This window comes from Actinomycetota bacterium, assembly GCA_041658565.1.
Lineage (GTDB): Bacteria > Actinomycetota > AC-67 > AC-67 > AC-67 > JBAZZY01.
Genome location: JBAZZY010000005.1, coordinates 55,328 through 112,998, shown reverse-complemented (window position 1 = coordinate 112,998; position 57,671 = coordinate 55,328). Strand labels below are relative to the sequence as shown.

Here is a 57,671-nt window from a genome sequence, read left to right as displayed (position 1 = left end):
ACTCGCATGCTTGCCGTACTGCCGCCCAGTCTCGGCGGTACGCGCAACGTGCGATGTGTCCGGCGGCCACGGCGAAGCGGCCCAATTCGTCCGGGTTGGTGAGCACTTCGGGGCGCTGCATCGCGGCGGCGAAGACATCTCCGACCTCGGTCGCGGCGGCGTGCCACGAAGCGGGCCAGGGCGGCCGTCGATCCTGGATCGACGGCAACGGCGGCAGAGGCTCTCGGCGGCCGGTCTGGTACCAGTAGGCGACGGAGGAGTAGTCGTCGGTGCGGTCGTTGGCGTGGCCTTGTTCGAGCGACACGCGAATGGACTGCTCGAACATCACCGGGTCGGCCGCATGGAATCGATACACCGACGAGAACCCCGCCCAGTCGTCGCGGTCGGCGAGCGGCTGCCCGTACTGCGGGTGGTGAAACGGCGTCGAGGGTCCCCACGCCGTTCCGAAGTAGTCCTCGGTTCCCGTCCCGTGTATCGCCGGCGGCCACTCCTGCGAGTCGACGAAGATCATCTCGTCGCCTTCGCCGTACCACCCGCCTTCGGGGGAGTGGATCGCAAGCGACGTTCCTACGTAGTGCCCAGGGCCGCGCGCGGCGAGTACCGGGTAGTTGTCGTGATCAGTGAGGTTGATGCCCGGTGCGTATGTTCCCGGACCTTGTGGACGAATCCCCGGTCCGCGGCGCCGGTTCCACCACGCGTGGAAGCGTCCGAGTGTCGGATCCGCGGCCGGCCACGACTCATAGTCGATGTACGCATACAGCCCGAGCACGGGCAATGCGGACTCATTCGTGACGGAAATGCGGAAGCCTTCGGCGAACGGCATCGGGAACCACGAGTGCAGCGACGCGCCGTCGCGAGGCGCGACCTCGAGCAGCGCCGACGTATACGGCGCCGCCAGGCAGTTGCCTGCACCGAAGAAGTCGCCGAGCGGCGCCTCGACCGACGGCGTTGACTCGCCGTCCCACCACGCGCGCAGCACCAGATCGCGACCCCAGTACAGGTTCGGTGTAAGCAGCGTGAACCACAGATGCGTGACGGATCCCGGTCCTTCGTCCCGGGCCACTACGACCTCGGCGCCCGGGGCAACGAAGACGGAGTCCTGATTGCCGCCGGTGCGGTCCCAAGTCGAAGCGCGCCGCCGCCGGATCCCCGGCCGCAGCCGAGCGAGCGAACTAAGGTCGAATCCGGAACCTTCGGTCATGGTGTTCTCCTGCCGGGAAATGAAACGCAACAATCTTACGAACCGAAACCCCTATCGCCGAACCGGGGTCTGCGCGTACGGTGGAGGGTAATGAGTCAGTTCAAAGCGATCATGTGGTTCGTCGGGCGATCGACCAAGCGCGTCGTCGTGACGATCGTCGGCGCCGTGCTCCTCGTCGCCGGGCTGGTCATGATCGTGACGCCGGGGCCGGGAATGCTGCTCGTCGTCGCCGGTCTTGCGGTGTTGGGAACCGAGTACTTGTGGGCACGACGCTTCCTGGCGCGCGCCAAGCAGCAAACCGCGAAGATCGTTCGGCGCGCGCGCAGCGCGCGCAGCGTCGGCTGATTCCTCAGTCCGAAGTACGCAGACGGATGACGGCCTCGATTCCTCCCCCAGGGGCAGCGCGCAGTTCGGCTTCGCCGCCGCTTGCGTTCGCAAGGCGCTGCACGATCGCCAGTCCGAGACCGGACCCGCTTCCGCGCTCGGCTCCCGGCGCGCGCCAGAAGCGGTCGAAGGCTCTTGCTCGGTTCTGATCGCTCATCCCGGGACCTTCGTCGCGGACACCGATTTCAATCCAGTCACCGGCTCGGCGGGTCGTGATCGCCACAGAGGAGTTCTGCGGTGCAGCATCGAGTGCGTTGGACAGATAGTTGTCCAGTATCTGTTCGAGGTGTCCGGGGGCGACGAGCGCCGTCGGTACATCGGCGTATTCGGCGCGCAGAGTGACGCCGCGTTCTTCGGCGAGCGCGCTCCACGCGTCGTGCCGGTCCCGCACGATGGCGCCGACGTCGGCCGGCATTCGCTCGGGATTCGCACTCTCGGCACTGGCGAGCGCGAGCAGTTCGTCCACGATTTGCGACAGGCGCCAAGATTCCCGCACCGCGGCGTCCAGATCTTCGCTCTCGCCGGCCGCGCCGTCGACCGGCTCCAGGCTCTCCAGTCGCAGGCGCAAGGCGGTGAGGGGTGTGCGCAACTGGTGGGACGCATCGGCGATGAACGCTCGCTGGGAGTCCATGAGAACCTGCAGCCGTGCCGCGGTCTCGTTGAACGTGCGCGCCAGCGCGCGCAATTCCGGTGGGCCGGAGTCCTCGGGCGCGCGCGTGCCGAGGTCGCCGCGCGCGAGCGTCGCGGCTGCGTCTTCCAGGTCGCGTACCGGGGACGTGACTGATCGCGCGAGGAGCCAGCCGATCAGTGAGGCGGCTGCCAGCACGATGAGTGCGATCATCCCGAGTGCGATCCAGTTGCGGTTGATGCGTTCCGACAGGGCGGTCGCGGGATAAGTGATGCGGACGGCTCCGAGCACTCGGCCGCCTGAGGCGACGGGCACCGCGGAGTAGACCAGGTCTGTCGCGAGCGTGTCGGAGTGGCGGATTCCAGAGGTGAGCTCGCCGGTGAGTGCCGCGGCGATCTCCGGCCGACTGGAGAAGTCGGCCGGTTTTGCCGCGCGGGGAGCGGAGTCCGCAATCGCGAGTCCCGTCGCGTCCACGACGACGACGCGACCGCTCGTTTGCAGTTGGTAGTCGGCGGCGATTCGCGCGAGATCGAGCTTTATCCCCCCCTCCAGCACTTCTTCCGCGTATGTCGCCAGCACGAGCGCGTCGCGCTGGACGTCGGCAATGATCTGGCGGCGCTCCTGCCGGGCGAAGCTCGCTCCGAGCGGAACCTCCAAGATCAGCAACACGAACGCCGCGAGCGACAGGTACGTGAGCATCAGGCGTCGGGTCATCTCGGTTCCTCTAACCGGAATCCGATCCCGCGCACGGTTTCGATCCATCGCGCGTCGCCCAGCTTCTTTCGAATGGATGCGACGTGAACGTCGATGGTCTTGGGCGTCCCGTACCAGTGTGTGTCCCAAACTTGTTCGAGGATCCGCCGTCGGCTGAGGGCGGCTCCGGCGTCCTCCATGAGCAGCGCCAACAGGTCGAACTCCTTCGGCGTCAGCGCAATCTCGTTTCCTCCGAGCGCCGCGCGGCGCGCGCGCCGGTCCAGCTCGAGTGCACCCACACGCAGCGTCACCGCGGGCTCGGCCCCGCCGGCCGCGGCGCGGCGGGTGACGGCCCGAATGCGTGCGACGAGTTCACGAAAGCCGAACGGCTTGACGACGTAGTCGTCGGCGCCGAGTTCAAGTCCGACGACGCGATCAACTTCTTCCGAGCGTGATGTGACGACGATGATCGGAACGGACGAACGCGCGCGAATCCGGCGGCAAACCTCGTACCCGTCCATGTCCGGCAGCCCGAGGTCCAACAAGACGATGTCGGGCGTCGCGGCGGCCACCGCCTCGGCGCCCGTGCGCGCCTGGGTAACCTCGAATCCCTCTCGTTCGAGGCCGCGTCGCAGGGGCTCGGCGATGGACGCATCGTCTTCGACCAGCAACACCCGCATGACCGCATCGTCGCATGTCGTATGGATGCTTGCCGAGTCTTTGCCAAATCTTTGACATCGCCTGGCGAGGAGTTGGCGATGCTGGCGTTAGCGTCGTGGGTGTTCGTGACGATGGAGAAACGGGAGGTTGTGATGAAGAGAAAGACGGCAGTTGCGGCAGGAACCGCGGTGTCGCTGACGGTGATCGCCGGCGCGCTTGCGATCGGGGCGAATCTCGGGCTCCTCGGGTTTGGGCGGGAACCCGTCGGGCAGTTGAATCCAGCCGACGCGACGCCCTCGCCGAAAGTCGTGACGGTGTTTGTCGATGAGACTCCGGCACCCGTCCCGGTCGCGGAGACAGCCGAGGCGGGGAGCGTCGAACCGACCCCGGTCGAGACTGTGTTTGTGGACGAGACGAGCACGGCGAGTCCGCGCACGGTCGATGATGATGACGATGAGCCCGACGACGAGCGCGAGCATGAGAGCCCGGACGAGCACGAAGATGAGCCGGACGACGATGACTAACCATCACCCGGCCGCCGCCGGACGGATCCTGGCGTTGGGGTTGAGCCTGTCGGCAGGGCTTGCGATGATCGCCGGAATGACGATGACGGTTCCTGCTCCGGCGGCGCCGACCGCCGCTGCGCTTGCCCCACCTGCGCAACAGGTTGTGGTGGTCGTTGTGCGCCGGCGCGCGCCTGCGAGTCCTCCGGCTTTGCGCCGCGCGCCGGCGACGCGTCGGGTCGCGCGCCGGGCTTCACGCCCGGCGCCGAGGCGGGTAGTCGTGCGGCGCGTTCACACGGTGAGCCGTGGCAGTTGAGGTTCGCGTCCGGGCAATGGGCACCCTGGCGCACATAGTGGTCGTCGGTGCAGGGCAGGATGCGCTTGCGCGCGCGCGCCGCCGCTTGGTCGACCTGGAGCACTTGTGGAGCCGCTTCAGTCCGTCGAGTGAGATCACCCGTCTGAACGAGTCGGCCGGGCGCGCCGTGACGGTGTCGGCACCGACGCGCGCGCTGGTGCGTTTGGGCGTTGCCGGATGGCGATCGACCGGCGGGAGGTTCGACCCGACGGTGCTGCATGCTCTGGAGTTGGTTGGATACGACAGGGACTTCGACGAGATCTCGGCCGAGGGAGCGCCGTTTGTTGCTTCCCCGGCACCCGGGTGCGCCGGAATAGAGATTGACGAAGGAGCCGGTACCGTCCACCTGCCTGCCGGCGTCGAGTTCGATCCCGGTGGGATCGCCAAGGGGTACGCCGCGGACCTGATCGCGGGAGAACTGATCGAAGTAGGCGCGCGCGGCGCGTGCGTGAACGTCGGCGGCGACTTGCGGGTGTTCGGCGAGGCGCCGGACGACGATGGATGGATCGTCGGTGTCGAGCACCCGTTCGAGGGCGAGGCGCAGCGCCTGCGAATCACCGAGGGTGCCGTCGCAACGTCGACGCGGGTGCGTCGCTCGTGGGTGCGGGGCGGAATTCGTCGCCATCATTTGATAGATCCCACGGCGGGTGAACCTTCGACATCGGGGCTCGCGTCCGCCACGGTGGTGACGACGCTCGGGTGGCGCGCGGAAGTTCTGGCCAAGGCCGCGTTCTTGTCCGGCGTGCAAAGCGCGCCGAAAGTGTTGACCGATGCCGGTGCCACCGGATTCGTCGTCGACGACGCGGGGGTCGTGCATCACGCGCCGGGGATCGAGGCGGTGCTCGTATGAACTCCCACCTGTGGTGGTACGTGGCGCGTTCGGCGGGGCTCGTTTCCTGGGCGCTGTTGTCGGCCGCGACTGTGTGGGGGCTGGTTCTGTCTACGCGGCTGTTCGCCCGTCGTCCCGCGCCGTCGTGGCTGGCGGATCTGCATCGCTTTCTCGGCGGATTGTCGGTGGTCTTCGTCGGCGTGCATTTGCTCGCTTTGGTCGCCGACACCTACGCGCATTTCGGTCCCGCGGAACTGTTCGTTCCCTTCGCGTCCGGCTGGCGACCGGGGCCGGTCGCGTGGGGGATCGTCGCGCTGTATTTTCTTGTGGTGATCGAGGTCACCTCGCTGGTGATGAGCCGCATGTCCAAGCGATGGTGGCGTCGTGTGCATGCGATGACCGCCGTGTTGTTCGTCGTGTCCAGCGTCCACTTCGTTACGGCGGGATCAGACGCGCGCAACCTTGCCGTTCAGTGGGGCGGCATTACGACTTCTGTGACGATTCTGTTCCTGCTTGTGGTGCGGCTTCTGTCGCCGCGTGCCGCTGTGATGGCGGAACGTCGCGAGGCGCGCGCGGCAGAGCGTGCCGGGTCAGATCTTCCACAGGCGCGCCGAGAGCGCGCGCGTGCCGGGCACCTTGACGAGGGCGCGGTAGGTCCACGCCTTGCAGAGAGCCACAGCTCCTCCGGCTAAGGCGAGCGCCGCTCCCGGCGCCGTCAGAGCGTCAAAGCGTCCGGTCGCGCCGAGTACGAGAAGAAGCAGACCGCCGTTGATCGCGACGAGTTGCAGGCGCGCGCCGTGCTCGACGCCGGCGAGCAGGATCCGCCGGTCTTCGGGCCCTCCGGGGATTCCGGTGGGGAGGATGTAGAGCCACGCTCCGAGCAGCGTCTGCAGTAGCCATCCGCCGACGAATACGACGAGGTATACGGGGCCAAAACTGTGGAATGCAGCCAGTGCCGGGGGAAGGATGTCGAATTCCGTGGACGGTGTGCGCAGCATCGCAACGCCCAGCGCAACCGTTCCGGCGACGAACCACGTCATCGCGCACATCAGGTGCTTGGCCGACACGGCTACGAAGTAGCGCCGGGGGATGCGTGCGGTCTTCACCGCCATAAACGCAACTCCCAGCGCGCCGCTCGCCAACAAGACCGCGCCACCGGCCGCGATGGGGGCGAACTGCAGAGCAAGGCCAAGTGCGAGCAAGCCCACACCCGAGGTCAGCAGGGTCGCCATCTGACCCGCGCGCGCGGCCGGCATGCGAACGCGCAGCACCGTCGGCAACAATGTGATGAGCGTTCCGGCAATAGTGAGCGACGCGAAGCCCAGGACGTTCAGGACCATGTGAGTCTCGCGCAGTGCGAGCCGGGTCACTCCATCGGTCACGATCCCGCCGCCGATCAGAGCGCCCAGAGTTGCGCCCGCAAGGATGGACGCGACTGCGGCCGAATACATCATTACCGGCACCGGATGTCTGCGATTGAGGCCGATTCGCCAAGCGCGCGCCAGGGTGACGGCCAGCAGCACCATTGCCGCGACGAACAACGATCCTCCGGCGATTACCAATCCCGGGTGGTGCGTCGGGTAGCCGACGACGACGAGCGCCGTGCCGGTGTTGACCAGTGTGAACTGCGTGACCGAAAGCGCGCGTGGAGGAGAAGGTGCCGCCGTCAGCGCGGCGGCGAACGTCTGCATCGCGCCGCTGATCGTGACCGCGACGGCTCCCGCGACGGCAAGGTGAATCGGAAGCCACGTTCCCAGGCGCGCGCCGGCGGGCAAAAGGAACGACGCAAGCGCCGCCGTCATCCAGATCCGGCCGGCGAGGTGGTAGTGCCGAGTGAAGCTGCGGGCGCGCATCTCTTTAGTGCGTCCCGCGTATGCGGTCGAACGGCGTGGCCGGGAAATCACGCATCAGGGTTCCTCTTGGCGGAGGTAGAACGCACCGCCGTCGCGGTGTTTGCAAGGAACAAAAGGATAGCCACGACTCCGAGAAGTGCGCCCCACCGCCGCACTTCGCCGCTGGGAAGCAGGTCTCCGGCTACGCGCGCCGCGAGCGATGCGTGCAGCAGCCCGAGGTGCGCATAGAAGCGAGTGCGATACGGAAGCGCGATGCGCAAGACGGCAGGCAAGATGATCGGCGCGTGACCGAACACCATCGAGATGATGAAGCCGAGGAAGATCGCGTGCAGCGACGCGTCGTACAACCGCGCCGTCTTCGTGCCGCCGGCAATCCACAGCGCGCCGGCGAAGCCCAGCCACGCGTAGCCGGCAAGTAGTGCTGCGGCGACATATCTCGTCAGACCCGGCATGCGCACGGTGCGGCGCGCGACGTCGTAGCGAACCATCCAGAGGGCGAGACCGAGCAGGCCGGCGCCGGCGATGCGCGCGCCCGGCCCCGGGGCCGGACCCGTCACTGCGACTCCGGTGAATGTGACCGCGACGGCGGCGAGAAATAGCGTCCGCCCCACCGAGGTTAGACGCACGACGCGCGCCAACTCGACGCGCTCGGCGGCAACGGTGAGCACCAGGAAACCGGTGAGCCACGGAACCATGCGCGAGATGGGCCATCCCCGCATCCACAACAGCGTGGATACCGGCCACGCTGTTGCCGCAAGCGTCATGACCGCGGTGTGCATCGAGGGTTGGATGCGCATGATCTGAGCGAAGATCGCAACCAGCGCGAGGCCCGCGACGGTGAGCAGCGATGCCGCAAGGCGCGCCGGCGCTCCGGCAACCAGGCAGAGGGCTCCGGCGGCAGCCGCGGCCGGAGCGACGTATCCCCACGCCCGGCCGAGGGCAACCGCGCGCTCCAGCGCGATCAGTGTCCCGAGACCGCCGAGCGCCATGAGGAGCCCGTGGACTCCGGGCAGCCACGATCCGGGAGTGAGGGGAACCCATCCGAGGCGCGCGAGTCCAGCCCACATGCCGGCAAGAATCGCGATCGCTGCCAGCGCGACGGCCGGTAGGCGCGCGCGCCGGAGGTCAGCCGTTCCAGCCAAGTTGCGCGCGCGCGGCATCCGACATCATCGATGGGGTCCAAGGCGGGTCCCAGACCACACGGACCTCGGCGGACTCGATTCCGGGCTGGCGAAGCAGCACGCCCTCGACTGTGTCCAACAGGTACGGGCCCATCGGACACGCGGCCGTGGTCAATGTCATGGTGACCACGGCGTGTCCTTTGTCCGCTTCGCATTCGTACACGAGTCCGAGATCCACGATGTTGACGCCGATCTCGGGGTCGATCACCTCGCGGAGTTTGTCAAGCACCGGGCTTCCTCTCGCGTTCGCCGAGATGAACCAGGCATAGCGACGGCTTCACAAACGGTTGCACGTCGGTTACCCAGATCGGTGCGCCGACTTGCTCGAGCAGTCCGCGGAGCAGCCCGAGGTGGATCGAGCAAACGACTTCGGGGTTGCTGTGAGCGACATCGCGGAACGGACAGCGGTGCAGCAGGATCGTCTTGTGGTCGCCGCTTTCCCGGATCTCCGGCTCGAATCCGAGATCGATGAACATCTTTGCGACGCGACCGATCGCCTCGGGCGCGGTCACTTGCTGGAAGGGGGCGGGACGCTCCGTCAGGTAGCCGCCCCACGCGCGTCCGGCTTCCTCGGCTGCGGCTGCGGGGTTGGTCACGATTGAGCGCAGATAGCTTGCGAGGATCTCTGCGAGCAGCCGGTATTCACCGCGGCTGCCAATCGGGATCTCCTCAGGCACCGCCTGGTACACCATGCGCGGCCGCCCGGGAACGTCGCGTTCTTCGGGAGTCTTCTCGACCAGTTCGACGTCGACGAGCACGTCGAGGTGAGCACGCACGGTGTTGTGGTGCAGCCCCACTTCTTCGGCGACTTCTCGCGCATCCATAGGGTGGTCGGCCGTTCGCAGGGCGCGAAGGATTCGCACTCGACTGGCGTGCGCGAGCGCGCGGTGTGCGGCGGTCGTGGGTTCTAGGTACTGCTTCTTCGAGGCCATGGCTTGATTTTACACCCCACAAAGTATAAATACCACATGAGTCGGAAATACGGAGGTACGAGATGTCGGAAGGAATCGTAGGCAGGGGAGCGGACTTGGCGGAGTACCGCTCCGAGGGATTCACGCCGAAGCTGCTGTATGCGACCGAGCACTTCAAGGTCGTGCTCGCGGCGTTCGAACCGGGGCAACAGATCCCGCTGCACGAACCCCGGGTGGACCTTGCGCTGACGGTGCTGGAGGGGACCGGCGACGTGCTTGTCGGAGACAAGATCCACCACGTTCGCGCCGGCGACGTTGTGGTTGCGCCGGCCGGCGTTAAGCGCGGCGTGCGCGCGCGGGAAGGGCGCTTGGTGGTCCTGCACGTCGTATCGCCGCCGCCGACCGAGGCCGACCACGCGCGAGTCGTCGGGGGAGAGCCCTGGCCGTATGTCGCCGAACACAGCGCGGGGCACCGTCTGGGCGAGGCGGTACACGCCGAGCACGAGCACCTCCATGGTGAGATCGAAGCCCTCGGTGCGCTCTCCCGCGACATTCCTTCGCTTGATGACCGCGAACTGGGCGCGCGCCTGAACGCAGCCGTGTCGTTTCTGCGCGGGGGCCTGTTGCCGCACGCTCGCGCGGAAGAGGAACTGCTTTACCCGGCAGTCGAGAAGGTCCTGCGGGCGGTCGGAGGCGCGACACGCACGATGCAGATCGACCATCGCGCGATCACCGAGCGAATCGACCGTCTCGCAGCGCTCGCGGCGGAGGCGCCGTCCCCTGCAGTTCGCGAGGAAGCCGCGCGCGCGCTCATCGGCTTGGAAGCCCTGTTGGGTGTGCATTTCGTCAAGGAGGAAGAGGTCTACGTCCCGCTGCTCGACCGGCTTGGAGACGAGGAAGCCGCGGCGCTCGCGGAGGCGTTGTTGGGTCCCGACGGGAGCGGACATCACGCTCACTGATGTCCGAGTCGCATTGAGGACATAGGGGCATCCGGCCCGCTTCGCGGGGGCCGGTGCCCCCTTGCGCAACTGTGTGCCGTCCCGCATCGTTTGAACACTAGGGCGGGCGTGAACTCCTGAAACACGCCGGTCCGATCGCTTATGGGTAGTGCAACGGTTCTCGTCGTAGATGACGAGCGCAAGATCCGCGACATCGTCCGCTCGTATCTCGAACGAGAGGGTTACGCAGTGCTGCTCGCCGAAACCGGCGCGCGCGCGCTTGAAACGGCGATGCGCTCGATGCCGGATCTCGTCATCCTCGACCTGATGCTGCCGGATCTCTCCGGCGAGGAAATCGCGCGGTCGCTGCGGCAGATGTCGGCGGTGCCCATCATCATGCTGACCGCCAAGGCCGGGGAGGACGACCGAGTCGCGGGGTTGCGGCTCGGCGCCGACGACTACCTGACGAAACCGTTCAGCCCACGAGAGCTTGTGGCCCGCGTCGAGGCGGTGCTCCGCCGCGCAAGCGTGGCCCGTCCTGCCGAGCGTTTGCGATTCGATGAGGGCAAGCTTTCGATCGACTGCGACACGCGCGAGGTGGAAGTGGGCGGCGAGTTGGTGCAGTTGACTCGCAGTGAGTTCGACTTGTTGCTTGCGCTGGCTTCGCGCCCGGGCAGGGTGTTCTCGCGCCATGAGTTGATCGCTCGCGTTCAGGGATACGACCACGACGGCTACGAGCGAACGATCGACGTGCACGTGGGGAACCTGCGCAAGAAGCTGGGGGACAATCCGCGCAGTCCGCGGTACATCGTCACGCTCACCGGGGTCGGCTACAAACTCGGCGTCAAGGCCGATGCGTAACTCCTTCGCGATTCGTTTCGCGGCAACGCTCGCCGGAGTCGGGATCGCGGCCGCTGCGCTGACGGCGTTGCTCGTCAACGTCGCCTTCGGCAAGCGGTTTGATGGATACATCGATGCGCAGCGTCAGTTGCGCCAGGACCAACTCGTCATCGGGCTGGCCGACTCGTTTCGCCGCTACGGGGGCTGGAACCTGGAGGATCTCGAACGCGTGTCACCGGTTCTGTTGGCCGACGGCGGGACGCTTCGTCTGGAGGCTTCGGACGGTACGGTCATCTGGCAGGCGGAAGACAGTCCGCTTGGTGAGAGCATGACCCGAGTGCATCGCGAGATGATGGGTACCGGGCCGCTGGGTATTGAGAAGGAGTTGTTGATCGTCGGACCCGACGGCGCGGTCGTCGGGCGTGCGATCACGCGTCTGCCGGAGGCCGGACTGCTTCCGCAGGACGTTGCTTTTCGCTCGGCGGTTAACCGGCTGCTGTTCGCGGGCGGGGTGGCCGCCGCGCTCGCCGCGCTGGCGCTAGGGGCGTTTTTGTCGTCCCGCGCCACGGCGCCCGCGCGCGCTCTGACGCGCGCCGCGCGTGCGCTTGCGGCCGGCGACCGTTCGGTTCGCATCGGGTTGGAGTCCCGCGATGAGTTCGGCCAGATGGCGCGCGCGTTCGACATGATGGCCGACACCATCGAAGAGGAAGATCAGCTGCGCCGCGGGTTCGCGGCCGACATCGCGCACGAGGTGCGGACGCCGATTGCGATTCTGCGCTCGCAAGTCGAGGCTCTGCAGGACGGCGTCTTGGAAAGCACACCGGAAGCACTCGAGTCGCTTCACGAGGAGATCCTGCGGCTGTCGCGTCTGATCGCTGATCTCGAGACGGTTGCCTCCGCTCGCGGCGCGTGGTTCTCGCTGGAGCGGACGGACCTGGAACTACGTTCGGCGCTGGAAGAGGCGGTGCGCGAGTTCGCCGGTCCGTACGATGCGGCCGGCGTTGTCCTTACAGCCGACCTCGAAGACGTAGAGGTCTGGGCCGATCCGACGCGGCTACATCAGATCGCGGCCAACCTGCTGTCGAACGCGCTGAAGTTCACTCCCGCCGACGGAATGGTCCGCCTGACCTGCGGTGCGGAGGGGCCGTGGGCCGTCATTCGCGTGAGCGACACGGGTCAGGGGATTCCGGCGGATGAGCTTCCGAGGATTTTCGACAGGTTCTTCAGGGGTCGGGACGTTCGGGCCGGGGGATCCGGCATCGGATTGAGCGTCGTGGGAGACCTCGTGCGCGCGCACGGTGGGCATATCCGAGCATCGAGCGAACCGGCGTGCGGGACTTTGTTCAGTGTGTACCTTCCGCGAACTTCATCCGGCGCTGGGGAGTTCTTCACAGAATCCTTACACGCGGGCTCTATGCTTCCGAGCGTAGAAGTACCCCCTGAAACACCCGCCGGTAGCCCACAACCGGCATAGGCCTCCGCAACAAGGCGCCCGGACAGCATCGGCCGAACGGCCGGAACCGTCCGGGCGCCGCCGCATTCAAAGCCGGTGTCGGCGGGTTTCACGCAACATCGTTTCCCAGCGGATTCTTCACTCGTTTCTCACATGCCGGGCGTACCGTGCATCTACCGTCGCACGCAGCGGTGTCCGGCAGAAGGGGATCGTCGTGAAGCAGATCGACAACGCAGAACGCACTTCGGTCGTGCTCCCGTTGCTGGGCCCGCTGCGCGCGTCGGATCGCCGTAGGAAACGCGCACGGTCTGTCCGCTCATGCGCCGACGGGCGCTGCGAGACCTGCGCGTGCACAGGGTGTCAGAACCGACGGCTCTCTGCTGTGGAGCCTCGAGACACCGGGCGGGGTGCGTCCCACCCGCATCCCGCATAGTTTCGGACGGTGCGAGTCCCGACCGCGGGACTCGCACCGTACCCCCCTTTCTTCCTGCCGAATCAGGTAGCGGCGCGCGCCGGGCTATCCTGCGTGCAATGCGCGCGGGGGAGGGCCCGGATGGAGCAGCAGATTGTCTTTGGAGATCGGTTCGTCACTGCGACGCTTCCCGATCACACAACCGTTGTCTCGTCGGGGATCGCGCTTCCCATTGAGCCGGTCGCCGATCTCGGGGCGGAGATTCGCTCGGCACTGGAGTCGCCGCTCGACACGCGTCCGCTACGCGAGATCGCGCGCGGCAAGCGACGAGTGACGATCGCCTTCGACGACCCCACGGTGCCGTGCTACGTGCCGATGTGGGAGCCGGCGCTTACGGCGATCCTGGGCGAGTTGGAGGCCGGAGGCGTGCGCCGGGACGACGTGACGCTCGTGTGTGCAAACGCATTGCACCGCCAGTTCACTCACGATGAGTTGGCGAAGTTGATCGGCGCGGACTTGGTGCGCGAGTTCGCACCGCGGCTGGTGTGTCACGATGCCGAGGACCGCGACGGGATCGAGCGACTCGGCGTAACTCCGAGCGGCTACGACGTGGAGATCTCACGTCGGTTCACGGATGCGGATCTCTCCGTCTATCTGAACTGCTCGACGACGCGCGGGTTCTCGGGTGGGTGGAAGTCGATCTGCGTCGGTCTGTCGACGTTCCGCTCGATCCGCCATCACCACAATCCCGACGACATGTCGATGTCGTTCGACCGTAACCGGATGCACGCGATGCTCGACGAGATGGGCGTCCTGGTCACGGAGCGTTTGGGCGCCGACCGGATCTTCAAGGTCGAAACCGTGCTTGCGAACCCACTGCAGGTCGCGCGGATCTTCGGAGGCAGCGTCGGCGCCGCGCGCGCCGCAGTCCTCGAACTCAATCGCGCGCACCAACCCGCGCGCCGTGACCTGATCGAACGCAAGGCCGACATCGTGATTTACGGAATCCCAGACTGGAGCCCGTATGCCGCGTACTCGGTGATGAACCCGTTGCTGACGCTGGTTTCCACAGGCCTTGGTTACCTGGGAGGCATGATCGAAGCACTCGGCGCACCGGGTTGCACGACGATTCTCGCGACGCCGTGTCCGGATCGTTGGGACGATCGCGCGCACGGGCCTCATCACGAAGTCTGGGACCGAGTGCTGCCCCAGACGCGCGACCCGTACGCGGCGCGCGAGGCCTACGAGGCCGAGTACGCCTCGCACGCGGGGTTCATTCACCGGTATCGCCGGGAGTTCAGCTTCCATCCGGTGCACGCGATCATGGCCTTGTTCCCTCTGAAGCGACTGCGGCACACCTCACGCGTGATTGTGGCCGGCGCCGAGAAGCCCGAACTCGTGCATCGCGTGGGTTTCGAGTCGGCGGCGACCGTCGAGGAGGCCGTGGCGCGCGCGCTCGAGATCCACGGCTCCGACGCCGAGATCGCGTTCGTGCCCTACCCGCCGGCCTTCAGCCGGTTCTAAGAGTTACGACGGTTCGAGTTGCAGCGTTCGTGCCGAGAACGTCGAGGCCGTCACGGTAACCTTGACCGGCCCGGTTGCTGCGAACTCCAGGGTGACGGTTCCCGACGACGGGGCGTAGTTGGGATTGCGCACTGTCGGCAGGTCCCCGATCGGCCGCCCGTCGGTCGCCAGATCTTGCGCGTCGTTTCCGGCGTCCGAAACTCGACGCGGCATCGAAACCGTCTGGTGGCGTTCGCCGTCGGCGGGCGGGGTGGTTTCGCTCGCGAGCAAGTCGCCCGTCTGGTTGCGAACCTCGACCGTTGCGCCGCCGACCGGAAGCCCGGTGTCGTTGTCGGTGACCGTGAAGGTGACCTCGTTCTGCCCTTCGACAAGTTCGGTTGAGGTAACGTCCATTGTGCGCAGGTACAGGAAGTTGTCCGCGGCGACGTATCCGACGCGCAGCGCCGGGTCGGAAAGGATCGCGTCGAAGGCCTTGCCGAAGCCCCCCCCGCCGACCATCTGGCGCTGGTTCTCTTGGCTGTGGTCCCCGGCAATGATGATCAACGTTTCGCCGAGCACACCTGCGTCCGCCATGGCGGCCAGGACGCGCGCCAGACGCGCGTCTGAGTCGTGGTAGGAGGCAAGGGCGCAGGGGGTGTGCGGGCCAAACGTGTGTGCCCCTTCGTCCACGAGGGAGAAGTTCAGGTATGTGAGCGTCGGCAGTGGGTGCGAGGGATCCTCGAAGAGCATGCGTGCCTGGCTTTGTCCGAGGTGGTCGATCGCGCTGCCCTGTCCGTACTGCTCGGGCGCTGCTTGTAGACACTCCTGGTTGGTGTCGGCAAGCAACTCGTCCGGCCGTCCGACGTGGCCGGCGAACAATGGTTCGCCGTTGAGCTTGCGGTCGGGTTCGAGGGACGCGAAGTCGGCGCCGCGTACCGTGGGCTCGTCAACGGCTGCGGTGTAGGCACCCCAAGCGTTCAGGGGATCGATGTTGTCCGGCCCCATCCAGTCTCCGCGCGAACGGTGCGTTGCCTCGTGCAGCGTTTCGACTTTCGTGGAGGTTAGCCGCTCAGTCCAGAAGTAGACGGGGTTTCGCGGATCGGCCGGGTCGATAGGGCTTTCGATTCGTTCGTTGGCCCGGTCGTAGAAGCGGTTGCCGACGAGGTCGTGGTGTCCGGGGTGAACCCCGGTGCCGAGCACCAGGTGGTTCGGGAACGTCACCGTCGGGAAGGAAACGATGCTGCCGTAGCGCGCGAGCGTGCCGCGGTCACGGAGCCACCGAAGCGTGGGAACCGGCGTGCGCGAGGGCGAGAAGAGCGCACTGGTGGCGCCACAGAAGTTGTCCATTGCCTCTTGGCCGTCGTACTGCGACAACAAGCAGTGCACGTCGGTGCTGTTGTTCGCATCGAACGTCACCAACAGCGCGCGCTTCGCCAGTGGTTCGGCGATGTCACCGTCGGTTTGCGCTTGGAACGGGTTCTTGAAGAACGCCTTCTCGTCGAGTGAACGGCTCCACGAACTGCCGGGGAAGGGGGTCGTTCCATCGGTGCCGGTGATGCCGTAGATCCACGCGACGGTAGGCGCGATGCTTCCTGTCGTAACGGTGTCGGTGACGATCCTGTTACGCACGTAGGATCCGCCCGACGCCACGATCAGCGGAACCGGCGCCGCTGCGATCCCTCCGTGTTGTCCGGTCAATGCTGCGGCCGAGTCGGTGCGTGAGGCCAGGAAGACGTGCTGGTCGTCGGCGGTCAGCAGCACTTCCCCGATCCGAGGCGTGTTCAGCTCCCAGTTCGCAGGGATCGGGTCGCATCCGCCCGACGGTTTGCGGCAGTACGCAGCTTCGACGGACCGACCTCCGGTACTGTCGAGAAGCGCGAGTGCGCGCGCGGCGAATGCGGCGGCGGCCGCAACGTCGTTCGGGTCCTTCAAGTACACCGACGCGCTGCCTGAGTGGCTGACTATTGCTTCGACGCTCGCGTCCGACAGTTGATCGAGCGGGACTCGGTGGCCGGTGACCTGGCCGCCGACCGGATTCGAAACGCGCACCGAGCCCGACTTGCTTTCGACTGCGCTGCCGGTGGCGTCGAGGCTGAGGAAAGAGTGGTCGGCCGTCGCAATCAGAATCGAGTGCTCCCACTTGCCGGCCGCGCGAAGCGACTCGACCAGCAGGCCGATCTGAAGATCCGCGTTGCGCACGGCTGCGAGTCCTTGCGCGCTGTGCGAGCCGAACAGGTGCTGGAACGCATCCACCTGACCAAGATTGACGAAAGTGAAGTCGGGGTCTTCCTTCTGCTGCAGTTGGATAACTTGCTTCATCACGAACTGATCGAGCGTGACGCCTGAGCCGCTCGCGGGCTCACCCGGAGCGTGGGAGTCGGGGTCGGCGATTACCTGATCGGGATGCGTTGAAGAGCCGAGCAGGTAGTCGGGTTGCACGTGTGAGACCGACTGTCCTTCGGGGTTGTCGGTGTTGGTTCCGCAAGCCCCCGACGAATTGCGCGTGCAGTCGAACAGCAGGCGCAGCTTCTCTTTTCCGAGCACCGCCGCGGTGCGCAGGTAGGGCTTCTGCGTTTCGATGGCGTCGAAGAGCGTCTTGGTCTGAATGAATCCGGGACGCTCCATCGCTTCCTTTTGCTTCGAGATGCGGTTGTAGAAGTTGTTGGCGACGAGCCCGTCTTCTTCCGGCGAACGTCCGGTCAGCATGGCCGTGTGGTTCGCGTTCGTCTCGGTGATCATGCGGGCCTTTGCGCCCGCGAAGGTCGTCGCCCGCGCGCCACCGTGAGACAGATTCCAGAGGTTCGGTGTGAGGTCGGGTGTCACCAGCTCGGGTTCGAGGCCGTCGATGACGACGACAAATGTGTTGAACGTCGGCGCGAGCAACTCATCGAGCGAGCGCCCGTCTTGGCGACGCAGCAACGCCGATGGGTCGTCCAGGCCGTTGAGTCCGGTTGCTCCGGCGCCGTACGGCGCGAGGCCGAGCGCGCGCGAAATGGTCGGCGCGATGTCGGTGTTTTGGATTCGCAAGTTGAGTTCATCGGTCTCGCCGAGTGGCGCGCGGCGCGCGCCACGTCCGGCGGTGAGCAACGTTGCTCGCGACTGCAGTAGCGACAGGTGCCCGTGGCCGCCCTTGGATCCGTCGGGTCCGCCGGGTGGCTGGAGCACGACCAGATCCGGCGCCTTCGGTGAGTCAAACAGCGCGGAGAGCCGTTCGTACGCCTCGGGGTATGTGACCCCGTCCACGTCGAGCGGCCTGCAGTTCTCGTCGGTCGTCGGAGTGCAACCCGGCGGGTCTGTGGCGCGCGCCTTGAGGAACTCCTCAGGAATCGTCGACAGCGCTGCGCGCGCTTGAGGGGACTGGTCTCCGAGCGGGTTCTCTCCCACGCTGAAGCCGACATCGTAGATGTACCCGGTTCCTTCTTCACTGCGCGTGAACCGGACGGCGTCGCAGCCGCCGAAGGTTGACTCATCGAACAGCGTGGGCGCGCACACCGTCGCGGGGTCCAAGTCGGCGATCACCCAGTAGTCGTCCCCGTGGACCGTCGCAACCATCTGTACATCGCGCAGTCCGTCGTGGTCGGGGTCGGGGTTCGCGAAAAGTCCGTTGACCGCGCGCGTGGCGGCCTCGAGTTCTCCGGCTCCCTGCAAGCCCTGGTCGGCCGGGCGCTCGGGTCCCCGCACGGTCGAACCCAGGCTCGGGCTCATCATCGCGATTACGGTGATGAAAACTGCCGCCGCCGTCGTGCGGCGAACACGGGTGCGACGCATCCGAGCGCTCCTCTCCCTTGTGGCTCCCTGCGCGCGAGTGCGGTGCCTACGTACGCGCGACCAAGGGCCACACTTCGACACCCGGTGGCCGGTTCCTGCCTCGATCGCGGCGCGGCGGCCCTATTGTCACGCCGGCTTCACCGTCAACCCCGCTCCGCCGGTTACCGTCAGCTCGGCCGTTGTCGGGTTCCAGGCCCAAGATCCGCCGTCGATGTCGACTTGCGGCCCATCCGGGTACCACATGTGCGGGACTGCGAACACCGCATCGCCGGACCCGGTCCACGTCGCTTCGAAGACAGCCGTCGCTGCATCGAAATGGAACTCGGTGAGTTCGGGAACCGCGACAGGATACGGGCGCGCGATCTCGATGAGCGTCGCACGAGGATCGCGGTCTCGGTCGATCGGCGAGTAGCTGTTGCCGGGGGAGTACTCCCAGTACGCCGTGCCGGCCCAGGCTTCGTCGGCGAGATCGTAGACGGTGCGCAGGAACCCGGCCGCGCCCGGCGCGTCATGCACGATCCCGAACTCGCCGAGCCACATCGGCAGTCCCATCACGTGCGCCTCGACGACTGAGTATCGGAAGTTGGCCGACGCAAGATCTCCGCGCGCCTGCTCGCCTTGGCCGGGGATCTCGTCCCAGAAACCGTACAGGTGCGGCGCGTACACGGCGTTCGGCGGAGTATCGATTGCCGGAACGGTCGGCATGTGGACGTTCTTGTAGTTCGGCGCTTCGAGGAAGCCGATGGCCTTGGGGTCCAGCTCTCTTGCCGATTTCAGCCAGCGGGATTGCGATGGGTACAGGAACTGCGTCTCGAATACACCCGGCGGGATGAAGCCTTGGTACGGCTCGTTCATCAAGTCGTAGCCGATCACCATGGGGTTGTCGGCCATGCGCGATGCGACCTCGCGCCAAACTTTGGTGTAGTGATCCTGCAATTCCGCGGACGTCCAGAAGTTGGTGAAGGCGCACATCACCGCGGGGGACAAGTAGTTGGTGGCCCAGGCGCCGGTGTAGGACGCGGAATCCACGTGCGGACACGTTTCGTCGGTTGCCCAATCCGGGGCTCCGTTGCCCCACGGGCCCCCCCAAAGGTCTTGGTGCATGTCTACGATCACGTAGAGGCCGGCATCGGTCGCGGCGCGCGCGAAGCCTGCGAGCCGGTCCAAGTATCCGGTGTCGTACTCGCCCTTGGTCGGCTCGATGGCTCGCCAGGAAGTTCCCAACCGAATCGAGTTCATGCCCCACGACCGCACGAGCGCGAAGTCCTGCGCGCCGAAGTTCGGCAGGTAGGGAGATGCCTTGTTGATCATGGCGATGCCGCGCAAGATCACGTCCCTGTCTTCGGCGTCGAGCAGCTTGCCTTTCTGGACACGCAGGGTGGTGGTCGTGGCCGGCGCGGAAACCGGAGCCACCCAGAGCGCCAGCAGACAAACCAGAAGAGCCATGGATCCAACACGGCGGTACGTCATCGCAGTTCTCCTTCCGTCGTGCCGATAGGAGTTCTCACGCCGGCGGCGAATACCTCCCGCCGAGCCTGATTCGGATTTGGGGGAGCCACGGGAGAGCGCGAGGGCGACCGCGTCGTCTTTACTCTTCCAACCGGCGCGCGCACCGTCGCCGACTGGGCCGTTGTGTGGGAATAGTCTGCGCTTTGCCCGATAATGCCGCGGGGGTGCTGCGGATGCCACACCGAGAACTCATGATCATCGACGCGCGCGACGATGTCGCCGTCGCGTTGTGCGACATTTCGGCGGGAGTTGTTGCCGCGGTTGCGGGAGGCGGGTCCTTGACGGCCGTGACCGATGTCGCGGCCGGGCACAAGATCGCGCTCCGCGCGCTGCGCGCGGGAGACCCGGTGGTGAAGTACGGAGAGGTGATCGGGCGCGCGACCGCCGACATCGCGGCCGGCGAGTGGGTACACACACACAACATGGGACCGGACGAGTCGTGAGGTCTTTCTTCGGCTACGAGCGATCCGACGGGCGCGCGGGAGTGCGCAATCACGTCGTGGTGCTGCCGTCGGTGTCGTGCGCCAACGGCGTTGTCTCGGCCATCGCTCGCGCAGTCCCGGGTGTGGTCCCGCTCCTGCACGGTCACGGGTGCGGACGGGGAGGTCGCGATCTGGAGTTGCACGCGCGCACATTGATAGGTATTGCTCGTCACCCCAACGTGGCAGCAGTGCTCGTTATCGGACTCGGGTGCGAGGTGATCAAGGCGGAGTTTCTGGCGCCCGCGATTGCAGAGGGCGGCGCACCCGTCGAGTGCTTGTCGATCCAGGCTGAGGGGGGATCGGTGAGCGCGGCTCGCAAGGGCGCCGCCGTTGCCGAAGCCCTTCTGGCGCGCGCGCGCGCCGACGTCCGAACCGAAATCGACATCAACCGGTTGGTGCTCGGACTGGAGTGCGGAGGTTCCGATGCGTTCTCAGGCGTCACGGCCAACCCTGCGGTCGGTCTCGTCGCGGACAGAGTGGTCGAGAGCGGCGGGACGGTCCTGCTCACAGAGAACACCGAGATGATCGGGACTTCGCACATCCTCGCGCGCCGCGCGGCGTCGCCCGAGGTCGCGGAGAAGGTCGTCGCAATGGTGGACGCCGCCGAGCGGCGCACTCACGAGATCCTCGGCCCGCTCGCGTCGATGGTGATCGCGCCGGGAAACATGGACGGCGGGATGAGTTCGATCCGGGAGAAGGCGCTCGGCTCGGTCGCCAAGGGCGGCGCCTCACCGGTCTCTGCCGTCATCGATTACGCCGAAGCGCCCGGGTGCCGCGGACTCATCCTGATGGATGCGCCCGGTTACGACACCGAGTCGATGACGGGGCTTGTGGCCGCCGGCGCGCAGGCGATCTTGTTTACGACCGGCCGCGGCAACCCCATCGGCTTCCCGACTGTGCCGGTAATCAAGATCGCCACAACGACACGGCTCTACGAGTCGATGCGCGACGACATGGACGTGAACGCGGGCGTCGTGCTTGAGGGTGCAACGCTGGAGGATGTGCGCGACGACATCCTCGGGGTACTCGCGCGCGCCCTTGGAGGCGAGCAAACGAAGGCAGAGCGCAATGCTCAAGACGGTATCGTCTGTATGTTTACGACCGGTCCGTCGTTCTGACCGGCAGCCGTCGGCGCTCGAGTAGGCTTGCCCCGGTATCTGCCGGGTGGGCTGGAGGAGGCAGATCGTGATGATTCGCAAGCTGCTTGCAGGAACCGACGGATCGGACTCGGCTGAGTTGGCTTTGAGGCGGGCGCTGTCGGTCGCGCAGAGCCTCAAGGCAGAACTTCATGTGGCGACCGTGTGCTCGCCCGACCTCGCGCAGGAGAGCCTGCCGCCCGGCGGCGAGACTCCGATGATGATCGCCGAACAGATCGCCTCAGGAGTGCTGCGCCGGCATGCAGGCTCGGGGGTTACGCTCGAAGCGTCGTCGGAGGTTGGGGATCCCGCCGACAAGCTGTGTCAGATCGCCGAGGACCAAGACGTCGACCTGATCGTGGTCGGCAATCAAGGCATGGGTGGAAGTCTGCGATTCCGTTTGGGCAGCGTGCCGAACAAGGTGTCGCACCGCGCTCCTTGCAGCGTCCTGGTCGTCGAGACGACTGCGGGAATTGAGCCAACGCCGTATGCCACGATCGTGGCGGGTACCGACGGGTCGGCGCGCGCCGGGCGCGCGCTGGCGACCGCGGCCGAGATCGCACAAGCGGCGGGCGCTCGGTTGATCCTGGTCTATGCCGGGAAAGCCGAGCGTGGGCGGGAGGTTCTGGCCGAGGCCGAGCGCGCATTCGGTGCGGTGGCGACGATGTCACGCATCGTCGATGCCGAACCGGCCGCGGCACTGATCGACACGGCCGAGGCCGAGGATGCCGGCCTCATCGTCGTGGGCAACAAGGGGATGACGGGCGCCGCGCGCTTCTTCCTCGGCAGCGTTCCCGACAAGATCACGCACCACGCAATGTGCGACGTGCTCGTCGTGGACACTGCGTAGGCAGCCGCCCGGCTCAGTTCACCGCAATCGCAGCCCCGTTGATTTCGCCGTAGGCGTCTATGACCCCGCCGCGCGCAATCGCCGCTGTGTCGCCGGTTTGTAGGTTGGTCTGAGCGATCCACCGGCCGCCCGATAGCGTCGCGGCGACGACGTCGGTACCGCCGCCACCGGCGCGCGCCACCGTGATCTCCGCGCGCGCGACCGCCGCGGTGGATGCCCAGGGCCGGAACGAGCACGTGTAGCAGATCTTGGTTCGACCGTCGTCATGCACGAACCGGAATGGACTCGCGTAGGTCCGCGGGTAAGCCACCGCTACTGCGAACGAGACGGATCCGTCGTCCTCGACGCGCACGTCCTGAACGCTGATGCCTTCCCACGGACCGATGTGGAACGCATTGGACTCGAAGTGATACGGCGTGTTGACTCCCGCAAGACGGATCGCGCCGTCGACGACGAACCGGTAGGTGCCGTTCGGCGTCTGGCCGTCGGGATGCACGGTGCGCGGGAATGCGTCGAAGGCCTCGAAGTTGGCCGTCCAACGCCACTGCTGGTTCCCCGCGTACGTGTCGGCAACCCCGGCTGCGCCCTTGGGGAACTCGACCATCGTCTGCACTTCACCGCTTTGGTCTGCGTAGGGTTTCCAAACGCTGCCGCTGAGTCGCTCGACGCGCGCGCGCGGGTTATCCACCGCGTTGGAGCCGCCTCTCCAAGTGAACGTCGCTGCGGAGAATCGCGCGACGTCGGTCGGCTGCACCAGCGGTTCGGCGGGACCCAGATCGTTGGGCAGCGCTGCGAGCCACGCATCGTAGGCGGCGCTCGAGGCGACTCCGAGTGCCGTCGAAAGCGCTACCTGTCGTGCTTCGTCGGCCTGCGCCATCGCGTCGTGCGGTTCCGGTGCGAGGGCAGGGCCACCCTTGAGCGCGGCGGCCATGCGCACCAGCCGTGTCGCCATGTAGTCGGCGGTGTGCGGACCGTAGGCGGTAAGCGCCTTTCTGTAATGGTCGCGGCTCATGTATTCGCGGTAGCTCACCGTGTAACCGTTGTAGTCGCCTCCGTGCCCGACGCCGACCGGCAACGCGTACCCGAGGTTCGGTGACAACTCCTCCTTGGTGAAGTTGCCCCAGATCTTGGCGGGGTCGTCGGGCTCGGCGTTGGCCGCTACAGCGTTCTCGGGTTTGTCCCACCCCGCTGCGTTGTTGTGGACCTGCGCCTGCATGCGCCGGTAGCGCGCGTCGCTCACCGTCGTCGTCCCGATCTGCGGGTGCGAGCAAGTCCAGGTGGTGTCTTCGTTTTGCTCGCAGGATGAACCCCAGTCGTAGCCGTCGAAGATGTTGCCGACGACGTTGTCCGCGCGGCTCTCGAAGTTCAGGATCAGGTCGACCTGCGCTTCGCAGGCGCAGGAGCCGAGCAGTACCTCACCGATGCGTACGGCTTGCAGCCGCAGGCGCATGTTCTCCTCGACGCCGGTGAAGCCGGGCGCGTCGTAGTGGTCGGGGACGGGCAGACCGTGCGCGCGCAAGTTCTCCCACACCATGCTGTTCGGGTCGGCGTTTTGCGCGCGCTCGCAGTCGGGCAGGCCGACGACCGGCGCCCCGGGATTCCCCTCAACGGTCGTCTCGGTGCGGCAGTTCGAAACGCTTGGATACGGGTGCGACAGCGGTCCGGGAACCCACCCGTCGATGTAGTCCACAGGGAAATCACTTGAGAACGGAACGGTCGCGTTCCCGTCCCCGATGTCTCGCCATGCCTTCACGATCGAGTCGGCGAGATAGCGCGCGCCGCGCTCGGTCTGGGCGTGTCCGACGTGCGCCCATGCCCGGATGACTCCGTCGGGAAGGACGTCGTTGTTCGAGCGGTCGTAAGGGCCCTCCGCGCTGCCGACGTCGCCCTGGCTGAAGATCAGCGGTGCGCCGAGGTCGCGCTCGACGAATCGCTCCAGAGGGCCGAGGAAGTCGGCGCTGATCAGCGCGTAGCTGTCGTTGGACTCGGGGTGTTGCCCGTGGTTGACCCACGCAGCGAGGGGGGTAGGGACCTGTGGGTTGCTGACGTCATCGAAGCGCAGAACGGTAACGTTGAAGTCGCCGTGGGAGTCGGGGTAGCCGCCCGGTGTCCCGTCGTCGGTGATGGTCGCCCCTGCGATGTTGCCCTTGTAGATCGTGTGGCGGATGGTTGTTGCGCCCATTCGCGCCGGCCGCAAGTTCGCGACGGCCTGCTCGATCGACGAGGCCATTGCGCGCGCGTGATATTCGAACGCGCGGATGTCGAACATGTCTTGGAAGAGCCAGACCCCCCACGAAGGGCTGGTGTAGTAAGGGGAGGAGTGGTTGTGGGAGGCGTGCAACAGGATCTGGTCGTAGCTGATCCCTGAGGATCCCTTGGCCAGGATCTGTGCCGCGCGCCTCACGAGGTGGTCCTGCGCCAGGTAGCTGTCGCTCTTGACCAAAGCCACGCGCTTGCCGTTCGAGCCTTCGACGACGAGTGCTCGGTAGGTCAGGCGGGATTGCACTCCGTAGGAGTGCTCCTGGCTCATGCCGTGGTTGTGCGGATCGACCTCATCTCCGGTAACCACGCCGAAGGCGTTGGGGCTCTTGTCCGCGTACTGGCCGCTTCCGGTGCCGACGTGCCAAGTGGCGTCGGCGCTGCCGACTCCCGCTTTGAGCACGGTGTCCGCCGAAGCGAACCGGACTCCCGGGGTAAGCATCAGAAACAACGTCAGCGTACCGGCAACGGCGCGAAGGCTTCGCACGGGGCTCCCTCCCAATGATTACAGACTCTCCCGGGAAGGAATTCGTCTGAGTCAGCGTTGTTCCTGCTCAAGCGCCCCACAGGAATGGGCCGCAGGCTCGGTGGATTTCACAACGAAGTCACGTCCGGGACACCTGGACGTAATACGTAGACGTTACGGTCGTGAACAACGGAGGTGATGGACATGGTTGCACTGTTCGAGATCGCAGAAGAGATGGTCGAGTTCCCGACGGAAGAGTCCGTCGAGGTGAGCTGCGCAGAGCTCGACGAGGCCCTTGAGGCCCGTTGTACTTGCTGGTAGCACTCGACGACCGCAGGAAGGGGGAGACAAGATTGACCGTTGAGGAACTCGCCAAACACGCCACCGAACTCGCCTCCCAGCGCGCCTTCCTCTACGACGACCCCGCCTCGTTCCGCGGCGGAATGGTCGAGACCCTGCGCGCCATCCTCCGCCTTGCGGCCGAGCCGGCCGAGCCTGCCACCGAACGCGCCGGTTAGCGCGGGAACTCCCCCGCTCGCCACCCCGTTCGTGGGAGGAGTTGACGCTTGTCTCGACGAACCTCTCCCCATTGCTGGAGTGAATCGGGTGAGGTGGTTATGCCGAGGCGGAGAGCTTCGAGAACTGGGTTTGCAGTCTTCTTGGCTGCGGCAGCGCTTGTTGCACCGCGCGGGGCACCGACGGCGTCGCCGTCCGAACTCGTTGCTCCACCCCTGCGCCCGGAGGGGCGCTGGCTGGTGGATGCGACCGGGCGGGTCGTCCTCATGCACGGGCTGCAGATTGCTCGAAAGACTGCCCCGTACTTTCCGCCTGTTGCCGATTTCGACGAGCGTGACGCTGATCTGATCAAGTCCTTGGGAATCAATGCCGTTCGTCTGGCGTGGTTCTGGAAGGGCCTAGAACCTAACCGCGGCGAGTTCGACGACTCGTACCTAGAGCATGTGACTCGAGTGGGTGACCTGCTCGCTTCCCGCGGAATCTTCCTGCTGGTGGAATCCCACCAAGACCTGTTCGGTGAACAGGTGCGAGGATCGGGCTTCCCGGACTGGGCAACCCGCACCGATGGTGTCCCTGCGGGCCCCGATGCCGGCTTTCCCTTCAGCTACGTGACATCTCCCGCTCTCAACCGGGCATTCGACAACCTGTATGCAGACACTGATGGGATTGCGGGTGCCTACGCGAAGGCGTGGCAGCACGTCGCTGCGGCCTTTGCGTCCCAGCCCATGGTCTTGGGTTATGACCTGTTCAACGAACCATGGCCGGGAAGCAGCTACCCGACGTGTGCCAACTTTGCAGGATGTCCGGTCTTCGACAGTAATCTGCTCCAGCCGCTGCAAGATCGCCTTGCGTTCGGGGTGAGAGATGCCGATCCGCGCGCAATCGTGTTCTATGAGCCGCATCCGTTTTTCAACTACGGGGCTCGGTCTCATCTGGCTCCGCCGCCCCAAGCTTCCGGCCCGTCGGGCTTGTCCTTCCACGCATACTGTTTGGCGGCTGGGGCGCATTACCGCCCCGACGACGAGTCTGGGTCGGTCGGGTACCCGACGTGTCCCGTCGCCGACGACCTCGTATTCCAGAACGCGCTCGAAACCGGTGAGCAGATGGGCGTCCCACCGCTCTTTTCCGAATTCGGGGATACGCAGGACCTGGCGTTGATCGAGCGATACATCCAACTTGCGGACAAGTACATGACGGGATGGATGTTCTGGGGCTACAAGGACTGGGTGGACGTGCCGGGTGGCGCAGGAGACGGTGCCCTCTTCGACGACAGCTCGGACTTTGGAAGTCTTCGGCAGGAGAAGGCGGACGTCGTTTCGCGGACACATCCGATGGCAGTTGCCGGCATTCCGATCGGCTATCGCTTTGACCCGACGACCGCAGAGTTCTCGATGGAATACCAGCCCCGACCGACGCTCGACGATGCTTCGACCGTGATCTTCGTACCGGTCGATCGTCACTACCCGCAGGGATACCAAGTGAGCGTTGAAGGTGCGCAAGTGACCTCGTCCCCCTGCTCTACGTATCTGACGTTGAAGAACAATCCTGGGGTCGACGCCGTCAGCGTCGCGGTGCGGCCGGGCGGGGAGTGCGAGTGAGGCGCAGGATCCCGTGGATCGTCGGATGTGCGTTGCTGGCGCTTGCGGCTCCACTGGCGGCTGTGCCCGGGCATCACCCGGATCCGCACGCCCTGCCGGTGCCGTTCGACGGTGAGCCCTGGTACATCGAATACGCACGCGGACCGGATGGCGTTCCGAACGGGACTGTAGGTACTCAAGTTTCTGACTTCGGGAGTCATTCGGGGATCAAGGCGACCCTGCTGGATGATCGTCCGCTGCTCGCCGCCAACTACACCGATGGCACGGGGTTCGGAGAGAAGATCGACCGCACATACTTCAATCTAGAGAGTCCGAACGGTGAATCATTTGAGCCGGCGGATCGAAGGGTTAGGTTCTCTCGTTCTTCGTGGGACGAGACCGGGACACTTGCGTCGCCGGCGGGAGAAAGGCTGGATGTCCAGGGCTTTGCCACCGGCATTGCGACAGACGTCTTTCTCATGGATCTGCGAATCCGGAACGCGGGGCCGACCGGCGTCGAGTTCGTTCCCTCCTTCGCGGTTGAGAGCACCGCGAATTCCCGGGAGTTCACGGAGTCGTCCCATCCGTTTCCAAGCGAGGGGACCTCGACCGTGGTTCCCGGATTCGAGGGAGTTCCCAGAGTGGCGATCGCCAAGACGCTTGGAGAGACGACGATCTCGGGAGCGAGAGCTGCGGCTACCGCCTTCCGAGTGATTGCTCCCTCGTTCGGCATTGAAGCAGTAGACGAGGTTCACCGGCTGGACGACTACTCGATCACAATCCGCGGAGAGAACTCGGTGATCGCCCCGGATGCCGAAGTAGATGTGTTTGCGGTGGTTTCCTTCGCGGAGTCGGCGGCCACCGCCGACGACCTTGCCTCTGCGGGTTTCGATTTGGTCGGCGGGCAACCGGCAGTGGCGCGCGCGCGCGTCCTTGCCGACTGGGAGCGCTTCGAGGCTTCGCTTCCAGTGCCCAACGTCACCGGTGACCGCGCGCGCGCCCTCTTCCTGGCATCCCACGCCGGCTTACGGATGAACTTGTACGCCCCCCGTGCCTCAATGCCGTACTGGGGATCGCTCCCGGGGAAGGCCCATTTCAACTTCTTCTGGGCGTGGGACACCGGGATACATGCGCTTGGGCAGACCGCGTGGTCCACGTGGAATCCGTCTTGGCGCGGATTCGATCCAAACTCGGGCACGATGGCAGAACAGCAACTTTCAACGCTCTTCCGGGCGCAACTCGCGGACGGCGCGGTCCCGATGATCGCGGATGAAAACGAGGTCCCGGCGCTACCGGTGTATTCGCAACCTCCGGTGCAGGGCTGGGCCATTCGTGAGGCGTATGAGTCGGATCCGGATCGTGCACGCGCGCGGCAGTGGCTCGAGCGGATGTATGAGGCCAGCCGCCGATACCTCGCGTGGTGGGAGACTCGGCGGGACACGGACCGGGATGGACTCGCGGAGTACTTGTCGGGCGCTGAGACCGGGTGGGATGACACCCCCCGGTACGTGGGATCGGAGGGCTCGGTCGCCGGCACTGCCCCGGTTGCAAACGAGGACGCCGTCGATCTACAGGCGTGGTTGGTTCAGTACTTCGACGTGATGGCCTGGGCGGGAGAGGAACTCCAAAAGGGCCCGGAGATCGAAGCGTGGCGGCAGAAGGCGAATGCGCTGGCGGTCCTTGTGGAAGACCGGATGTGGAACGAGGAGCGAGGGGCGTGGCAGGACATCCTGCTCGGCCCGGGCGGACACGAGTTCGCAGATGTCGCGACACCGGCGATGTGGTGGCCCGCATTTGCAGGGTTGTCTCGGGATGAGTCCCGCGTTCGCCGCGTGATCGAACAAACCCTGTTGGATCCGAACCGGTTCTTTGGGGAGTTCCCAATTCCAACGGTTGCCTACAACGATGGTAACTATGGTGACGGATCAGATGGGTTCTACTGGCGCGGGCAGATATGGATGGTTCCCGCCTATGTCGCACTGCAGACGCTGGCAACCTACGGCTACGAGTCGGAAGCCGAGGCGTTGCGCGCACGCCTCCTGGACATGATGGCTGGGAAGGGCGGACCGTATGAGACCTACGACGCGCGCACGGGACAGGTGGGCTGGGGCTCTGGAGGCGTGGGTGAGCCAAGCGTTCATCTCATCGGCCTGTCTACCGCGCTGACTTCGGAGATGCTGCTCTCTCGGTACGACCGGCAGAGGCTTCTGTTTGCCGGCGCGCGCGGGTTCCGTGGGTACGTGCGAGATGCCTCGTGGTTGTCGGATCGAGCGCCGGCCTTCCAGATCGAGTCCGGCGGTTATGAGGTCCCGCTTGTCGATGTGGAAACGCTTCGGGGAGAGTCCTTGCGTCTTGCGGACGAGATCGCGGTGCGGATCACGGACCCCAGCGGCAACCTGAGCCTGAACGTCTCGCGGGAGATCTCCGTGAGGTTTCCGTCGCTCGACGGCTTTGATGTGTTCGTCGTTGGTCACGGTGGAGAGCGGAGTGACGTGCCTCTTGGGGTCGGTCCGGGAACAGCTTTTCGAGCGGTGTTGACGCAGCCTCCCTCCGATGTTGCTCAGTATCTCCTTGTGCGTCGGAAGTGATTCGCGGGGCCGGTCCTTAGGCCTCCAGCACGAGGGCGATTCCCTGGCCGACGCCGATGCACATTGTCGCCAGGCCGTGTCCACCGCCGCGCCTGCGCAGTTCCCACGCCAGGGTGGTCGTAATGCGCGCGCCGGAACACCCGAGCGGGTGACCGATAGCGATGGCGCCGCCGCTCGGGTTGACGATGCCCGGGTCGAGGTCGGGCCACTCGGCCATGCACGCGAGCGATTGCGCCGCGAAGGCTTCGTTCAGTTCCACGGAAACAAGGTCGCCCCATCCGATCCCCGCGCGCCCCAGCGCGCGCGCGGCCGCCTCGACCGGTCCGATCCCGAACAAGTGCGGCTCAACGCCCGAGACTCCGCGCGCCGCTATGCGCGCCAAAGGCGCGCGCCCACTCGCGCGCACGACCGCTTCGCTCGCGAGCATCAGCGCCGCCGCGCCGTCGTTGAGTGGCGAGGAGTTTCCTGCGGTGACCGTTCCGTCCTCTCGAAATGCCGGGGCGAGTTTCGCCAGTTTCTCGATCGAGGTGTCGGGGCGGATGCACTCGTCGCGTTCCAGCAGCGCGAGTCCCTTCGCAGTAACGGGAACGATCTCATCGTTGAAGCGTCCTGAATCCCAGGCATGCGCCGCGTTGCGGTGGCTCGCCAATGCGAACTCGTCCTGCGACTCCCTTGAGATCCCGTACTTCTCGGCCAGGATCTCGGCTCCTTCGCCGAGGGACACCGTCCATTCGCCCGGCATTCGCGGATTCACCATCCGCCACCCGATCGTCGTGGAGTGCAGCGTTTGTGCTTCCCGGGGAAACCCACGCTCCGGCTTGCACAGAACCCACGGCCCGCGGCTCATCGATTCCACGCCTCCGGCGATGCACACGTCGGCGTCGCCGACGGCGATCTCCCGATAGGCGGCGGTAATCGCCTCCATCCCCGAGCCGCACAGGCGGTTGACGGTCGCTCCGGGAACACTCACCGGCAGACCCGCGAGCAATGACGCCATTCGGGCAACGTTGCGGTTGTCCTCGCCGGCGGCGTTCGCGTCGCCGAAGTAGACGTCGTCGATTCGCGCGGGGTCGACCTCGGGAACGCGAGCGACCAGTCCGGCGATCGCGGTTGCGGCAAGATCGTCGGGGCGTATGCCCGACAGGGCGCCGCCGTAACGGCCGATCGGCGTGCGTACCGCGTCGATGATGAAGACTTCGTTCGTCACCGTGGCTCCTCTCGCACGCCGAGGCGCGCCGCTCGATTCGGAAAGTTCCCTGAGGTTCGAACTAGTCTACGCGGCGGGTGGGCGTGCTCCCGCGGGTATCGTGGAGGCCGATCTTCGTTCGAGCGCAGAGAGGAGTTGACGGTCGGCCGTGCCGAACACAGGTGGACAGCCGCGGCTGCGCGTGCCGTGGTCGCGATCGGACCGGCGGCTGCCGCGTCTGGTTGCCCGTCCTTTGCAGCAGTTCCTCCAGACCGAAGCAGCGGGCGGGATCCTTTTGCTCGCAGCCGCGGCCGTAGCGCTTGTTTGGGCGAACGTGTCGCCGGCGTCCTACGACGCGGTCTGGCACGGCGAGTTGACCTTGCGCATTGGGTCCTGGGGGATTTCCGAGGACATCCGGCACTGGGTCAACGACGCGCTTATGGCGCTCTTCTTCTTCGTCGTCGGGCTCGAGATCAAGCGTGAGTTGGTGTCGGGGGAGTTGCGCGATCCGCGCGCGGCGGCACTTCCGGCATTCTCGGCGCTTGGCGGGATGGTCGTTCCGGGCGTGATTTACGCCGCGGTCAACGCCGGCGGTGCGGGATCCGCCGGATGGGGAATCCCGATGGCGACCGACATCGCCTTCGCTGTTGGAGTGCTGGCGATCGTCGGGCGCGGCCTGCCGTCGGGGCTCAAGCTGTTCTTGCTTACACTTGCCATCGTCGATGACATTGGAGCGATCGTCGTCATCGCGATCTTCTACTCCGGCGGGATTTCGTGGCCGGCGCTGGGGATCGCGTGCGGCCTGCTCATTGCAATCGTGGCTCTTCGGCGCGCGCGCGTGCGGCCCGTGGCCGTCTACGCGGTTTTCGGCGCCGGCGTGTGGCTGGCGGTGTTCGAGTCGGGCATTCACGCGACGATCGCCGGGGTCGTGCTCGGGCTGCTGACGCCGGCCGTGCCGTTTGGGCGGTCGAGTGAATGCGGCGACCTCCCAGAGCCGTCCCGAGAGGAGCTGTCGCCGCTCACTCGACTCGAGGTCGCGCTGCATCCCTGGACGAGCTTTGTCATCATCCCGTTGTTCGCGCTGGCCAACGCCGGCGTTTATCTTGGCGGCGGTGTGCTCAAGAGCGCGTTTTCCAATGCAATCACGGTCGGCGTTGTCGTCGGACTCGTCGTCGGGAAGACGGTCGGGATTTCGCTCGCGGCGTGGGCTGGAACGCGGTCGGGGCTGGCCCGTTTGCCGATTGGTGTGACGTGGTTCCAGCTCGTTGGCGCCGCGGCAGTCGGCGGAATCGGATTCACGGTCTCCTTATTCATCGCGGGGCTGGCGTTTTCGAACGGGTCGGAGCTGGCCTCGGCGAAGGTCGGGATCCTCGCGGGGTCTCTCGTCGCCGGCGTCCTTGGAGGTGCCCTGTTGATGCGCGCGCGTCGCGGAGTGTCGCGCTTGAGTGAGGGGGACTGACGTGGCTTCGAGGTCGAGGATTCCCACCGAAGGCAACCCTCGCTGCCGCGCCGTCGTGCTTGCGTGCATTGACTTCCGTTTCGTCGAGCCGCTGCGGAGGTTCCTCGACGATCAGGGGCTGACCGGGGACGCGGATCTCATCGGGTGGCCCGGCGGTGCAGCGGGGATGACAACCAAGGACGCATCGTCGATCGAGGCCGCCCTCGAGTTGGCGGTCGCCTTGCACGAGCCGAGCGAATTGATCCTTGTCGCGCATCACGACTGCAGGCGAATGGGCGGTTCGGCGGCGTTCCCCGACCAGGAGTCCGAGAACGCCATGCTCCACGCCGCGCTTGAGCGCGCCGCAGAGATTGTTTGCGGCCGCTTCCCTTCGCTCGCGGTACGCCTGATTCGGATCGACGAGTTCGGCGCAGCGATTCCCGTCGCCGACGGGTGCGCGTAGCGTCAAACCGTTCCGATCGGCAGGAACTGCGGGAGGACGCCGCGAATGCTTCCAGTTCGGGGAGCTGCCTGCTCGGGAGGAGACGCACAGTGAGAGCGCCACGCAGAAGGACGATTCCGGTCCTGGTCGCCCAGGCCTTGGTGATAGGAACCCTCGTGACCGGACCTTCGTTCGCGACGGTCGGTCCGTATTCGGGGGGTCCTACCGACTTCGTGGAAACAAGTCAGGGGCAGATCGCCGTCTCCGTCGTTCTTCCCAAGGATTACGATCCTGCCAAGACTTATCCGTCCATCCTCGAGATGGCCGGGTACGAGAACGGCTCCGCGAGCGCCGACGGGCGCACGATGCTCGGCACGACCAGGGACGTCCTGTGTGCGCAGAGCCCCGACCCGCGATACTGCCCGCCCGACCCCCCGCTCGCCGAAGACAGTCAGGCGCTCACGGCCTCGTCACACTTCACCGACGACGGCTATGTGGTCGTCCACGCAAACCTGCCCGGGACCGGATGCTCGTCCGGGGAGTTCGGCCTCTACTCGTTCCAGGCGGCGCTTGCCGGCTACGAGATCATCGAGAACTGGATGCCGACACAGCCTTGGTGGAACGGGGAGGCTGGGATTCTTGGGCACTCGTGGAGCGGCATGACCGGCTTCTTCATCGCGGCGCAGGAAGGACTCGCCGCGAGCGAGGGGCGACCTCACCATCTCGTCGCCATGACGATTTCGGGACTCGTGGACGATGTGTATCGCGGGATTACCTATCCCGGAGGCGTCTTCAATACGCTCTTCCCGCCGTTGTGGTACCTGGGAATCCGCAACGCCTACAGCGTTGCCGGCGGCACCGCGCAGGGCGTAGCGCGCAACGCCGACAACGACAACGGCAAGCAGTGCGCCGTCAACTCCGCAACCCACACGCTGTCTACGGACGACGATCCCATCGTCCAAGGATTGGTTAGCCAGGGACTCGACAACGACTACTGGCGGAGCCATTCCCTCATCTCGTACGCAGACCTGATCGACGTGCCGACTCACATCACCGGCACGTTCAACGACGAGCAGACCGGCGCGCGCGGATTCTCTCACCTGTGGGACGCGATCTCGGTCCCGAAGCGCCTCCTGATGGTGAACGGCGACCACGACACCAACGTTAAGGCGCGCGAGACCTGGGCCGACCGAAAGACCTGGATGGACTACTGGATGCGCGACATTGCCCCGGACTCGTCGTGGGGGTGGAGTCCGACCCAGCCGACGTCGGTGCGTGCGCTGCTCGAGCTGCACAAGGACGACGACGGGAACCTCGTCTCAAACGGCCATATCGACTCGACGAGCTACCCGTTTGATCAGACGACCTGGACCGACTACTACCTCTGCGGCGGCAAGGCGCTGACGACGGATCGCGCGACGTGCGGGGTGGGTTCGGACACCTATCTGTCGGGCACACGCCGCCAGTCGTGGAACTACCAGTTCGGCTACGACCAGAACCCACCGTTGACGACCGCAGACGGACCAGACCAGGTCCGTCTGCAAGGCCCCGTCGTCGAGGAAGGCAATACCTGGGCGATCGCCGGTCCGATCGTCGCCGACCTGTACCTGTCGGCCTCGGGAAACGATACGGATTTGTTCGTCCAGATCGCCGACGAGGACACCGCGAGCAAGTCGATCTCGTTTCTGCAGCGTGGGTGGCTGAAGGCGAGTCACCGAGCGATCGACCCAGCCAAGAGCGACTACACCAGCGTGGATCCGGCGCGCGCGAACTTCCTGTACCGCCCGTGGCGGCCGCACGTGGATCCGGTCGCCATCCAGCCCGGCGTACCCGAGAACTACTTCGTCGAGGTCTGGCCGGTCGCGCACGTGTTCCGGCCCGGGCATCGCTTGGTCGTGATCGTGACCGCGCCTCCGGCCGTGGACAGCGATTACGCGTTCGCGGTGCAGACAAGCCAACCGGTCTCGGTGAACACGCTCATCTACAACGACGAATCCCATCCGTCGCGCGTCACGTTGCCGGTCGTGCCGGCGACCGATGTCACCGGCCTCGGCGCGACGGGGCCCGGGTGCCCCGGATACTGGCAGGTGCGCTGCGCGGGGGAGTGACGGATCCGACGTGGACCTGCTGCGGCAGACGGCGCGCGCCGGGGGTTCGCCGCGCGCGTCGGGTTAGATCTCCTTAGAAGGAGCTTCGGTACCCGCCGACCTGCTTCCAGTGGTCGCCTTCGATCCGGAACTCCAGGACCTTGTTCGAGCCGATGCGCGAACCCGGCGTGAAGCTCTGCGGCGACCAAGTCTTGGGCGTGACCTTTAGTGACTGCAGCGCGGCTCGGAGCGTGTTATGGCCGAGGTTCGGACCCGCCGCGCGCAGCGCCGCCTCCAAGACTTCGCCGATGCCCCAACTCACGAGGCCGATGTCGTCGGCGGTCTCGTTCGGGTACATCGCTTTGTACGCGGCCTTGTACTCGTTGGCCGCGGGGCTCGACAAGGCCACCCACGTGCTGAACGAGCGCGCTCCCTCCATTGCTCCGTTGCTGTTTCCAACCTGAGCGACGGTGTTGTAGCACCACCAACCCGCGGCGCCGACCCAGGTCGGGTGGTAGGCCGCGCCCTGGGATTGCTGGGCGAGCTTGATGAACGGGGTCGGTGCCGAGGCCACGAAGACGACGTCGGCGTCCGCGTTCTTGAGCCTCAGCACGGTCGAGGAGTAATCGTTGCCTTGCCCGTCAATCGTCTCTTCCGTGACGACGTCGGTGCCCCGCTCACGCATCCGACCGCGAAGGGCGGCAGTGAACTCCTCATTCTCCTTGTTGTCCTCATGGACGATCGCGTATCGCTTGCCCGCAAGGTCGCCGGTCATCATGTAGTCGGCCACCAACCGTCCTTGCGCCAACAACCCGATGTTGATCTGGAACGTGTTGGTCTGCGAGGCGCCCTTGCTGGTTTCCAGCACGCCTCCGTTTTGGAATGCCACGTTCGGGAAGCCCTGATCGTGCAAGAACTGAGTGACCGCGCGCGAGACGTCGAGCCGATCGAGAGTGAAGAACGAGAACGCCTTCTCGGCGATGCACTCGCGTGCCGCAGCCAGAGCCGAAGCGACCTGCGACTCGGTGTCCTTGACATTCAACTTCACGTAACGGCCGAAGATGCTTCGTCCCTGCTTTCTCAGGTAGTCCCAGTAGAGGTTCGCGCCCTTGTCCCAGGAGGTCGGGATCGGCGACGCGCCGGTCAGCGGGACGAGCACGCATACGTTGATCTCGGTGGCGGTTACGCCGGGACGGGGGCCGGCGTTTACGGGGATGCTTGGTTGCCGCGTCGACGGTCCACCGGTCGGTTCCCCGGGCCCTACCGTCGGACCCGTCGTCGGGTTCTCGCCGCCGGGCGCAGGTGCATTCGGGTTCAGCGGGTCTTGTCCTTGCGGTCCTCCGGGCAAGGCGGGGTCGTTGAGGCCGTCGCCTCCACCGGCGCGCGCCAGGCTGTCTTGCTCGGCCGGCCAGCGCGCTCCGCACGCAGTGACGACCAGAGACATCGCCGCGATCGCGGCGGCAAAGCGAAGACTAGATCTCTTCATCGATGTTGGAGACACTTCGCCGCGTCCTCCATCTTTCCCTTGTCCGGTGGTGCGACCACTGCGCCGGTACGTGACAGATGTTCCGAACTGTCCGGCGATCGCGCATGAATGCGCGATCTGCACTGGAGAATATGGTAGCCCCCGGGGGGCGGGCCCGCGAAACCGCCGGTCGGGAATGGGGCCGGTCCGGCGAAGTATGCTGCGATCCCGGCGGGCTCGGGCGGTCCGCGTCCGGAGGTGAATCGGGTGTCAAGTCCGTTTGGCGAGATGAGGATCATCGTGAACCCGCGCGCGGGCAGGGGGGCGGTCGGGCGCGCGCTGCCGCCGCTCGAGCGCGCGCTGGAGGCCCGAGGACTGGCCTATCACGTCGCCCGAACGGAAGGCCCTGGGCACGCGATTCGCCTTGCCCGCGAGGCGCTTGAGAGCGGAACCCGGTTCGTTGTGGCCGTCGGAGGCGACGGCACCGTTCACGAAGTCGTCAACGGGATGATGGCGGACGACGGGCCGGTCAACCCCGACGCCGTCCTCGGAGTTGTAGCCGCAGGCTCAGGTTGCGACTTCGCGCGCACATTCGATCTTCCCCGTGATTTCGAGCGGATCGCCGAGTACCTCGGCGGGACGAAGACGCGCCGGATCGATGTCGGACGGGTACGTTTCGTCGACAAAGCCGGGGCGCAGGGCGCGCGGTGGTTTCCGAACATCGCCGATGTCGGCTACGGCTCCGAGTCCACTGCGCTCGCCCAGCGATTGCCTCGCAGCCTCGGCCGCGCCGTCTACTTGATCGCCGCATGGGCAACGCTCGCGCGATTTCGGCCTGAGCGCGTCACGATCACGATGGATTCGGACACCTACGAGGGAAAGATGAATCACCTCGCGGTGGCCAACTGCAAGTTCTTCGGTGGGGGCATGAAGGTTGCTCCGAACGCGATCCCCGACGACGGGCTTCTGGATGTCTCGGTCTTCGACGGACATCGATCGGACATGATCTTCAAGGCGCACAAGATCTTCAAAGGCTCGCACGTTCCGCATCCGAACATCCGCGAGTACCGCTCGGTGCGCGTCGAGATCAAAGCGGCGAGTCCGATGCTCGTTGAAGCCGACGGTGAGATCCTCGGCTACACGCCGGCGGTGTTTGATCTTGTGCCGAACGCACTCACGCTGAAAGTCTGAACGCCGCGCGCGCTACAGCGCGGCTCGCAGGGCCTTTCGATCCACCTTGCCGATAGGCGTGAGTGGAATGGCGGGAACGATACGTACCTCACGCGGGTACTTGTAGCGACCGAGTCGTTCTTTGCTGAAGTCGATCAGATCCTGCGCCGCCGCCGTCGCTTCCGGGCGCAGTGCAACGAAGGCCACGACTTCCTCCCCGAGTTTGGTGTCGGGCCGCCCGATCACGCCGGCCATCACGACGTCTGAATGCTGGAGCAAGACGTCTTCCACGTCGCGTGGGAAGACGTTGAATCCCCCACGAATGATGAGGTCTTTCTTCCGGTCGGCGATCCAGATGTAGCCGTCCTCGTCGACGCGCCCGATGTCGCCGGTGTGAAGCCACCCGTTGCGAAGCGTTTCCTCGGTGGCCTCGGGTGATCCCCAGTACTGCTTCATTACGCCGCGCGCGCTCACGCAGATCTCGCCGAGTTCTCCACCGGGGACTTCGGCGCCGGAGTCGTCGAGGATCTTGACTTGGTAGCCGGGCAAAGGCAGGCCGACGGATCCGAGCTTGCGGCCTCCCGCCGGGTTCACCGATGCGATACCACCCGACTCCGTGCAGCCGTACCCCTCGAGGATCTGTACGTTCGGAACCCTGCGCTCGAACTCGAGCGCGACCTCGGGCGCGAGCGGTGAGGATCCGCACACGAGCGAATGCAGTGAAGAGAGGTCGTAATCCTCGATCGGCATGCCGAGCAAGATCTGCAGCATCGAAGGAACGACCAGTCCGCGCTGGATCCGGTGTTCTTGGGCGAGTTCCAGCCACTGCATCGGATCGAACCACCGCATGAGGACTCCGATTCCTCGTTCCTTGCTGTGGAAGGACACGACGCTTGTTATCAACCCGAACGCGTGCGACAGAGGCAGCGGCGTGAGGGAGCGCGTGATGCCGGGCACGTCGGACGCTTCGTAACTTCCGCGCGCGCACCACCACACGTTCTCGTGCGTGAGCACGACTCCCTTGGCTCTACCGGTTGTGCCGCCCGTGTAGAGCAGCGCCGCAGGATCCGTATCGCCGCGCGCCACGATCGCACCGGGCTCCGCCTGGAGCAGGGAGGCGAGTGACACGATGCCGTCTTCTTCGGGACCAAGGCAGATGATCCAGGCGACGGATGCGACACCGTCGGTGGCCGCGCGCACGGTGGGGAGGAACTCCGGGGTCGTGATGACTGCGCGCGCGCCGCAGTCTTCGAGGATGTGGCGCAATTCCTGCGGCGGCAGAAGGAAGATCGTCGGGGTCACGATCGCTCCGGCGCGCCACAGCGCGGAGTAGGCGATGCCGACCTCCGGGCAGTTCGCCATCATCACCGCGACACGATCCCCTGGGGCGATCCCCAGGCCGGTAAGGCCGGCTGCAAGGCGGGTGGTCTGATCGAACATCTCTCCGGAGCGGTACCAGCGCCCTTCGAAGAAGACGCTTTCGTGGTCGCCGTGCCGTCCGAATGCTTGCTCCGCAAGAAGTGCGATGTTGTGCTCGCCGATCATGCCGGTCCTCCCGTTGCTCACCCGATGCTCGCCGCATGCTACCGATCGGACCTACGTCCATGTTCAGCTTCGGTTCGTAGGCTAGGGGAGTGACGAACTTCCCGGACGGGCATTTGCGTGGCGCAAAGGGTCTCCTGCTTGCAGCCGGTTTGCCGACCGCCGCTCTCGCGGGCTGGGCGCTCGGCGGTATTGCCTCGCATGCCGGCCTCGCGCAGGAACTTGATCTGCCGCTCGCGCAGACGCTCGCGACCCACTCCGCTTCTTGGATGACTCGACTGATGCGCATGGTGACGGTGCTCGGCGGCTGGCCGGTCGCGGCCGTGGCCGCCACCGCAGTCGGGATCGCATGGTTCGCTTTGCGCAAGAACTTCGAAGGGCCGGTTCTGCTCGGCGTTTCGCTTTCCGGCGCGACGGTACTGGAGGTCGTCATCAAGACGGCGGTCGGCAGACCTCGGCCCCCCGTCGCGCACCTGATCGGCGCGCGCGGCTGGAGCTTTCCGTCGGGCCACGCGCTTCGCGCCACCGTTCTGTTCGGAGTCTTTGCGGTTCTGGCCGGCCGTTTGTGGCCGGGGTGGCGCGCGCGCGTTCGGTTGTGGGCCGTCGCGGCGCTCCTGGTGCTTCTAGTCGGAGCGAGCCGGATGATCCTCGGTGTTCATTACCTGACTGATGTCCTCGGCGGCATTGCGCTCGGCGCGGCGTGGCTCGCCATCACGACGACCGCTTTCCCGCCGCGCGCGCCGCGGGCATGACGCCGCGCACATCAACCAATCACGGCGTGGACGACAAGGCCTGTACGTCTCATTGCGCTGAGCGCGCTGCGAACGTGCCGCTATGTCAGGGGAATGCCGTACGGATGGCCTCGGCTACAGCGCGAAAAGCAAGTGCGGCCTCGGAGTGGGGCGCGGTGATCATGACCGGCCAACCGGTCTCGCCCGCGATCGCGACGTTTGGATCGAAGGGGACCTGTGCGAGCCGGCTCACCCCGCGCGACCAGATCGAGCGCTCGGCGGCCACCCGAGGGAGCAGCTCGATCTCCTCTTTGCAGTGGGGGCACTGAAGGAACGTCATGTTCTCGACGCCACCCAGCATCCGCACGCGCGCGCGGCGGAACATCTCGATTGCCTTTCTGCCGTCGAGGTGCGCCACGTCCTCGGGCGTGACGACCACGATGGCGGCGCTGAGAGGGAATCGGGACACCAGGGTCTGATGCAGATCGGCAGTGCCCGGCGGAAGGTCGACGATCAGGTAGTCGAGGTCGTCCCAGGCAACGTCGTGGAAGAACTGCCGCACGATCATGTCGACGAACGAGGATTGAAGTGTGAGCGGGTGATCCTCGCCGATGATGAACGCGCTCGACATGATCTTCATCCCGAACTTCTCCATGGGTTCGATCCTCGTGGCGCCGAGTTCGGGATTCCTGGCCAGCTCCCAGGACGAAACCGACTCCCGCCGCATCAGATTGAGCATGCGGGGGATGTTCGGACCGAACAGGTCCGCGTCGAGGAGGCCGACGCGCGCGCCGGTATCCCCGAGGGCGAGGGCCACATTGAGTGAAACCGTGGACTTTCCGACGCCGCCCTTCCCGCTCCCGACGGCGATGATTGTCCTGGCCGGTGGGCCGGCGTTCACGACCGCTTCCTGCGGGTTGTGCGCCAGTTCACGCCGACGTGGGAATCCCCTCGCCGGAGCACGCGCCAGGCCTCGGGCCGGCCGTCGAACGACACCGTGATCTCGAGGTCGCGGTCGCCGGGACTTCCGAGCGAATCCCATTCTGAAAGCAGTGAATCGAGAATGCGTTCGGCCGACTTGGACCCAAACGACCGGACGTGGGTGCCTCCGTTTCCCCGGCGCACCGCAACCGAGACCCCGTCGAAGTCCGGACTGACGACCCCGACGCCGAAGTGGCGCCCTCCCGCGTACTGAACGGTCGATCTACGCGGGAGTCCAAGCATGAGGAAGGTCTGCAGAGCGTTGCTTTGGCTTTTCGCGGCAACGTCGCGGATGCGTGGTTCCGACAGAAGGAGCCGGACGAGGCGTTCTCGACCGGCCCGGCCGGCACGCCCGAGCGGCGCACCATCCAGGTGTCCATACACATGCGTGGTCGTGCCGGAGAGTTCGAACGCTGTGATTCTGCGCAAGGCATGAACGAGTGGCGCGCTTTCATCCGCGTCGGAGCGAAGCCCCATGAAGCTCCCAGGGTTCGAATCGATCGAACGCAGGCCGTTGTTCGTTCGCTCGAACACCACGATGGATTGCACTGAACCAAAGCCCTCAAGAAGGCGGAAAGGCACCTCGATCACGCCGCGCTCGGCAAGTTGTTGCCACCACGCGCGCGGAATCGAATCGGTGGAAGCCGTCACGATGATCCGGTCGTAGGGAGCAGTCTTGACCCATCCACCTCGTCCATCGCCGGTGACAACTTGGGCCGAGAAACCACCGCGGCGCAGGGCGGTCCGCGCCCTCGCGACGAGTTCCGCGTCGATGTCGATGGCCGTGACACGTCCGGTCGGTCCGACGATCTTCGACAGCAGAGCCGCGTTGTAGCCGGTTCCCGCGCCGATCTCCAGAACGCGCAGCCCCCGACGAAGCCGGAGCGCTTCGAGCATGACGGCCATGATCGCCGGCTGCGACGACGAGGAGATCGCCGCACCCTTGGGATCGGTCTTTGCGACAAGCGGAAGATCCACGTAGGCGGCTTGGAGCCCTCCGCGCCGGACGTGGTCGGCGACGAACAGCTCGCGTGGGACGGCGAGGAAGGCGCTTCGGACCGCCGCGGTCTTTATTCTCCCGGCCTTTTGGAGATCGGCCACCAACTTGCGCCGAAGAACTGCTGATTCCTCAGGCATGCAGTGAGTCTAGGTCGATCTTGTCGGATCCCACAAAAGGGTGATCGAAAGAACCCTCAGCCGGACACAGTGATCGTTACGTCCGTGCCGGTGTTCTTGAAGCAGACGACGTGCAGCCGGGGCGAAGGGCATGGTACTTCCGCCGCGCCTGTGGGACTCACGGTGGGAGTCCCCGAGTAGTCGTCGGGCGCGATGAATATCTCTGTTGGGTACGTCTCCGAATCGATAGCAGGATCGGCGCGGTATTGAAGCTTGAACACCCCGGGCGCGCTCGTCCATGGTGTCGGGGTTCCCGCGACGGCCTGGGGGTAGGTTCGGCTCAGGACGTTCGCCTTCCCGATCTTCAGTGTGTCTCGGTCAAGATCGTCCTTGAACATGCCCTGTTGGGCAGGGTTGCCGGTCGGGTCATCCCAGGCGCCCCACTGCCAGTAGGTCCACGATGCCATGACCCCGTCCGCGCGCACTGCTTTGCGCTCGATGTCCATCAATTCGTCGGACGCTCCGAATTCGCTCAGCAGCAGCGCCGATCCGTTGCGCGCGCCGGCGGCCGCTTGGTTCGAGAACGTGAGGTCGTAGGACACCGGGCACTCGGGATCGGCTTCTCGGGATACGCCGGGGGCCGCGCCGCCGCCGATCAAGCAGTAGGCGTGGAACGACAGCCCATTGTTGCCGTCGGCAATTGGCGTGACGGTGCCGACGTGATTCAGGACGCCGCTGTTCGTCGTGACGTTTGGCTCCCACCAAACGATCGCGCCGGGATCGGCTTCGCGGATGCCGGCGAACACATACTCGTTGAATTGCTGCATTCGGAGGTCAAAAGCCGGGCAGCCGGCGGGCTGCAAGCACGTCGTGATCTGCGACCCCGGCCACGGCTCGTTCAAGATGTCGTAGCCGATGAGGTTCTCGGTTCCGGCGAACCGCGCGGCCACGTGCTTCCACGCCGCGCGATAGGCGGGCCACAGCCCGTCGGTGTTCAGCCACAGATTGTCGAACGCGCGCCCGACGGCGGGCGTGAAGTAGTTGACCGGGAAGCCGCAGCAGTTCGTCTCAGGAACTTCGCTGTGAGTCGCCCAGTCGGGGAAGCCTTCGCCGTCGAAGCGCTCGTTGTACATGTCCTGGTGGAAGTCCAGCAGCGTCATGACGCCGTGATCGCCGAGCATCTTGACGATCTCTTGGATGCGATCGAGGTACTTCTCGTCGTACGTGCCGCGTGTCGGCTCGAGTCCCTTCCAGATGATCCCCAGGCGCACGACGTTGAACCCGCGCTCTCGCATGATCTGGACGTCGCGCTCGTCGAAGTAACTCTTGTCTTCCGAAACGTAATCGACCGAGTAGATGCTGGACGGAGGGTAGTAGTCGTCCGTCTTCCACACGGCATTCATCCCGTGAAGGACCACAACGCGCCCGTGCGCGTCCCGGATGAACGGCGAGTCGGCGTGAAATGCGGTCGTGGATGCGGCCGAAGCCAAGCCAAGTGGAAGCAGCAGGGCGGCAACAGCGACGCACGCCACGGCAACGCGAACCCTCACGGATCCAAACATGGACACCTCCCAAGACGTGAGTTACTGATTCGCCCGATCTGTGCGGATTCCTTCAGAGATCCGAAGAGCGGCATGCCTACGTCAGCAGGTGATCGGGTACATCGAGGGAAGCTGCGGGCCGTCCGGCTCGTCGGCGGTGATGACCGGCGTCGCTGCGACCATCGCTTCGTCCAACGCCGCAAGCCCGCCGCGGATCTCCAGTGAGCCCGGCGTCTCGGCGGTCGCCAGCGTCGCATCCATGCCGGTGTAGGGCAGTGACCCTGCCGTCACGACCTGCTCCAGGCCGCCTGCGCCGAACGCGTGGGCGGTAAGTTCGAGCGAGTAGATGGGGATACGAGTCGCGCCCATCGTTGCCAGCGTGCGCACGTCCTTGATGACCTCTTCGAGCTGATCGTAGGGCGATGTTCCGATCACGCCCATCGTCACTTGGCCGGTCGCGCCCACGTGCTGCGCGGCCGAGCGCATGTACGAGGCAACCAAGCCGCTCCCCGGGTCGACGCGGAACAGGCTGCCGTACACGGTGCGGTACGCCATGAAGTACACAGCGTCCCAATTCTGCGGCGGGATTCCGGCAACGTCGATCGCGTCCTGCAGCGCGAGCAACCCATCGTTGAGGTCGTCCAAGGACAGAGGGTACGCGGCCGCCGTCATCGTCCATCCTGCCGCCTTGGTTTCATCGATGAGTGCTTGGTACTCGCACACCGCGCGCCGGTGGCGCTCCGGGTTCACCGTCTTGTCGGCGAAGTCGGCGAGACCCGCCGGGTTGTTGGAGAACGCATCGTAGAGTTCCCGGGTTTCCTGAATCGAGGGCTCGGAGTCGATCGAGATCCCCTCGAAGTCGAGGTCTTCCTCGCCCGCCCAGTCGATGAACGCGTGCACTGCGTCGGAATGGATGTCGGCGTTGCCTTCCCACGCCCAGTACCCGTCTGTGAACGGAACCGTGATCCACGCCCAGACGGGAATGCCGCGCGCCATCGCGTCGCGCACCAGTCCTTCACCGTCCGGCAGCGGATTGAACTCTGATGGAACGGGGCCGAAATCCCGCTTGTAGCGAAGGTTGATGTAGAGGGGGACGTTGTGTTCGGCGAGCACGTCCCACACGTCTTCGGTGTACACGCTCAGATCGCGCGGCGCCCAGTACGACTCGGGGTCGGGGTTGAAGTCTGCGCCCATTCCGCCGACGAATTCCTCGCCCGCCCAGAACCCCACAACCGAGCCCACCGGCGAATCGGCCGACGCCGGAACTCCGGGGAGTCCGGCCAGCGCCGCCGCTGCCGTCGCCACGATCGCTACCCACAACTTCATCTTCACCGGCTGCCTCCCTCGTCACTCACCCGAGGGCACGGTTCGACGCCGCGCGCGCAAACCCTGCCGGTGGCCGGTTCTTGGCAGGAAGTCAGGGCCCTTCGTCGAAGTCAGGCTTCATGCGCAGGTACCTGATACCCATCTTGCTCGTGCTGATGACTGCCGTTCCGGCCGGTGCCGCGGAACCCGATAACGACGATCCTGCTGGTGCCGTCGTTGTCTCGGAATTCCCCGCCACACTCGAAGTGGACACTTCGGAGGCGACCACCGGGCCCTTCGAGCAAGAGTGTTATGGACTGGTGGTGTATGAGGCGCGCGTTCTGGCGCGCGCCGTGTGGTATCGCCTGGACTTCCCGGCGGAGGCTGAGTATCTGCGAATCACCAACGACGGACATGCCATCGTCGGTCTTTGGGATAGCGTTGGGACGGCGCCCACCGGTGACCCGATCATGCTGGAACGGACTTGTGCCGATGGGAGCATTGACACTTCCCTTTTCGGGTCTCACCGGCTTTACCTGAGTGTGGGCGCGTCGCTCGTCCAAGATGCCGGTCCGTATTCCATCGGCATCGAGGTCTCCGAAACATCCGGGCCACCGCCCATCGACAACGATGCGCCATATCGCCCGACGATGATCGCGTCGCTGCCATACGCGGTGGATCAGGATACGTCGGGCGCCGGTTACGATTCCGATCCGCAGGGCTGCCCCGACGGCGCATACGTCTGGTACTCCTACACGCCCCAGACGGCGGAGTCGATCGAAGTATCCGTCGAATCGCGCGACCGGTTCAACACCATGGCCACCGTCTCGGTTTACGCCCTCGGTGACGATGTGCGCACGCTTGGGTGCGACGCCCCGGAGGATGGGCTCGCCGTCGCCGACGTCTCACTCGCGGGCGGGGTTCCGGTGTTGATCGGGATCGGCGGAGCGGGACCGCTGTCGCTGGAGGTCCACGTGATTGATCACGTGCCGCCGCCGAATCCCGACGCGCGCGCCGACGCGCGCGCGCTGGAGTTCGGCGGCACACTCGACTTCGATACGACCGACAAAACGCTCGAGCCGGGGGAGCCGGAATCGTGCGGTTCCGGCGGCTCGACGTGGTTCGAGCTTCCTGCGCTCCCGCGCGACGCGCGCGCGGTCGTCACCGGCGGCGTCTCCGTCGCCGCAGTTGCGGGCAATGAAGTCGTTGCGTGCTCGGAAACGTCGGGGGAGTTGTCCATCCCCGCGGACTCTCCGGCGACTCACCTGCAGGTTCGCGCGCCTTCCGCCTTGGGTACGATCGGCCTTCGCTTCGATCCCGCTCTCGGCACGCAGGTGACCGACGCTTCACCCTTCACCGCGACGTGTGGGGAGCCGACCGGGGTTCCTCAGATGGATAGCGAAGTCGAGGTGAGTCAGGCCGTCGATCCGCATGATCCGGATCACCTCGTCATGGCCTGGCAGCAGGACCGCTACTCGGACCGCGGCGGCGCGCAGGGCATCGGCGCCGCGGCGAGTTTCGATGGCGGGGCGACATGGAGCACGTCGACGGTCCCCGGTGTCTCGACGTGCAGCGGTGGGATGTTCCAGCGCGCGACGGACCCTTGGGTCGCGATCGGTGCCGACGGCGCAACCTACGTGATGTCGCTGAGCTATGACCCGGGACCATCTGTTGTGGGAGGCACTACCGCAGAGGGTTTCACCAATCTTGCTAATAGCGTGTTGATCAACAGGTCCGGCGACGGCGGGCTGACGTGGGATGCTCCAACCGTTGTGGCGGTGAGCCCGGGCGTCTTGTTCCACGACAAGGAGACGCTTACCGCCGATCCGAACACGCCCGGGTTGCTCTACGCCGTGTGGAACGTGTATCCCACGAGCGTCGGCTTCCCGGTGTTCTCGCGGTCAGAGGACGGAGGTCGCACGTGGACTCCGCCGGTTCCTCTCCCCGTCACCGGGAGCGGCGCGGGGGACCAGATCGCGGTCCTTGACGACGGGACCCTCGTGGACATCGCGGCGCGCGGGTCGATGCAGTCGACGACGTCCCATGATCGTGGGACGTCGTGGTCGCGCGCGAACGCCTTTGCCGACGCCGGATTCCAGGAGGGCCCTCCGGGCGTGCGGGGCGGCGCGAATGTTCCGTCCGTCTCGACCGACGGGCACAGCGTCTTCGTCTCGTGGAGCGACACGCGTGAGACGTTCTTTGCGCGTTCCGACGACGCCGGCGCGACCTGGAGCGTGAGCACGGTCGGAGGCAACTTCTTCGACACGCCGGCGCGCGCGACGACGGCGGTTGCGGGAACCGATGGCGGGCGACTCGCGGTCATGACCTATGTCGTCGATCCTGATCTCCGGACGAGACTCGTCATGGGAACCTCGATCGACGGCGGCCGGACGTGGACCGAGCAGCCGATCACCGACACTTTCGACATGGAGCGCGCGCCCGATTCCAAGGGCCGGGGCCGATTCCTCGGTGACTACTTCGGCCTTTCGGCGTCCGGAGAAGACGTCGTCGTTGCGTTCGCTGCCGTCCCGCCGGGGACCGACGCGGGAGTGTCGAACATCTACTCGCTCCGGCTCATCCCATAGCACGCCGGGTCCGTCGCCGCGCGCGCGCGGGCGGAGGCCTGTCGCCACCAGAATCGCTTGATCACGGCGCGGTTCCGCGCTGACCAGGGTCAAGGGAACCTCCATGCCGAAATGGCGACGGTGGCCTGGCTATCATTCGGGACGTGTTGACGCGTGCCAGACTCGTTGTTGCGATCTCCGTTGTCTTGACGCTCGCGGCCGGCGTCCTGATCGGTCGGGTGGCCGGCGGCGGTGCGCCCTCCGCTGTCGGGTCGCCGCCGGTGGGCGTGTCGTCGGAGTCCGGTTCGCTGCGGCCAACCCGGGCGTCCTCCTCTCCCAGGGAGTTGTCCCCCGACCCGTCACTGCCGCGCGACGGGGCCGTTCACGTATCGCGCGCGCTCACGCTCCACACGTCCGCGCGATCGGTTCAGACGACGATCCCGTTGACAGGTGTGACCCGCTTCGACTTCTCGGGGAAGATCCACATGCAGGTCGTCCTCGCACACGACATCGTGGACGGCGCCGGCCGCAAGTACTCCATGGGGGAATTGCATGCCAGCGGCTCCCGAATCCGCGTCACGGGCTCCGATCTCGACCCAAGTCTCGGAGCGGTAGTCATCAAGCCGTCGGAAGTGCTGGTCACCGCCGGATCGGAAAACAGGATCGATGCGAGGGGCTCGATGCGGCTGAGCGGCGCGACCTTCACCCTCACCGAGGGTGGCTCGACACGAACCCTGCGGGGGCCGGTGACCGTCGGCGGGTTCTCGAGCGCCCTGGATTTGGCCGAACCGACCGACTCGGAGAGCACCCTTCGCTGGACGAACGCGCCGACGTCGCTGAAGCTCGTCTCGACGAGACGGAGTCGGTTCTCGTGGGCTGGGAGCGGCTCGATACGCACGGCCCAGGGAAGAGTCTCGGGGACGTACGGTGGATTCGAAGGAAGGGATGTCGATATCGTCGTCCGGCGGAGATCCGGCCGTGTCGTCGCGGACGGCACCGCGTCGTACTTCCAGGTCTACAAGGATGGTCGTCCCGTGTTCCGCGCGACCGGACGGGTTGACCTGAAGGTCAAGCCGCAGCCGGCGCGACGGGGCGAGTCCGGATCCTTCGCGTGGGCGCCGACTGCTTCAGGCGATGTGGACATGTGCATTATGCGCATCCGTGCGGGGTCGTCGGACGGGCGCTGGGTGAATCTCGCCCTATTGCCGCTTCCGCAGATGTTCGGCGGTGAGCGGCACGCCGATGTCGGTGGTGACACCCGCACGCTTCGTTACGAGGAGCCGTTCTTCTTCGCTCCCGGCACGCAGCCGATCGACTCTGTGATTCAGGGGGGAACCGGCGACGAGCGGACGATCACGTTCGCCGTGCCGGCCGACGCGCGCCGCGGTACGCACACCATCGTGCTCGTGCTCGAGGGGAACTTCCCGACGATCAGGTTTCGCGCGCGCGTCCGCATTACCTGAGACTCGCCGTTTCCGACCCAACCGACGGCCCGGTAAACCTGGGAACAGGCTCACGTCTGTGATTGAGTGGAGGTGAGATGCGCGACGCCGACACATCCGAGTTCGATGATCTCTTCCGACGTGAGTATCCGGGCCTCGTCGGGACAATCCGGATGGTGCTCGGGGAGTCCGCGACTGCCGACGATGTTGTGCAGGACGCGTTCGTACAGTTGCTCGTGCACTGGCGCAAGGTCTCCGGCTACCAGATGCCCGGAGCGTGGGTCCGGCGCGTCGCGTTGCGAATGGCGCTCAGGCGCAGAACTCGCCGGAGCGCGGAGGTCCGAGCCATGCGGCGTGCCGGTGGGGTTTGTGCCGAGGCCGTGGTCGATCCCGACCTCCATGCCGCCTTGCGCGCGCTTCCGGCGATGCAGCGGGCCGCCATCGTCTTGCACTACTTGGAGGACTGCCCCATTGCGGAAGTCGCGGATCTCTTGGGATGCGCGGAGGGAACGGTGAAGTCGCACTTGTTCCGAGGACGGCAACGCCTAAACGCACTTCTTGGAGAGAGTGAGGAGACCGATGTCGCTCGATGAGCGGCTGCGAGCCTTGCGGGCGCGCGCCGAGCGCCCCGACGTTGAACGCGCCCTCGCCGAGGTTCGCCGCGCTGCTCGCCGCGCTCGCCGCGCTCGCCGTCTCGGTGCCGCGGGGTTGGCTGCCGCGGTGGTCGCCGCCGTGGTCTTCGTTCCCCGGCTGTTCTCCCTACGCGACGACCCCGGCGGCTTCATTACCCCGGCGCCGTTGCCGACCGAGTCCGGGTTCAGGCGGTGTGCGAAGTCGCCCGGCGATTCGCGGTTGATCGCGTACTTCCACAAGGGTGATCTTTGGCTCTACGACGTGACCGCCGATGAGGTCAGGCAGCTCACCGACGACGGGAAACAGGAGTTCCAGTGGGGACCCCAGTTCCTGAACGATTCCTGCGTCGTCTACGTGAGCGCGGACTCGACGGCTCTGGAGGTGGCTTCACTGGACGGAAGCCGCACACAAGTGATCCTGCGCGCGCGCGCTCGGATTCTGGGCTTCGACATCAGCCCCGATGGTTCCACGATCGTCTATGTGAACAGCGTCGGCTCGGCCCACCGATTGGAGGAGATCAGCCTTTCGCGCGCGACGCCTACAGTGCTGCGAACTCTCGATCCGATCGGAGAAGGAGGTGCGGGAAGTGAGGGCGAGGTCTCGGTCTCCTGGTCCCCGGATGGCAGCAGACTTCTTGTGACCGACACACACACGGTTGGAGCGGACGGGAAGGATGCGACCGAGTCCATCCACCTCCTCGACGCGCAGGGTCGAGACACCCGTCCGCCGTGGAGTGGCACGCACGCCCGATGGTCGCCCAACGGACGGACGATCTACTACCGGGGGTATGCGGGCACCAGCGGGATTGCGTGGCACTCGCTCGACGTGGCGTCGGGCGAGCGGACCAATCTCGGCATGCGCCCCGGGGCAAACAACCTTGTTGTTTCTCCCGACGGAAACCGCGTTGCCTACGACACCTCGTACTTCGGGGAGACTCCGCGCGAGGCACTTCTCTCGGGCAGCCCGCCCGACGTCTACGTGTACGACTTTCGCAGCGGCGTGGAGACTCTCCTAAAGCGAGGCGCGCTCGGGCCGGTGTGGGTGTCGTCGAGCGAACTCCTGGTGACCGACGCGCGCGCGCCGGATCCTCAGAAGAGCCTGAATTCGTGGGAACCCACCGGCACCGTCGGCAAGTACACCCTGGCGGGAAGGCGAACTGAGGTCGCGATCACCTCAACGCTGTGGGATCCGGCGGTGCTCCTCGAACCACCGCCGGATCCCGGTCGTTAGCACTGCAGCCCTTGATCGTTGTTGATGCCGATCCCCAGTTCGGTAGCGCCGCCGAGGTCGCCGCCCGAGGTTCGGTCCGGGAACTGCGACCGCACCCACGCGTCGGCCGCATTGACGGTCGCTCCGACGGTCGTCACGTTGTAGACGCCGGGATCCAGCCGCTCCGCTCCGGACAACCCGGCGCGGTACGACATCGGCTTCGACAGGTCGCCGGCCGAGAGATTCAGAACCAGGGCGGCGAACTCGCGAGCAGCCATCTTCTCGGCAGTCTGGTTTCCGTTCGCGCTCAGCGCGCTCTTGAGGTCCTTCGTGTTTGCGAAGTACCCGTCGGACAACTCGACCGCGTGCGCGACGATCTGGTCGGCCTCGGTGGAAGTGAAGTACTGCACCTTGCTGCCCGACTTGTACCGGCCCCGCCAGAACTCGGCGTTGCGCGGCGAGCACGACACCTCATTGCTGGTCGGCGTGGGAACAACGACGGTGATATCCGTCGTTGCCTTCACCTCGGTGTTCACGATGAAGCGCGCGGTCAGCGCGTAGATGCCGGCGGTCAGTGTCCCGAAGTCGTAGTCAAGCGTCCACGGAGAGGTGCCGGTCGCCGTCAATTGGCCGGACGAGAACGTCGTGTTGTGCACCTCGAGTGTCACGACTTGCGCGGTCGCAGGATCGTCTGTCGACGTTGTGCCCTGAACCTGGACGGCGGCTCGTGGCACCGTCTCACCCCCGGCGGGGTTCGTGATCGCAACTGAATAGGTGAACGACTGCGTCCGTTGGATTGTGAAGGACACCGTGTGGCTCGTGGCGGGTAGCCCGTTCAGGAACAGCGTTGCCGTCACAGTGTGCGAGCCGTTCGCCAGTGCGGTTCCGTCAATGGCAGTAGACCACGTGTAGCTCGGGCTCGAGCCTGCGAGCGTCGTTGCCCGCGGCAGGCCGTTGTCCACCGAGATCTTCACCTGGGAAGCCGGCGGCACGGTGTTTCCCGGACGAAGGATGGTGTATGCGCGTCCCGATTGCGGGCGCACGATCACGTCGGCACCGGCCGTCTGCGGGTCTTTGGGGCCCGGAGCTGCATCGACGACCGCGTTGATGAACGACGACGCGAACACGTTGTGCGCCGGTGCGCCCGAGGGTGGGTTGCCGAGGTTGGCCATCGGGATGAAGAACGTGATCGTGTTTCCGGACCGGCTGGCAGTTGTCGCGACCGCACCCGGCGGAGTCGCCGAACCCGGCGTGACCGCCGCCGGCGTCGCGTTGATGTTCGTGAAGAAAGGCTGCCCATTGACGTTCTGCGTCACGCGGAGGCTGACCGACGGAACGTTGCCGAAGTCGGTCGCGTCCCGCACTGTCATCCGGTACGTGAGGCCGGGCGTCGGAGCGCCGGCCGGTGTTTCCTGGACCGTCAGCTTCGCGATGTCCGCGGCGCCCGGCCCGCTGAAGTCGCCGGAGTCGCCGTCGAAGATCGTCTCCTCAGCCGGGACAACCGGTGGGAGCACGCCGTCGTCCGCTGTTCCGGAAACGGCGATCTGACCGGCCCCGTTCGAGGTGTCGCCGTCGCCCGGCTGGTTGATGTGAACCGACGCAGGGCCGCTGCCGTCCAGTTTCGTCTGGTGCGCGACGCCGAGCGCGTTCAGCGCCGCGACGACATCGACGAGCCCGGCGCCCTTGTCCACCGACGTCGTCGTGCCGGCGTTCTGCGGATCGGTCACATAGGCGGAGCCGGCCGAGAACTTGTGTGCCGTGTCTTGAAGCAGTGCCTCAGCTTCCGGCGGCGTGAGGCCGGGTCGCGCCTGATACAGGAGCGCCAAGTCGCCCGCGACATTCGGCGTGGCCATAGACGTTCCCGAGATCGTCCCGTAGTACGGCGCCCATCTGACCTCGTCCACGCCGAGGTTGCACACGGGCTGCGTCTCCCGGACGCACGGCGACGTCACCATCGTTCCCGGCGCCGAGACGTCGGGGTAAGTCGTCGGGTTTCCGCTTGCGCCTCTGCTGGAGTCCGACGACAGGACGTTGTCGCGGTTGCCCGAGGCGGCGTCGTCGTAGTTCGCGACGGAGACGACGCCCGGAGTGGGATCCTTGGAGAACGAGGAGGTCTGGTCCGCGGTGCCGTCTCCGCCGTCATTCCCCGCGGCGAAGATGACGCTGACGCCCTTCTCTTGCACGAGCGTCCGGACGAGTTTGGAGAAGACGCTGTTCGGGTCGTAGGCCGTGCCCTTGGTGTCGCCGTAGGAGTTGTTGATCACGCGAATGCGCGGAGTGAACTCGTCGTAGTGGTCGTAGATGTACTGGAACGCTTCCGTCGCGAACAGGACGCTGGCTGCCTCGCCCGTGCCGAAGCCGTAGAGCGTTGCGCCCGGGGCGACGCCGGTGAACGCACCGCGGACGTTCGGCGCTGCGCCCGGGTACGGCCCGGTCGAGGCGGTGCCGTCTCCCGCGACGATTCCCGCGACGTGTGTGCCGTGGCCGCTGGACGTGTCCGTCGAGGCCTGGTTGCCGACGTCGACGAACTCCAGCGGGCCGAAGCACTGCTCGGTGGTCGTGTTGATGAAGCCCGGCGTCGTGCAGACGATCTTGTAGTTGTTCTTCACGCGGTTCGCGAGGTCGGGGTGGGGGGCGTTGATCCCGGAGTCGACGATGGCGACGCCGATCCCCTCGCCGGTCAGCGCGCGGCTGGATGCGTCGAAGTACGGTCCACCCGAAACCGCTTCCTGGGCGACGCGTGAGCGCGTCGCCCACTCCTCGGTGTCGCTCAGGAACTTCAGGGCGCGGTCGCTCTCGAGGTAAGAGATCCCCGGGGCGCGCGTCAGCACGCGGAAGGCTGCGATGTTGCCCAGCGCATAGTCGACCTTGATCTCGGGGTAGCTCTCGGCCACGGTCAGGCCGTAGCCGGCGAGCAAGGCGCGATGCTCGGTCTCCGCACCGCCGGTGAAGTGGACGAAGGCCCCGTACGGCGAGGTTGTGGGAAGGGCTGCGATGTCGGCCGCAAAGCCCGGGCTCATGCTCACGGTTCCGAGCGTAAACAGATCGGTCGGCGAGGCGCTTGCCGGAGAGGTGCTCAACGCGCCGACGACCAGCATGATCGCGACGAACGGAACTGCAACGAGACGGAGACGCGTGAGCTTCACGGGCAACCCCCCAGGCGGGTAGCGGATGGTGTGGGCAGGACCTGGTGAGTCCTGTCGCGGCGCCCTCTTCGCCGCGCGCGCGCCGAGTTCCTTCCGACCGATTTGTCTTTTTGGGGAGATCTCAGGTGACGGGGGTTGCCGGCTCGATCGGCTTCCGTCGGGCCGGCCAGACGAGCGGGTCGAGGAGGTCGTACCCACGTACCCGATGAAGGATGCGACCGGCGGTCCGCGGGTCTTCAGCAGCGCCGTGGTGCATGTTTCCTTTGCTCGCCGCGATATTCGCCCAGCGTCACGCGCCGGGCAAGCGTGATCGAGCAGGAGAGTCACATCGACTTGTCGAACTGCCCGGGCATGGGAACGGTCGGTAAAGTCCTCGTTTCGGTCTTGGCTGCCACTTGCGCTTCCGTGCTCCCCGGACGCGCGAGCCCCAGTCTCGTCGCCGAAGCATCGGGTGAGATCGTCTTTATCGGAAGCTCCAGGGGTCAGGACTTCTGGGAGCGGGTCTCCGGGATCATTGACTTCGGCCCGGCGGCGGTGGTCGACTCGGGCGGTGTGTTGGACGCCTCGACCGGATCAGGTTGCCTGCATGTGGGGACGTCATTCTGGAACACCGTTCGCCTCTGCGCGCCGTTCGAGCCTGGGGAGGTCACGCTCATACTCAACTCGTTTGAGCAGGGCGCCGGACTGTTGGTCGTGAACACACTCGGGCGTGCGTCCGGGCGCGCGTTCGCTATGGTGCCTTTGGCCGACGAGTCACCGCCGTGGATCACTCCGCTGACTCCACTGTTTTGGATTCCCTGGGTCGACGACGAGGTATCCGCTGATGAGGTTCGCGCTTCGGTCCGCGAACACCAGGCGGACTTCTTCGACGTTGAAACCGGCTACGTGAGGGTGGGGGACGAAGAGGCTGTCCTTGTCGATGGCAGCGGGATCGTGGTCACCGACGCACGGATCGCTGGTGCCATCGCCGGTTGATGTTCGCCGCGGAAGGACGCCCTCGCGGCACCGCAGCGCTACAGCGCCGCCGGCGCGTCGGCCGTCTTGTTGAACGTAACGTCGAGGTCGGCGACCTCGTACTGCACGGCGAGGCTGACCTTGAGCGTCACGCTGTCGGCCGAGAGCACCTCCTGGCCGGGGACGGTGACGAACGCCGGCCGCATGTCGATCGCGCGCACGAGCGTGTCGCGCGCGCAGCCGGTGGCGGCCGGGCTCGAGCGCGCACGCGAAGCGGCCGCGCCGGTCCAGCATTCCGCGCTGGAACTCGAAGATCACGACCTTGAGAAACGGGCCGCGATGCGTGCCCGCGCGAGCGAACAGTTGTGCACGTGCCAATGCAATCACTCCTTTCGTGTTGTCGATGGGCGCATCGCCCCGACGGCCACGGTTGCTGCTTCATTTCGGCGTGTTGACGGCGTCGATTCCCGAGGGCTAACGTCCGCTCGGCCGGCGCGCGCTCGTTTTGATCCGGTGGCCGGACGTTCGATTCCGACGAAGGGGGAAGCAGCATGGTGCTCCTCAATCCTTCCAACCATGATCGCGAGTATCCCGGCGATCCCGCCTCGCGCGAGATCATGCGCAAGACGATCGCGTTCTTCGAAGCCAAGGGCCGTGGCAAGATCAAGAGAGACGACCACGAGCGAACCTGGTATCAGGACTTCCTCGACTTCCAGGCGGCCGAAGGTCTCTTCGCCACTCTTCTTACGCCCGCCGGCCTCGGCGAGGGAACGCGCTGGGATACCTGGCGCAACTGCGAGTTCAACGAGATCCTCGGCTTTTACGGCCTTCCGTATTGGTACACCTGGCAGGTCACCATCCTCGGACTCGGGCCGATCTGGATGAGCGACAACGAGGCCGCGAAGCGCAAGACCGCTCAGTTGCTGAAGGAAGGCGGCGTGTTCGCGTTTGGGTTGTCGGAGAAGGAGCACGGCGCCGACCTCTACTCGACCGAGATGTCGCTGCGCGCGCAGCCCGACGGCACGTTCCTCGCCAACGGACGCAAGTACTACATCGGAAACGCAAACGTCGCAGCCTTGGTCTCGACCTTCGGGAAGATGCAGGACACCGGCGACTACGTGTTCTTCACGGTCGGGTCGGGCGAACCCGGCTACGAGTGCGTGCAAAACGTTGTCAATTCACAGAACTTCGTCGCCGAGTACGCCCTCAACGATTACCCGGTCGCCGCAGAAGACATGCTGTCGGTTGGGCGGGACGCGTGGGACGCTGCGCTGAACACGGTGAACGTCGGCAAGTTCAACCTCGGGTGGGCATCGATCGGAATCTGCACGCACGCCTTCTACGAAGCCATCGACCACGCCGCCGGCCGCATTCTTTACGGCAATCCCGTCACCGACTTCCCGCACGTTCGCCAACTGCTGACCGACGCGTACGCGCGCCTGGTCGCGATGAAGCTTTTCGCGCTGCGCGCCTCGGACTACATGCGCGCCGCCTCGCACGAGGATCGCCGGTACTTGCTCTACAACCCGATCGTGAAGATGAAAGTCACGACTCAGGGAGAGGAAGTCATCAACCTGCTGTGGGACGTGATCGCCGCCAAGGGTTTTGAGAAAGACACCTACTTCGAGATGGCTGCCCGGGACATCCGCGCGCTGCCGAAACTCGAGGGCACCGTTCACGTGAACATGGCCTTGATCGTGAAGTTCATGGCCAACTACTTCTTGAACCCCGACACGTTCCCCGAGATCGCGCAGCGAAACGAGGCGACCGAGGACGAGTTCTTGTGGCACCAAGGGCCGACGCGCGGCCTCGGCAAGATCCGCTTCCACGACTACAACCTCGCTTACGCGCAGGTCGATCTGCCGAACGCCGCAGTGTTCCGGGAGCAGATCGCGCTACTCAAGGAGTGGCTGACGACGTCTCCGCCGGACGAGTCGCAGCAGCGCGACATCGACTACCTGCTCACCCTCGGCGAGTTGTTCACTCTTGTGGCCTACGGACAACTCATCATCGAGAACGCCAAGATCTACGGCATCGAGGACGACCTGCTCGATCAGATCTTCGACTTCATGGTGAGGGACTTCTCTAAGTTCGCGCTGCAGTTGTACTCAAAGCCGTCGAGTTCGGCGTCGCAGATGGCGCTGGCGCTGAAGATGATCCGCAAGCCCGTGGTGGACACCGCGCGCTACGAGCGCGTGTGGAAAGACCACGTGTTCGCGCTCAAAGGCGCCTACAAGATGAGCGACTAGGTTCGGCCGTTGGACGTGGTGAGACAGTTCATCCCGCCTTGAACGACACGAGTTCCTCGCGCCCACTGCCTCCCGATACCGCGAGCACCAGCACCGGGCCGATGCCCTTGGCATAGAACTTGTACTCGAGCAGATTTGGTTCGAGCGTGGTGTAGTCCTTGGTGAGCAAAACGTCGGAGAAGGACCCGTGCGGAACCTCGGCAAGTTCGTCGAGACTCAAGACGCTGGCGGCATCTTCTGCTTGGCCCTTGAGGTACTCCTGCCGGTAGGTCATTCCAACTCGCGGTCTTGCGGGAAGGATGATTCCTGCCTGTGCTCCGTTCTGCCCCGCCTCCCACGATCCCGCAGTGCTGACTACCTTTCCGTTCTCGTACTCCTTGGTGTCCTCGCCGAGGTACCACAGGTTCCCGACGCGGTCTTGCGCATACCAATCCAAGGTGTCCTCGATAACCGCGTCTTCTTCGGTGACGACATCGTGAACGACCGTAGCCTTGATCCCAAGGATGTTCTTGGTTTCGCTCATGACGGTGATCTCGACCCGTTGGGCGGTTCCGTCGTCGGCAATCTCGCGGTAGACCCAAGTGCTTCCCGGCTTCATCGGCCAATACGTATGGTTGATCGCGCCCACGAAATCAGCCGGATCCAGTTCGACCGCCTGCGAACCCTGAGGGAGTGTGTTCGCTGCGCTCGACTCTGCCTGTGGCGTCGGCTTTGAACTGCATCCAAACATCAGAGCCAGGAGGAGTCCCGAGACGACCATTAGCCGCGGCATCCGAACCTCCGATCAAGGGGAACTTCGGAAGGAAAAGCCTACTACTCGTGGGGTTCCAGGAATCGGTTTAGCCGGCCTTGGTTGCCGTATATGCAACGAACATGCCCCCGGCGGCGCGCGCGCACCGTCGGCTGGAGTCCGGCGCGCGCGAACGTCTCCATCGTGGTGCGGTCGATCCGGCAACTGCCTGTCATCCGGTGCCA

At 65.7% G+C, this 57,671-nt stretch carries 47 protein-coding genes (2 of these 47 running past the window's edge); 26 read left to right on the top strand and 21 right to left on the bottom strand.

Features of this window, described 5'->3' with window-relative positions; genetic code table 11:
- Positions 1-1,201, bottom strand: the 5' portion of a protein-coding gene (locus tag WDA27_05100) for a DUF2961 domain-containing protein (GenBank protein MFA5890311.1). 473 nt of this gene lie to the left of the window's left edge; only the first 1,201 of its 1,674 coding nucleotides appear in the window; it begins with the start codon at positions 1,199-1,201; its stop codon lies off the left edge, out of view.
- A 90-nt stretch (positions 1,202-1,291) separates the two neighbouring features.
- On the opposite strand from WDA27_05100, the gene WDA27_05095 reads away from it, so the two are divergent.
- Entirely contained in the window at positions 1,292-1,546 is a 255-nt protein-coding gene (locus WDA27_05095; protein ID MFA5890310.1) for a PGPGW domain-containing protein, read from the top strand.
- Positions 1,547-1,550: 4 nt separating this feature from the next.
- On the opposite strand, the gene WDA27_05090 is transcribed toward WDA27_05095, so the two are convergent.
- Positions 1,551-2,927, bottom strand: coding sequence for an ATP-binding protein (locus WDA27_05090; GenBank protein MFA5890309.1), 1,377 nt, complete (start codon positions 2,925-2,927; stop codon positions 1,551-1,553).
- Positions 2,924-3,586: a response regulator transcription factor gene (locus tag WDA27_05085; protein MFA5890308.1), complete on the bottom strand. Its 663-nt coding sequence runs from the start codon at positions 3,584-3,586 to the stop codon at positions 2,924-2,926. The genes WDA27_05090 and WDA27_05085 overlap by 4 nt, the downstream gene beginning before the upstream one ends.
- A gap of 78 nt (positions 3,587-3,664) precedes the next feature.
- Between WDA27_05085 and WDA27_05080 the strand changes: the two genes are divergently transcribed.
- Genes WDA27_05080 through WDA27_05065 form a run of 4 tightly spaced genes read left to right on the top strand, consistent with a single transcriptional unit; the run spans position 3,665 to position 5,945 of the window.
- Positions 3,665-4,090: a hypothetical protein gene (locus WDA27_05080; protein ID MFA5890307.1), complete on the top strand. Its 426-nt coding sequence runs from the start codon at positions 3,665-3,667 to the stop codon at positions 4,088-4,090.
- Positions 4,068-4,385, top strand: coding sequence for a hypothetical protein (locus tag WDA27_05075; protein ID MFA5890306.1), 318 nt, complete (start codon positions 4,068-4,070; stop codon positions 4,383-4,385). Before WDA27_05080 ends, WDA27_05075 begins: the two co-directional genes overlap by 23 nt.
- Positions 4,375-5,274, top strand: a complete 900-nt coding sequence (locus WDA27_05070; GenBank protein ID MFA5890305.1) for an FAD:protein FMN transferase — start codon at positions 4,375-4,377, stop codon at positions 5,272-5,274. Before WDA27_05075 ends, WDA27_05070 begins: the two co-directional genes overlap by 11 nt.
- Complete coding sequence (locus WDA27_05065; GenBank protein ID MFA5890304.1) at positions 5,271-5,945, top strand: ferric reductase-like transmembrane domain-containing protein; 675 nt, start codon at positions 5,271-5,273, stop codon at positions 5,943-5,945. Before WDA27_05070 ends, WDA27_05065 begins: the two co-directional genes overlap by 4 nt.
- Here WDA27_05065 and WDA27_05060 read toward each other — a convergent pair.
- From WDA27_05060 to WDA27_05045, 4 genes are read right to left on the bottom strand one after another with little or no spacing between them, the layout of a single operon-like run.
- A complete protein-coding gene (locus WDA27_05060) occupies positions 5,844-7,157 on the bottom strand; it encodes a hypothetical protein (protein MFA5890303.1) in 1,314 nt (437 codons plus the stop codon). The two genes, WDA27_05065 and WDA27_05060, sit on opposite strands and share 102 nt — an antisense overlap.
- Entirely contained in the window at positions 7,154-8,266 is a 1,113-nt protein-coding gene (locus tag WDA27_05055) for a hypothetical protein (GenBank protein MFA5890302.1), read from the bottom strand. The genes WDA27_05060 and WDA27_05055 overlap by 4 nt, the downstream gene beginning before the upstream one ends.
- Positions 8,232-8,516, bottom strand: coding sequence for a metal-sulfur cluster assembly factor (locus WDA27_05050; GenBank protein MFA5890301.1), 285 nt, complete (start codon positions 8,514-8,516; stop codon positions 8,232-8,234). Before WDA27_05050 ends, WDA27_05055 begins: the two co-directional genes overlap by 35 nt.
- Entirely contained in the window at positions 8,509-9,219 is a 711-nt protein-coding gene (locus WDA27_05045) for a helix-turn-helix domain-containing protein (protein ID MFA5890300.1), read from the bottom strand. Before WDA27_05045 ends, WDA27_05050 begins: the two co-directional genes overlap by 8 nt.
- Positions 9,220-9,281: 62 nt before the next feature.
- Between WDA27_05045 and WDA27_05040 the strand changes: the two genes are divergently transcribed.
- From WDA27_05040 to WDA27_05025, 4 genes are all read left to right on the top strand, one after another.
- Complete coding sequence (locus WDA27_05040) at positions 9,282-10,157, top strand: hemerythrin domain-containing protein (protein ID MFA5890299.1); 876 nt, start codon at positions 9,282-9,284, stop codon at positions 10,155-10,157.
- 141 nt (positions 10,158-10,298) lie between these two features.
- On the top strand, positions 10,299-10,997 hold the full coding sequence (locus WDA27_05035) for a response regulator transcription factor (GenBank protein ID MFA5890298.1): 699 nt from the start codon (positions 10,299-10,301) through the stop codon (positions 10,995-10,997).
- Positions 10,990-12,450, top strand: a complete 1,461-nt coding sequence (locus WDA27_05030; protein MFA5890297.1) for an ATP-binding protein — start codon at positions 10,990-10,992, stop codon at positions 12,448-12,450. Before WDA27_05035 ends, WDA27_05030 begins: the two co-directional genes overlap by 8 nt.
- A gap of 532 nt (positions 12,451-12,982) precedes the next feature.
- Complete coding sequence (locus WDA27_05025; GenBank protein ID MFA5890296.1) at positions 12,983-14,365, top strand: lactate racemase domain-containing protein; 1,383 nt, start codon at positions 12,983-12,985, stop codon at positions 14,363-14,365.
- A 3-nt stretch (positions 14,366-14,368) separates the two neighbouring features.
- Here the strand turns inward: WDA27_05025 and WDA27_05020 are convergent, their stop codons facing one another.
- Positions 14,369-18,112 carry an alkaline phosphatase family protein gene (locus tag WDA27_05020; protein MFA5890295.1) on the bottom strand — a complete coding sequence of 1,248 codons (3,744 nt, stop codon included), beginning with the start codon at positions 18,110-18,112 and terminating at the stop codon, positions 14,369-14,371.
- A gap of 126 nt (positions 18,113-18,238) precedes the next feature.
- Positions 18,239-19,582 carry a cellulase family glycosylhydrolase gene (locus tag WDA27_05015; GenBank protein ID MFA5890294.1) on the bottom strand — a complete coding sequence of 448 codons (1,344 nt, stop codon included), beginning with the start codon at positions 19,580-19,582 and terminating at the stop codon, positions 18,239-18,241.
- Between the two features lie 212 nt (positions 19,583-19,794).
- Here WDA27_05015 and WDA27_05010 point away from each other — a divergent pair, with 212 nt between their 5' ends.
- The 3 genes from WDA27_05010 (at position 19,795) to WDA27_05000 (ending at position 22,089) form a co-directional block, all read left to right on the top strand.
- The gene (locus tag WDA27_05010; protein MFA5890293.1) at positions 19,795-20,064 is read left to right on the top strand and encodes a UxaA family hydrolase; all 270 of its coding nucleotides are present in this window, start codon (positions 19,795-19,797) and stop codon (positions 20,062-20,064) included.
- Entirely contained in the window at positions 20,061-21,221 is a 1,161-nt protein-coding gene (locus WDA27_05005; GenBank protein ID MFA5890292.1) for a UxaA family hydrolase, read from the top strand. Before WDA27_05010 ends, WDA27_05005 begins: the two co-directional genes overlap by 4 nt.
- 70 nt (positions 21,222-21,291) lie before the next feature.
- The gene (locus tag WDA27_05000) at positions 21,292-22,089 is read left to right on the top strand and encodes a universal stress protein (protein MFA5890291.1); all 798 of its coding nucleotides are present in this window, start codon (positions 21,292-21,294) and stop codon (positions 22,087-22,089) included.
- Between the two features lie 13 nt (positions 22,090-22,102).
- Here the strand turns inward: WDA27_05000 and WDA27_04995 are convergent, their stop codons facing one another.
- Positions 22,103-24,835, bottom strand: a complete 2,733-nt coding sequence (locus WDA27_04995; GenBank protein ID MFA5890290.1) for a neutral/alkaline non-lysosomal ceramidase N-terminal domain-containing protein — start codon at positions 24,833-24,835, stop codon at positions 22,103-22,105.
- A 332-nt stretch (positions 24,836-25,167) separates the two neighbouring features.
- Between WDA27_04995 and WDA27_04990 the strand changes: the two genes are divergently transcribed.
- The 3 genes from WDA27_04990 to WDA27_04980 all read left to right on the top strand — a co-directional run bounded on the left by WDA27_04990 (position 25,168) and on the right by WDA27_04980 (position 29,495).
- Positions 25,168-25,332, top strand: a complete 165-nt coding sequence (locus WDA27_04990) for a hypothetical protein (protein MFA5890289.1) — start codon at positions 25,168-25,170, stop codon at positions 25,330-25,332.
- Between the two features lie 99 nt (positions 25,333-25,431).
- Positions 25,432-26,928: a cellulase family glycosylhydrolase gene (locus WDA27_04985; protein ID MFA5890288.1), complete on the top strand. Its 1,497-nt coding sequence runs from the start codon at positions 25,432-25,434 to the stop codon at positions 26,926-26,928.
- On the top strand, positions 26,925-29,495 hold the full coding sequence (locus tag WDA27_04980) for a trehalase family glycosidase (protein MFA5890287.1): 2,571 nt from the start codon (positions 26,925-26,927) through the stop codon (positions 29,493-29,495). The genes WDA27_04985 and WDA27_04980 overlap by 4 nt, the downstream gene beginning before the upstream one ends.
- A gap of 16 nt (positions 29,496-29,511) precedes the next feature.
- On the opposite strand, the gene WDA27_04975 is transcribed toward WDA27_04980, so the two are convergent.
- On the bottom strand, positions 29,512-30,702 hold the full coding sequence (locus tag WDA27_04975; protein MFA5890286.1) for an acetyl-CoA C-acyltransferase: 1,191 nt from the start codon (positions 30,700-30,702) through the stop codon (positions 29,512-29,514).
- Between the two features lie 148 nt (positions 30,703-30,850).
- Here WDA27_04975 and nhaA point away from each other — a divergent pair, with 148 nt between their 5' ends.
- From nhaA to WDA27_04960, 3 genes are all read left to right on the top strand, one after another.
- Positions 30,851-32,140 (top strand): Na+/H+ antiporter NhaA, encoded by a 1,290-nt coding sequence (gene nhaA, locus WDA27_04970; GenBank protein ID MFA5890285.1) that lies wholly within the window; start codon positions 30,851-30,853, stop codon positions 32,138-32,140.
- 1 nt (position 32,141) lies between these two features.
- Positions 32,142-32,582, top strand: a complete 441-nt coding sequence (locus WDA27_04965; GenBank protein MFA5890284.1) for a carbonic anhydrase — start codon at positions 32,142-32,144, stop codon at positions 32,580-32,582.
- A gap of 89 nt (positions 32,583-32,671) precedes the next feature.
- On the top strand, positions 32,672-34,669 hold the full coding sequence (locus WDA27_04960) for a CocE/NonD family hydrolase (protein ID MFA5890283.1): 1,998 nt from the start codon (positions 32,672-32,674) through the stop codon (positions 34,667-34,669).
- A gap of 73 nt (positions 34,670-34,742) precedes the next feature.
- On the opposite strand, the gene WDA27_04955 is transcribed toward WDA27_04960, so the two are convergent.
- Positions 34,743-36,134, bottom strand: coding sequence for an ABC transporter substrate-binding protein (locus tag WDA27_04955; GenBank protein MFA5890282.1), 1,392 nt, complete (start codon positions 36,132-36,134; stop codon positions 34,743-34,745).
- 246 nt (positions 36,135-36,380) lie between these two features.
- Between WDA27_04955 and WDA27_04950 the strand changes: the two genes are divergently transcribed.
- Positions 36,381-37,304 (top strand): diacylglycerol kinase family protein, encoded by a 924-nt coding sequence (locus tag WDA27_04950; protein MFA5890281.1) that lies wholly within the window; start codon positions 36,381-36,383, stop codon positions 37,302-37,304.
- A 12-nt stretch (positions 37,305-37,316) separates the two neighbouring features.
- On the opposite strand, the gene WDA27_04945 is transcribed toward WDA27_04950, so the two are convergent.
- Positions 37,317-38,849 (bottom strand): AMP-binding protein, encoded by a 1,533-nt coding sequence (locus WDA27_04945; GenBank protein ID MFA5890280.1) that lies wholly within the window; start codon positions 38,847-38,849, stop codon positions 37,317-37,319.
- Between the two features lie 68 nt (positions 38,850-38,917).
- Between WDA27_04945 and WDA27_04940 the strand changes: the two genes are divergently transcribed.
- Positions 38,918-39,577 (top strand): phosphatase PAP2 family protein, encoded by a 660-nt coding sequence (locus WDA27_04940; protein MFA5890279.1) that lies wholly within the window; start codon positions 38,918-38,920, stop codon positions 39,575-39,577.
- 85 nt (positions 39,578-39,662) lie between these two features.
- Here WDA27_04940 and WDA27_04935 read toward each other — a convergent pair whose 3' ends face one another.
- The 4 genes from WDA27_04935 to WDA27_04920 form a co-directional block, all read right to left on the bottom strand.
- Complete coding sequence (locus WDA27_04935) at positions 39,663-40,457, bottom strand: P-loop NTPase (protein ID MFA5890278.1); 795 nt, start codon at positions 40,455-40,457, stop codon at positions 39,663-39,665.
- Positions 40,454-41,674 (bottom strand): methyltransferase domain-containing protein, encoded by a 1,221-nt coding sequence (locus WDA27_04930; GenBank protein MFA5890277.1) that lies wholly within the window; start codon positions 41,672-41,674, stop codon positions 40,454-40,456. The genes WDA27_04935 and WDA27_04930 overlap by 4 nt, the downstream gene beginning before the upstream one ends.
- A gap of 56 nt (positions 41,675-41,730) precedes the next feature.
- Positions 41,731-43,215 (bottom strand): cellulase family glycosylhydrolase, encoded by a 1,485-nt coding sequence (locus tag WDA27_04925; protein MFA5890276.1) that lies wholly within the window; start codon positions 43,213-43,215, stop codon positions 41,731-41,733.
- Between the two features lie 81 nt (positions 43,216-43,296).
- A complete protein-coding gene (locus WDA27_04920; GenBank protein ID MFA5890275.1) occupies positions 43,297-44,526 on the bottom strand; it encodes a hypothetical protein in 1,230 nt (409 codons plus the stop codon).
- 113 nt (positions 44,527-44,639) lie between these two features.
- Between WDA27_04920 and WDA27_04915 the strand changes: the two genes are divergently transcribed.
- From WDA27_04915 to WDA27_04900, 4 genes are all read left to right on the top strand, one after another.
- Positions 44,640-47,084 (top strand): sialidase family protein, encoded by a 2,445-nt coding sequence (locus WDA27_04915; GenBank protein MFA5890274.1) that lies wholly within the window; start codon positions 44,640-44,642, stop codon positions 47,082-47,084.
- A 143-nt stretch (positions 47,085-47,227) separates the two neighbouring features.
- Positions 47,228-48,526: a hypothetical protein gene (locus WDA27_04910; protein MFA5890273.1), complete on the top strand. Its 1,299-nt coding sequence runs from the start codon at positions 47,228-47,230 to the stop codon at positions 48,524-48,526.
- Between the two features lie 77 nt (positions 48,527-48,603).
- On the top strand, positions 48,604-49,098 hold the full coding sequence (locus WDA27_04905; GenBank protein ID MFA5890272.1) for a sigma factor-like helix-turn-helix DNA-binding protein: 495 nt from the start codon (positions 48,604-48,606) through the stop codon (positions 49,096-49,098).
- Positions 49,085-50,368, top strand: coding sequence for a hypothetical protein (locus WDA27_04900; protein MFA5890271.1), 1,284 nt, complete (start codon positions 49,085-49,087; stop codon positions 50,366-50,368). The genes WDA27_04905 and WDA27_04900 overlap by 14 nt, the downstream gene beginning before the upstream one ends.
- On the opposite strand, the gene WDA27_04895 is transcribed toward WDA27_04900, so the two are convergent.
- Positions 50,365-53,493: a S8 family serine peptidase gene (locus WDA27_04895; protein ID MFA5890270.1), complete on the bottom strand. Its 3,129-nt coding sequence runs from the start codon at positions 53,491-53,493 to the stop codon at positions 50,365-50,367. The genes WDA27_04900 and WDA27_04895 overlap by 4 nt on opposite strands.
- Before the next feature lie 306 nt (positions 53,494-53,799).
- On the opposite strand from WDA27_04895, the gene WDA27_04890 reads away from it, so the two are divergent.
- Positions 53,800-54,468: a hypothetical protein gene (locus WDA27_04890; protein ID MFA5890269.1), complete on the top strand. Its 669-nt coding sequence runs from the start codon at positions 53,800-53,802 to the stop codon at positions 54,466-54,468.
- 38 nt (positions 54,469-54,506) lie between these two features.
- Here WDA27_04890 and WDA27_04885 read toward each other — a convergent pair whose 3' ends face one another.
- Positions 54,507-54,668 carry a hypothetical protein gene (locus WDA27_04885; protein MFA5890268.1) on the bottom strand — a complete coding sequence of 54 codons (162 nt, stop codon included), beginning with the start codon at positions 54,666-54,668 and terminating at the stop codon, positions 54,507-54,509.
- A gap of 330 nt (positions 54,669-54,998) precedes the next feature.
- Here WDA27_04885 and WDA27_04880 point away from each other — a divergent pair, with 330 nt between their 5' ends.
- Positions 54,999-56,696, top strand: coding sequence for an acyl-CoA dehydrogenase (locus WDA27_04880; GenBank protein ID MFA5890267.1), 1,698 nt, complete (start codon positions 54,999-55,001; stop codon positions 56,694-56,696).
- A 28-nt stretch (positions 56,697-56,724) separates the two neighbouring features.
- Here the strand turns inward: WDA27_04880 and WDA27_04875 are convergent, their stop codons facing one another.
- Both WDA27_04875 and WDA27_04870 read right to left on the bottom strand, forming a co-directional pair.
- Complete coding sequence (locus WDA27_04875) at positions 56,725-57,468, bottom strand: hypothetical protein (protein ID MFA5890266.1); 744 nt, start codon at positions 57,466-57,468, stop codon at positions 56,725-56,727.
- Positions 57,469-57,509: 41 nt separating this feature from the next.
- Positions 57,510-57,671, bottom strand: partial view of a methyltransferase domain-containing protein gene (locus WDA27_04870; GenBank protein ID MFA5890265.1) — the 3' end only. The gene runs 714 nt beyond the window's last position; 162 of the gene's 876 nt are visible here — the last part of the coding sequence; the start codon falls outside the window, past its right edge; the stop codon is at positions 57,510-57,512.

Coding starts and splice junctions, on each gene's coding strand:
- WDA27_05095 (MFA5890310.1), top strand. CDS start 1,292: ATGAGTCAGTTCAAAGCGATCATGTGGTTCGTCGGGCGATCGACCAAG.
- WDA27_05090 (MFA5890309.1), bottom strand. CDS start 2,927: ATGACCCGACGCCTGATGCTCACGTACCTGTCGCTCGCGGCGTTCGTG.
- WDA27_05085 (MFA5890308.1), bottom strand. CDS start 3,586: ATGCGGGTGTTGCTGGTCGAAGACGATGCGTCCATCGCCGAGCCCCTG.
- WDA27_05080 (MFA5890307.1), top strand. CDS start 3,665: ATGCTGGCGTTAGCGTCGTGGGTGTTCGTGACGATGGAGAAACGGGAG.
- WDA27_05075 (MFA5890306.1), top strand. CDS start 4,068: ATGAGCCGGACGACGATGACTAACCATCACCCGGCCGCCGCCGGACGG.
- WDA27_05065 (MFA5890304.1), top strand. CDS start 5,271: ATGAACTCCCACCTGTGGTGGTACGTGGCGCGTTCGGCGGGGCTCGTT.
- WDA27_05055 (MFA5890302.1), bottom strand. CDS start 8,266: ATGCCGCGCGCGCGCAACTTGGCTGGAACGGCTGACCTCCGGCGCGCG.
- WDA27_05045 (MFA5890300.1), bottom strand. CDS start 9,219: ATGGCCTCGAAGAAGCAGTACCTAGAACCCACGACCGCCGCACACCGC.
- WDA27_05040 (MFA5890299.1), top strand. CDS start 9,282: ATGTCGGAAGGAATCGTAGGCAGGGGAGCGGACTTGGCGGAGTACCGC.
- WDA27_05035 (MFA5890298.1), top strand. CDS start 10,299: ATGGGTAGTGCAACGGTTCTCGTCGTAGATGACGAGCGCAAGATCCGC.
- WDA27_05030 (MFA5890297.1), top strand. CDS start 10,990: ATGCGTAACTCCTTCGCGATTCGTTTCGCGGCAACGCTCGCCGGAGTC.
- WDA27_05025 (MFA5890296.1), top strand. CDS start 12,983: ATGGAGCAGCAGATTGTCTTTGGAGATCGGTTCGTCACTGCGACGCTT.
- WDA27_05020 (MFA5890295.1), bottom strand. CDS start 18,112: ATGCGTCGCACCCGTGTTCGCCGCACGACGGCGGCGGCAGTTTTCATC.
- WDA27_05015 (MFA5890294.1), bottom strand. CDS start 19,582: ATGACGTACCGCCGTGTTGGATCCATGGCTCTTCTGGTTTGTCTGCTG.
- WDA27_05010 (MFA5890293.1), top strand. CDS start 19,795: ATGCCACACCGAGAACTCATGATCATCGACGCGCGCGACGATGTCGCC.
- WDA27_05000 (MFA5890291.1), top strand. CDS start 21,292: ATGATTCGCAAGCTGCTTGCAGGAACCGACGGATCGGACTCGGCTGAG.
- WDA27_04985 (MFA5890288.1), top strand. CDS start 25,432: ATGCCGAGGCGGAGAGCTTCGAGAACTGGGTTTGCAGTCTTCTTGGCT.
- WDA27_04955 (MFA5890282.1), bottom strand. CDS start 36,134: ATGAAGAGATCTAGTCTTCGCTTTGCCGCCGCGATCGCGGCGATGTCT.
- WDA27_04930 (MFA5890277.1), bottom strand. CDS start 41,674: ATGCCTGAGGAATCAGCAGTTCTTCGGCGCAAGTTGGTGGCCGATCTC.
- WDA27_04925 (MFA5890276.1), bottom strand. CDS start 43,215: ATGTTTGGATCCGTGAGGGTTCGCGTTGCCGTGGCGTGCGTCGCTGTT.
- WDA27_04915 (MFA5890274.1), top strand. CDS start 44,640: ATGCGCAGGTACCTGATACCCATCTTGCTCGTGCTGATGACTGCCGTT.
- WDA27_04905 (MFA5890272.1), top strand. CDS start 48,604: ATGCGCGACGCCGACACATCCGAGTTCGATGATCTCTTCCGACGTGAG.
- WDA27_04900 (MFA5890271.1), top strand. CDS start 49,085: ATGTCGCTCGATGAGCGGCTGCGAGCCTTGCGGGCGCGCGCCGAGCGC.
- WDA27_04880 (MFA5890267.1), top strand. CDS start 54,999: ATGGTGCTCCTCAATCCTTCCAACCATGATCGCGAGTATCCCGGCGAT.
- WDA27_04875 (MFA5890266.1), bottom strand. CDS start 57,468: ATGCCGCGGCTAATGGTCGTCTCGGGACTCCTCCTGGCTCTGATGTTT.